We start from the raw sequence: 57671 nt of genomic DNA on the forward strand, positions 1-57671 counted from the left end.
GGCTGGGCGGTCTGCGGGCCCGCCCCCTGGGACGTACGGGACGAGGGCGTCCTGGCGGGGCACGCCGCGCAGGCAGCCCTGACCGACGGCGAGGCCGTCCGGATCGCCACAGGCGCCCGTATCCCGGCGGACACCACGGCCGTCCTGCGCAGCGAGCACGGCCACACCGACGACAAGGGTCGTCTGCACGCGACCAGGGGCGTCGCACCCGGCCAGGACATCCGGCCCCGGGGCCAGGAGTGCCGCACCGGCGACCAGCTCCTGCCCGTCGGCACCCTCGTCACTCCGGCCGTCCTCGGGCTCGCCGCGGCGGCCGGATACGACACGGTGACCGCCGTCCCCCGGGCCCGCGCCGAAGTCCTCGTCCTCGGCGACGAGTTGCTCACCGAAGGGCTGCCGCACGACGGACTGATCCGGGACGCGCTCGGCCCGATGCTGCCGCCCTGGCTGCGCGCGCTCGGCGCCGAGGTCACCGTCGTACGACGGGTCCGCGACGACGCCTACGCCCTGCGCAAGGCGGTGACCGCGTCCGACGCCGATGTCATCGTCACCACCGGTGGCACCGCCGCGGGCCCCGTCGACCACGTCCACCCCACCCTGCGCCGTATCGGGGCCGAACTCCTCGTGGACGGCGTCAAGGTGCGCCCGGGCCACCCCATGCTGCTGGCCCGCATCACGGAGACCCAGCATCTCGTCGGGCTGCCGGGCAACCCGCTCGCCGCCGTCTCCGGCCTGCTGACGCTCGCCGAGCCGCTGCTGCGGACCCTCGCGGCCCGCCCGGCCCCCGAGCCGTACACGCTGCCGCTCAGGGACGCTGTGCACGGGCACCCGCACGACACCCGGCTGGTGCCCGTCGTCCTGCGCGGCGACCAGGCCGTGCCGCTGCACTACAACGGCCCGGCCATGCTGCGCGGTATCGCGGCGGCCGACGCCCTGGCCGTCGTGCCCCCGGGCGGCGCCCGTTCCGGGCAGGAGACGGAACTGCTCGACCTGCCCTGGGCGTCCGCAGGGATCGGGGTGTGTTTCACGTGAAACTTCCGGGCCAGGACGCGATCGCCCGCCAGGCGGACGAGCATCTGGTGACCCATCGGGTGAAACTCCCGAAGAAAGTGGTGGAGCACCCGGTCCGCCAGGTCCTCAAGCGGCTCTCCATGGCGCTGGTGGTCCTCGTCGTGACCGCGTTTATCGTCTACGCCGACCGGGACGGCTACAACGACAACGCGGGCGGTGGCATCGACCTGCTCGACTCCTTCTACTACGCGACCGTCACCCTCTCCACCACGGGCTACGGCGACATCACCCCCGCGAGCGATGCCGCCCGGCTCACGAACATCCTCGTCATCACGCCCCTGCGCGTGCTGTTCCTGATCATCCTGGTCGGTACCACTCTCGAAGCCCTCACGGAACGCACCCGGGACGAGTGGCGCCTGACCCGCTGGAGGTCCACGTTGCGCGATCACACCGTCGTCATCGGCTTCGGCACGAAGGGCAGGTCGGCCATCCGGACGGTCTGCGCGACGGGCCTGAAGAAGGAACAGGTCGTCGTGGTCGACCCCAGTTCCAAGGTCGTCGAGGCCGCGACCGCGGAGGGCTACGCGGGCATCGTCGGGGACGCGACCCGCAGCGAGGTGCTGAAGCGGGCCGAGGTGCACAAGGCCCGCCAGATCATCATCGCGACCCAGCGCGACGACACCGCGGTCCTGGTGGCGCTGACGGCCCGGCAGCTCAACCGCGGGGCGAAGATCGTGGCCACGGTGCGGGAGGAGGAGAACGCGCCGCTGCTCAAGCAGTCCGGCGCCGACGCGGTCATCACCAGCGCCAGCGCCGCCGGCCGGCTGCTGGGCCTCTCCGTGCTCAGCCCCTCCGCCGGAATGGTGATGGAGGACCTCATCCAGCAGGGCAGCGGACTCGACCTCGTCGAACGGCCGGTCGTCAAGTCCGAGGTGGGCAAGAAGCCGCGCGAGATCGCCGATCTGGTGGTCAGTGTCATACGCGGCCACCGGGTGCTCGGATACGACGACCCGGCCATCGGGACACTGGAGCTGACCGACCGGCTCATCACGATCGTGCGGAAGACACCGGCCACACAGGTCGCCCCCGACATCCGTCCGATGCCGCCGATGCCCCGCAACTGATCGAGCGCTACTTCCGGTTGTACAGCCGCATCGTGATCGGGCCGAAGACGAGGACGAACAGACCGGCCCAGCCCAGCGACCAGGCGACCTCGTCGGCCGGCCAGTCGCCGCCCATCAGGCCGCGCACCGCCGACGCCAGATGGGTGATGGGGCTGTTGTTCACGAACGCCTGGAGCCAGCCCGGCATCGTCGACGGGTCGACGAACACGTTGGACAGGAAGGTGAGCGGGAAGATCACCATCATGCTGACGCCCATCACCGACTTCTCGGTACGCAGCATCAGCCCGAACATCGTCCAGATCCACGAGAAGGCGAACGAGAAGAGCACCAGCAGGGCGATCCCGGCGAGCACACCGCCGATCCCGCCGTCCGGCCGGTAGCCCAGGATGATGCCGACGGTGAGCATCACGATCGACGCGATCGTGTACCGCAGGGCGTCGCCGAGCAGATAGCCGACCATGGTCGACGGCCGCCAGATCGGCAGCGTGCGGAACCGGTCGAAGACGCCCTTCTCGATGTCCGTGTTGACCGAGACACCCGTGTACATCGTGATCATCACGACCGACATCACGAGGATGCCCGGCAGCAGGAACTGGATGTACTCCTTCGGCGAGCCGGCCAGCGCCCCGCCGAACAGGTACGTGTACATCAGCACCATCATGATCGGGAACGCCGTGACGTCGAAGAGCTGCTCCGGCACGTGCTTGATCTTGAGGATCGCCCGCCAGCCGAAGGTCATCGAGGCCGACCAGGCGCTGGGCCGTGACGGCCGCTCCTTGGCGATGAGCAGGGCCGCGAGGGACTCGGTGCTGACCGGGGCGAGTTCCTTGGCCTCGGTGGTCGTCGTGGTGCTCATGCCGCCACCTCGTCCTTCGGGTCGTGGGAGGCACCGGAGCCGGCCGGGCGGTCCGGGGCGTGTGTGTCGTGCCCGGTGAGGGCGAGGAACACCTCGTCCAGGCTGGGCTGGCCCAGTGAGAAGTTGTCGACGGTGATCCCGGCGCCGGCCAGCTCGCTCAGCGCGCGGGACGCCTGCTGGGCGGCGGAGTCGTCGCTCGCCGCCGTACCGAGGCGGGCGGTGAGGGCCACCGGGTCGTGTTCCATCTGCACCTGCGCGTCGAGGGTCCGGCGCAGCAGCTCGGCCGCGAAGACCCGCCGATCCGGATCTCTCAGCCGTAGATGGACCGATCCGGCGCCGACGGACGACTTCAGCTCGCCCTTGGTGCCCTCGGCGATCACCCGGCCGCGGTCGATCACGGCGATCCGGGACGCCAGCTGGTCGGCCTCGTCCAGATACTGCGTGGTCAGCAGCACGGTGGTGCCCTGGGCGACCACGGCCCGCACGATGTCCCACACCTGGTTGCGGCTGCGCGGATCGAGGCCGGTGGTCGGCTCGTCGAGGAACAGCAGGTCGGGGGTGCTGAGGATGGACGCGGCGATGTCGATCCGGCGCCGCATACCGCCCGAGTAGTGCTTGACCTGCTTCGCGGCGGCCTCCGTGAGCCCGAAGGCCTCCAGGAGCTGGGCGGCGCGGTCCCGGGCGGCCTTCTTGTGGTGGCCGAGCAGCCGGCCCAGCAGGACCAGGTTCTCGGTGCCGGTGAGGTCCTCGTCCACCGACGCGTACTGGCCGGTGAGGCTCACCCGGGCGCGCACCTCGTCCGCCTCACGGACGATGTCGTGGCCGAAGACATGCGCTTCGCCGCCGTCCGGCCGCAGGAGTGTGGCGAGCATCTTCACGGTGGTGGTCTTGCCGGCGCCGTTCGGGCCGAGGACGCCGTAGACCGTGCCCGCGGGCACGGACAGGTCGACTCCGTCGACGGCCCTGGTCTCGCCGAACGTCTTCACCAGGCCCGCGGTCTCGATCGCCAGGCCGGACGTCTGCGTGCTCATGCTTCGGGTCCTTCCGAGTACGTGGGCTACGCATGGGGAGACCTTTACCGTCGCGCAAACTCATCGGTCCCGCATATGGGTTTTCGCCGGAACCGGACCAATGACGTAGGGGGAGCCGCCCCGGGAAGGAGGAGGGGGGCGGAGCGGACTCCGTCCGAAGACCGAGGACTACCGAGGAGTACCGTCCCAGTCATGTATGCGATCACGATTCCCGAACCCGGTGGGCCCGAGGCGCTGGTCTGGGACGAGGTCCCGGATCCCGTGCCCGGCGAGGGCGAGGTCCTGGTCGAGGTGACGGCCGGTGCCGTCAACCGGGCCGACATCCTGCAGCGGCAGGGCTTCTACGACCCGCCTCCCGGTACGCCCCCCTACCCCGGCCTGGAGTGCTCCGGGCGGATCGCCGGGATCGGCACCGGCGTCTCCGGCTGGAACGTCGGCGACGAGGTGTGCGCGCTGCTCTCCGGCGGCGGTTACGCCGAGAAGGTGGTGGTCCCGGCCGGACAGCTGCTGCCCGTGCCCGAGGGCGTCGGGCTGCGGCAGGCCGCGGCGCTGCCCGAGGTGACCTGCACCGTCTGGTCGAACGTCTTCATGATCGCCCACCTGCGCCCCGGCGAGACACTCCTCGTGCACGGCGGCTCCAGCGGCATCGGCACGATGGCGATCCAGCTCGCCAAGGCCGTCGGTGCCAGGGTCGCCGTCACGGCGGGCACCAAGGAGAAGCTGGACCGGTGCGCCGAACTGGGCGCCGACATCCTGGTCAACTACCGCGAGCAGGACTTCGTCGAGGAGGTCAGGAAGGCCACGGACGGGGCCGGTGCGGACGTCATCCTCGACAACATGGGCGCCAAGTACCTGGAGCGCAACGTCAAGGCCCTCGCCGTCAACGGCCGGCTCGCGATCATCGGCATGCAGGGCGGCGTCAAGGGCGAGCTGAACATCGGCGCGCTGCTCGCCAAGCGGGCGGCGATCAGCGCGACGTCCCTGCGGGCCCGGCCGCTCGAGGAGAAGGCGGCCATCGTCGCGGCCGTACGCGAACACGTGTGGCCCCTGTTCTCCGGCGGCCATCTGCGCCCGGTCATCGACCGCGAACTCCCCATGCGCGACGCAACCACCGCCCACCAGGTCGTGGAGGACAGCGGCCACATCGGCAAGGTACTGCTGATCGCCCCACAGGAGGTCTGAAACGGGCTTCGGACGCGGCATGTGAGAAGGCCCGGGACATGGCCGACCGCGTGACCTACGCGCGTCTCAGCCGCAGGCCGACGAATGCCAGGCCCAGGCCGAGGCCGATCAGCACCAGCCCGCTGCCCAGGGGCAGGATCCGCAGCACGGGCCCGACAGGCCGGTCGGCCTGTGCCGCGGCCTCGCGTACGGGGGGCTCCGTCGGTGCGGAGGGTACGGGGACGGCCTCCTCCTGGGACGCCTCGGGCAGGGCGGTGGCCTCACGGGCCTCCCGCTCCTCCTCGGCCCTCTCCGGCCGCCCCGGCCGGTCCCGCCCCTCACCGGCCCGGGTCCCGGCCCGCGAGGGCTCGCCGGGCGGCGACGGGACGAACGGCGCTGAGCGGGCGGAGGGGGCCGCGACGGACCCGACGGACCCGGCCCCCGTGTCGTACGCGAGGACGGAACCGTAGGCCTGAACAGCTCCGCAGGGTGAGACGACCGCGCCCGCCCCCAAGGCGACCACCAGTACGGTCGCCCGCAGTGCGCGTAGCCATGGAGTCACGTTGGTGACCCCCTCCCGCCGTGCCCGGTAGGGCATTCCCGGCAAGTTCGGTCATTTCAAGGCAATCAGCCTCACATTCCCGCGGACATCCGGCACTCCGGGTTCGGCCGACGGGTGTCACCCGTGAGGTGGAACCCCCTTCCGGGGAGCAACCCGGGCCCTGACCGATACGTCTGTCGAAACAGGGTGGATCAGCTTCCCGTGGGGGCACCACGGAGGTGAGGTGCAGGCGTGCGAGAGAATGGCGACATGGAGATGCCGAGAAACGAACGGTCGCCGGAGAGCCCGCAGATCCTGGTCGTGGGCCAGGACGGTATGGCGCTCGGTGGCGGCAGCGGAGACGAGGACTCCCGCGAGACCCCGGTCACGGAACAGGTGGAGCAACCCGCCAAGGTCATGCGGATCGGCAGCATGATCAAGCAGCTGCTCGAAGAAGTGCGCGTGGCGCCCCTGGACGAGGCCAGCCGGGTCCGGCTCAAGGACATCCACGCCAGCTCGGTGAAGGAGCTGGAGGACGGTCTGGCGCCCGAGCTGGTGGAGGAGCTGGAGCGGCTCTCCCTGCCCTTCACGGACGAGGCGACCCCCAGCGACGCGGAACTGCGCATCGCGCAGGCCCAGCTCGTCGGCTGGCTCGAGGGGCTCTTCCACGGGATCCAGACGACGCTGTTCGCCCAGCAGATGGCCGCCCGCGCCCAGCTGGAGCAGATGCGCCGCGCCCTCCCGCCGGGCGTCGGCCACGAGGGCCTCGACGACCAGCACCCTGGACCCCGTACCGGCGGACCGTACCTGTAGGTCCGGCACAGCCCCCCAACACACAGGGCCCCGCGGCCGAAGCCGCCGGGCCCTTCCTCTTGTCCGGAGCGTCCTGTCCGGAGCGTCTTGTCCGGAGCGTCAGGACGGCGGGTTGCCCGTCGAGACGTTGAGCTCGATGACCGGCATGTCGTCCGGGTCGACATCGGTGCCCTTGGACGGGAACTGGTTCATGACCGTGCCCTGGCCGTAGGTGTTCTCGTCCACGTTCTTGGTGCTGACCTGCCAGCCGGCCGCCTGGGCACAGGACTTGACCGACGTGATGTTCATGAACTTGAAGTCCGGGATCTGGATCTTGTCGGGGTCGTTGTACGACTCCTCCGGCTCCGTGCACTCCTCGGGGTCGATCGTCTTCGACGGGTCCGGCCCCCGGTAGCCGGGCTTCTTGGCCGCCGGGGCCGAGGCGCTCGCGCTGCTGCCCCCGCCGCCCTTGTCGTCCTCGCCGCCGCCGCTCATCAGCAGGGCCGCGACCAGTCCGCCGACCGCGACCACGGCCACGACGACCGAGCCGATGATCACCGGCTTGTTGCTCTTGCCGCCCTGCGAGGCGGGAGCGGTCTGGGGCGTGAGGTTGTACGGCGGCGGGGTCGACGGGCCCGGCTGTGGGGAGTAGGCGGCCGGGTGCGGCGTCTGGTAGCCGCCCTGCTGCGGATAGCCGTAGGCCGGAGACGGCGCGGCCGGGGCGGGGGTGCCGTACGGGTTCGGGGGCGGCGTCGGCTGGTACGGCGTCTGGACCTGGCCCGGGGTGGCCGGGTTCGCCTGGTCGACCGGCGGGAACACGGCCGAGCCGACGCCCGCGCCGCTCGGCGCCTGCGTGCCCGGGACGATGCTCGGCGGGGCGGCCTGGAAGGACGCCGCCACCCGCAGGCATTCGTCGCGCATGGTCTCGGAGCTGGGGAAACGCTCGTTCGGATTCTTCTTCAGCGCCCGGGCGATCAGCGCGTCCACGGCCGGCGGCAGCGCGCGGTTGATCGTGGACGGAACCGGCGGCTCCTCCTGGACGTGTGCATACGCGATGGCCAGCGGCGAGTCCGCCTCGAACGGCAGCCGCCCGGTGACGAGTTGGAACAGCATGATGCCGACCGAGTACAGGTCGGAGCGCGCGTCCACACCGCGGCCGAGGGCCTGTTCCGGCGAGAGGTACTGCGGGGTTCCGACGACCATGCCGGTCTGCGTCATCGACGTCACACCGGACTGCATGGCGCGGGCGATGCCGAAGTCCATGACCTTGACCACACCGCGCTTGGTCATCATCACGTTGCCCGGCTTGATGTCGCGGTGGACCAGGCCCATCTCGTGGCTGATCTCCAGCGCGGCCAGTACGTCCGCCGTGATCTTCAGCGCCTTGTCGGCGGGCATCGCGCCCTGCTGCCGTACGTCCTCGTCGAGGACCGAGCCGAGCGGGCGGCCCTCGACGTACTCCATGACGATGTACGGCGTCGTCATGCCGTCGAGGGTGTCCTCGCCGGTGTCGAAGACCGAGACGATGTTGGTGTGCGTGAGCTTGGCCACGGACTGGGCCTCGCGGCGGAACCGCTCGCGGAAAGCCTGCTCCCGGCCGAGCTCGGTGTGAAGTGTCTTGATCGCGACCTGCCGGTCGAGCACGCTGTCGTACGCCAGGTGCACCGAGGCCATGCCGCCCTGACCGAGGAGGTCACGCAGCTGATAGCGGCCACTGGCGAGCGCCCGCCCCGTGTACTGGCCCTGTGCGCCGTCCTGGCTCATGTTTCCGTGTCCCCCGTGGCTCCCCGAGGAGCTGCCGACTGCCGCTGATCCGTCTGATCCGTCGTTGATCCAAACCGCCATTCCCGGCCAAGTCTGCCCCAGGGCACGGACACGTCAAGCTCGGTGCCCGTTCCGTGACCGTACGCGAAAGAAGCGTCGCGGAAGCGTTACCGGGGACGTGCGGCCGGTACACAGAATTTGCACGAGAGTGCTGAGTAAAGGTTTCATGGCGCGTCCGTCCCGTGCCGGTCCTGGCACCCGTCTCGGACCGGCGGCTTGCGCGGAGGCTGTAGCGTGGCCGACGGAGACCGTAACAACACCGCGCGCACCGCGGGCAGAAACGACGGCGAGGACTGATGGCACAGCAGCAGCGCGCTCAGGGCCCGTCCGAACCCGAGGCGAGTGGCGGCGGCATGTCGGAGGCGCCGGAGGCCTGGGGTAACGGCGGCTTGGTCGGGGACGGCCGGTACCGGCTGACCCGCAGACTCGGCCGGGGTGGCATGGCCGAGGTGTTCGCGGCCGAGGACGTCCGTCTCGGACGCACCGTCGCTGTCAAGCTGCTCCGGTCCGACCTCGCCGAGGACCCGGTGTCCAAGGCGCGCTTCACGCGCGAGGCCCAGTCGGTGGCGGGCCTCAACCACCACGCGATCGTCGCCGTGTACGACTCCGGCGAGGACATCGTCGGCGGCCAGCCGCTCCCCTATATCGTCATGGAGCTGGTCGAGGGCCGCACCATCCGCGACCTGCTGCTGAACGCCGAGGCGCCGGGCCCCGAGCAGGCCCTGATCATCGTCTCGGGCGTCCTCGAGGCGCTCGCCTACTCGCACCAGCACGGCATCGTGCACCGCGACATCAAGCCCGCCAACGTCATCATCACGCACAACGGCGCTGTGAAGGTGATGGACTTCGGCATCGCCCGCGCCCTGCACGGCGCGCAGTCCACGATGACGCAGACCGGCATGGTCATGGGCACCCCGCAGTACCTGTCCCCGGAGCAGGCGCTCGGCAAGGCCGTCGACCACCGCTCCGACCTGTACGCCACGGGCTGCCTGCTCTACGAACTCCTCTCGCTGCGCCCGCCGTTCACCGGCGAGACCCCGCTGTCGGTGGTCTACCAGCACGTCCAGGACATCCCGACGCCGCCGTCCGAGGCCTCCGACGTCTGCCCGCCGGAGCTGGACGGCCTGGTCATGCGCTCCCTCGCCAAGGAGCCCGACGACCGCTTCCAGACGGCCGAGGAGATGCGCGGGCTGGTCCAGTACGCGCTCCAGATGCTCTACGACCAGGGCGGCCACACCGGCACCTGGAACACCGGCCCGGTCGACATGCACGAGGGCCGGCACACCCCGTCGGGCGGCTTCGCCCACACGGCCGTGATGGGCCACCCCGGTGATGTCTCCGGCACCGCCCAGATCCCCTCGCCGATACTTCCCGCCGGCTACGGCGGCGGGGACGACGGCGGCTTCGAGGGCCGCGGCAACAAGGGCAGCGGCCGCGGCAAGCTGTGGATCCTCGCCGTGCTCGCGGTGATCGCCGTTGCGGCGGGTGTCGCCCTGGCGCTGCAGAACACCGGCGGCGACACGAAGGACCCCGCCGACAAGAAGTCGCCGACCACCTCGCAGACGGAAGAGAAGAAGACCCCGAGCGAGACGCCGAGCGACGAGGTGACGGACGACGCACCGACCGACACGTCGACGGACGACGGCACCGGCACGAGCTCCGGCGGCGGCGGATGGACCCCGTCGTACACCCCGTCCTACACGCCGTCCCCGACCACTCCCGAGACGCCGACGGACCAGCCGACCACCGCGGAGCCGACCGGCGAGCCGACCGGCGAACCGACGGACGAGGAGCCCACGGACCCGGAGACACCGCCGGACGACACGGGCGGCACGGACGCGGGCACCACGAGCGGCGTCGTCGGCGGCGCGGAAGGCTGACCCGCAGAACGAAAAACGCACTACTCACGCGCGCGTGGGACCCGGAAAGGGGACCCACGCGCGCGTGGCGTTTTCGGCGCGCCGACAAGTTGACTCTTCCCGTGACCTGGGTCACCGGGTTAACGTGCGGTAGCTCCGGCCTCCTGCAAGGCTGTGACCAGGGCCCCTTCCCAGCCTTCCCGATTTACTTGGAAATCCAAGCAAAATCGCAGGTCAGATGGGGTTTCACAGAAATGTGGAGCACTGGGTAACGTGCTTGTTGCAGGGCGCTCGCCGGGGCACCTGTCACGCCTGTTCCGGCCGAGTGGCACCCACCCCGTGCCCGGTGGTCGAGAACAGGTGAGCCGCACTGGCCTACCGGCAACCCCGGGGGCCGGACCGACGGAGGAGCACACGTGACCGTGGAGAGCACTGCCGCGCGCACATCGCGACGCAGCGCCGGAAGCAAGGCCGGCACCACCGGCACCAAGGGCACCACCCGCACGCCTGCGAAGAAGGCGGCCGGCGCCAAGAAGGCCGCCGAGCCCCAGCTCGTACAGCTGCTGACGCCCGAGGGCAAGCGCGTCAAGAACGCCGAGTACGACAAGTACGTCGCCGGTGTCACCCCGGAAGAGCTCCGCGGCCTGTACCGCGACATGGTGCTCACCCGCCGCTTCGACGCAGAGGCCACCTCCCTGCAGCGCCAGGGCGAGCTGGGCCTGTGGGCCTCGCTGCTCGGCCAGGAGGCCGCCCAGATCGGCTCCGGCCGGGCCACCCGCGAGGACGACTACGTCTTCCCCACCTACCGCGAGCACGGCGTCGCCTGGTGCCGCGGGGTGGACCCGACCAATCTGCTCGGCATGTTCCGGGGTGTGAACAACGGCGGCTGGGACCCGAACAGCAACAACTTCCAGCTGTACACGATCGTCATCGGCTCCCAGACGCTGCACGCCACCGGCTACGCGATGGGCGTGGCCAAGGACGGCGCCGACAGCGCGGTGATCGCCTACTTCGGCGACGGCGCCTCCAGCCAGGGCGACGTGGCCGAGTCGTTCACCTTCTCCGCGGTCTACAACGCCCCGGTCGTGTTCTTCTGCCAGAACAACCAGTGGGCCATCTCCGAGCCGACCGAGAAGCAGTCCCGCGTGCCGATCTACCAGCGTGCCCAGGGCTTCGGCTTCCCGGGCGTCCGGGTGGACGGCAACGACGTGCTCGGCGTCCTCGCGGTCACCCGCTGGGCCCTGGAGCGGGCCCGTGCCGGCGAGGGCCCGACCCTCGTCGAGGCGTTCACCTACCGCATGGGCGCCCACACCACCTCCGACGACCCGACCCGCTACCGGGGCGACGAGGAGCGCCAGGCCTGGGAGGCCAAGGACCCGATCCTGCGCCTTCGCCGGTACCTGGAGGCCTCAAACCACGCGGACGAGGGATTCTTCGCGGAACTGGAGACCGAGTCCGAGGCGTTGGGCAAACGAGTGCGCGAGGCGGTCCGTGCCATGCCGGACCCGGACCACTTCGCGATCTTCGAGAACGTCTACGCGGACGGACACGCGCTCGTCGACGAGGAGCGCGCCCAGTTCGCCGCGTACCAGGCGTCGTTCGCCGATGAGGGGGGCAACTGACATGGCCGACAAGATGGCACTCGCCAAAGCGATCAACGAGTCGCTGCGCCACGCCCTGGAGGCCGACCCCAAGGTCCTGATCATGGGCGAGGACGTCGGCAAGCTCGGCGGCGTCTTCCGGGTGACGGACGGACTGCAGAAGGACTTCGGCGAAAGCCGCGTCATCGACACCCCGCTGGCCGAGTCGGGCATCGTCGGCACCGCGATCGGCCTGGCCCTGCGCGGCTACCGCCCGGTGGTGGAGATCCAGTTCGACGGCTTCGTCTTCCCGGCGTACGACCAGATCGTCACACAGCTCGCGAAGATGCACGCCCGCTCCCTGGGCAAGGTCAAGCTCCCGGTCGTCGTGCGCATCCCCTACGGCGGCGGCATCGGCGCGGTGGAGCACCACTCGGAGTCCCCCGAGGCGCTCTTCGCGCACGTGGCGGGCCTGAAGATCGTCAGCCCGTCCAACTCCTCGGACGCGTACTGGATGATGCAGCAGGCCATCCAGAGCGACGACCCGGTGATCTTCTTCGAGCCCAAGCGCCGCTACTGGGACAAGGCCGAGGTCAACACCGAGGCGATCCCGGGCCCGCTGCACAAGGCCCAGGTGGTCCGCGAGGGCACCGACCTCACCCTGGCCGCCTACGGCCCGATGGTGAAGCTCTGCCAGGAGGTCGCGGCCGCGGCCGCCGAGGAGGGCAGGAACCTGGAGGTCCTGGACCTGCGCTCGGTCTCCCCGCTCGACTTCGACTCGATCCAGACGTCGGTGGAGAAGACACGGCGCCTGGTCGTCGTGCACGAGGCCCCGGTGTTCTTCGGCTCGGGCGCGGAGATCGCCGCGCGGATCACGGAGCGCTGCTTCTACCACCTGGAGGCCCCGGTGCTCCGGGTCGGCGGCTACCACGCGCCGTACCCGCCGGCCCGCCTGGAGGAGGAGTACCTGCCGAACCTGGACCGGGTACTGGATGCCGTCGACCGCTCGCTGGCGTACTGAGGAGAGGGTCGTGACGACGATGACGGAAGCGTCCGTACGCGAGTTCAAGATGCCGGACGTGGGTGAGGGGCTCACCGAGGCCGAGATCCTCAAGTGGTTCGTCCAGCCCGGCGACACGGTCACCGACGGCCAGGTGGTGTGCGAGGTCGAGACGGCGAAGGCGGCCGTCGAGCTGCCCATCCCGTACGACGGTGTGGTCAGGGATCTGCACTTCCCCGAGGGCACCACGGTCGACGTGGGCACCTCGATCATCGCGGTCGACGTGAGCGGAGGGGCCGCACCCGAGCCCGCGCCCGCCGCCGAGCAGCCCGCGCTGTCCCGGCCCGCGGCTCCGCAGCCCGCCGAGGAGCCGAAGGCGGAGGGCTCGGGCCGCCAGCCGGTCCTGGTCGGCTACGGGGTGGCGGCCTCGTCCACCCGCCGTCGCCCCCGCAAGGGCCCGGAGGTCCCGGTCCAGCAGGCCTCGACGGCGATCCAGACGGAGCTGAACGGCCATGGTGGGACGGCCGCAGCCGCCGCCCCGGCGGCCCCCGCCGCCGCCCCCGCGGCCCCCGCCGCCGTCAAGGAACGCCCGCTGGCCAAGCCCCCGGTCCGCAAGCTGGCCAAGGACCTGGGCGTCGATCTGACGACGGTCGTCCCGACCGGCCCGGACGGCATCATCACCCGCGAGGACGTGCACGCGGCGGTGGCCCAGCCGCAGGCACCCCAGCCGACGGCCCCCGCGATCCCCGCGCCCGCCGCCCCGGCACCCGCGCCGGCGATGGTGTCGTACGACACGACCCGCGAGACCCGTATTCCGGTCAAGGGCGTCCGCAAGGCGACGGCGGCGGCGATGGTCGGCTCGGCGTTCACGGCGCCGCACGTCACGGAGTTCGTGACGGTCGACGTGACGCGCACGATGAAGCTGGTCGAGGAGCTCAAGGAGGACAAGGAGTTCGCGGGCCTGCGCGTGAACCCCCTCCTGCTGATCTCCAAGGCCCTGCTCGTCGCGATCAGGCGCAACCCGGACGTCAACGCGTCCTGGGACGAGGCCGCCCAGGAGATCGTGGTCAAGCACTACGTGAACCTGGGCATCGCGGCCGCGACCCCGCGCGGTCTGATCGTCCCGAACATCAAGGACGCCCACGCCAAGACGCTGCCGCAGCTGGCCGAGTCGCTGGGCGAGCTGGTGTCGACGGCCAGGGACGGCAAGACGTCCCCGGCGGCCATGCAGGGCGGCACGGTGACGATCACCAACGTCGGCGTCTTCGGCGTCGACACGGGCACGCCGATCCTCAACCCCGGCGAGTCCGCGATCCTCGCGGTCGGCGCGATCAAGCTCCAGCCGTGGGTCCACAAGGGCAAGGTGAAGCCCCGCCAGGTCACCACCCTGGCCCTGTCCTTCGACCACCGCCTGGTCGACGGCGAGCTCGGCTCGAAGGTCCTGGCGGACGTGGCGGCGATCCTGGAACAGCCGAAGCGTCTGATCACCTGGGCGTGAGCCGGCCACGGCGGCCCCCTGCCCTCGGGCGGGGGGCCGCCGGCGTTTCCGGAGTGTTGGCCGGCCGTATGCGAAGCGGCTACGAAGCTCCCCAGAGCCCGCCCAAATACCGCACAGTAAGCGGTTTAGCCGGACATACGATCACTCTCCATGCGCAACGCGATGGTGCTCAAGGCCCAGAGTTTCGTGAACTCCGTCTACGGCAGCCGTACCGGCACGACCGTGGAGGAGACCGGCGAGGCCGACTGGGCGACCATGTACGCCCTGACCCGTGCGCTGCAGTACGAGCTGGGCATCACGGCGCTGTCCGACAACTTCGGTCCCACGACGCTGGCCACACTGACCGCCAAGTACCCCGCGCTCGACGCGGACACGGTCCCCTCACCCGACTTCTGCCGCGTCATCCAGGCCGGGCTGTACTGCAAGGGGTACGACGGCGGCGACCTGGACGGCACATACGGAGCGCGGACCCGGGCGGCGGTCACGAAGCTGAAGACGGACATGGGCGTAGAACGGGCCCTGCCCGGTGCCGCCTTGACGCCCAAGGTGTTCAAGGCGCTGCTGACGATGGACTCGTACGTCCTCGGCGGCTCCGGCACCCGGCAGGTCCGTGATGTGCAGCGGTGGCTCAACGGCCGCTACCTCGGGCGGCAGGACTTCTTCGCCGTCGCCTGCGACGGGCGCGTGTCCCGGGACACGGCCAGGGCGCTGGTCCTCGGTGTGCAGTACGAGCTCGGCATGGCGGACGGCACCGCCAACGGCAACTTCGGCCCCGGCACCCAGTCGGCCCTGAGGTCGCACGCCGTGCGCCAGGGCGACCAGGGCGTCTACGTCCAGTTGTTCTCCGCCGGGATGGTCGTCAACGGGCGGCCCGTCGCCCTCACCGACAGCTTCGACTCCTATCTGGCCGCCGCCGTCCGGGCGTTCCAGAGCTTCGTCGCGCTCCCGGCCACGGGCGACGGCGACTTCGCCACCTTCGCCTCCCTGCTGGCGTCCTACGGCGACCAGTCGCGGCAGGGGAAGGCCTGCGACACGATCGCGAAGGTCACCCCGGAGCGCGCGGCGACACTCAAGGCGGCCGGCATCACCTACGTCGGCCGCTACCTCACCAATCCGAGCGCCACCTCCCTGCCCGAGAAGGCCATTCAGCCCGGCGAGCTCGCCACCATCGCCCGGCACGGCCTGCGCTGCTTCCCGATCTACCAGACCGTCAACAACGACGCCTCGGACTTCGACTACGTCGCCGGGCGGACGGCGGGCTACGCGGCGGTCAACGCCGCCCTGGACCACGGCTTCAGGAAGGGCACACGGATCTTCTTCGCGGTCGACTTCGACGCCATCGACGCCGAGATCACCGCGAGCGTCCTGCCCCACTTCAAGGGCATCAAGGAGGCGATGGCGGACTCCGGCCACCCGTACGAGATCGGCGTCTACGGCTCCCGCAACGTCTGTGCGCAGGTCGGGGCGGCCGGCTGCTCGACGGCGAGCTTCGTGGCCGACATGTCCCCGGGCTTCGACGGCAACGCCGGGCGCCCGCTGCCCGGCGACTGGGCCTACGACCAGTTCGTCATCCGCACCCTCGGCTCGGGCGACGGACAGCTCGAGGTGGACGTCGACATCGCCTCCGGACGGGACACCGGGCAGGGCGCGTTCGACCGGCCGCGGCCCGCCGTCCCGGACGTCGCCTTCGACACCCGCCAGGTGCCCGCCCTGCGGGCCGACCTCTCGCGGTACATGCGGTCGATCGGACGGCCGGACCTGGGCGGCATCGGGAGCGAAGCGCGGCTCTACACCAACGCCCAGGCCGTCGGCGCGATCCAGGACCAGGACGAGCTGATCACCGAGCTGTCGCACACGTACTCGATGCGCAAGGCGCTGATCCAGACGGTCGTCTACTGGGCCATGCGCGACTACAGCCTCGCCGACCAGGCCACCGACCAGCAGGTCGCCGACCACCACCTCACCGGCTCCGGCTCCGTCAAGGACTCGCCCACCGGCATCGGCGAGATCGGTGCGACCGACGCCATCCAGGCCTGGAACCACTGCATCGGCTGGGGCTACACCACCGGCGGCCGCCGCGACCCGGGCAAGGACGCCGATCTCTGGGCGGTGTGGCAACGGCTGAACAAGGACAACGCGTACAGCGTGCGCACCGCGGCCCTGATCCATCTGTGGGGCACCCGGGGCAGGCCCGGCGGTCAACTGCCGCCCGGTGACCGCGTCACCACCCCGAGGTCCATGCGCCTGGACCTCGCCGAGTTCGAGATCACCGAACTCCTGCGCCGCTACCGGGCCTGGGACCCCGACGTCGAGGCCCAGACGCACCGGAGCCTTGCCGTCTACCAGATCTTCGAGAAGTACAACAGCATCGCTCGCCACGCGTGAATCGCCGGAATGAGAGACCGTTGAAGCTCAACCTCCCCCACATCCCCAGCATCACCCGCAAAGGGCCCCGCCCGGCCGCCGCGCACCGCCGCGGTCTGTCCCGCCGTGCCCTGCTCGGCCGTATCGCCGCCGTCGGCGGTGCCGTGGGCGTCGCCGCCCTGCCCGTCTCGCACTTCCTGTCCCAGGCGTACGCCGACGCACACAACCCCATCCCGGCCCGCGTACGGGACGCTCTGCGCAGCGCGCAGGACCGGACCCGGCGCGTGCGGGCCGGTTCGCGCTCCCACAACGGCTGGGAGATGGAGAACGTCGCCGACGACGGCGGCACTGTCTACACCCGGCCCGTCCCCGGGACCCCGCTGAACGGCGTCGCGGTGCGGCTGGGCGATGTGGAGACCGTCCTGGTCCACCTGGTGCGCCGGTTCCACTACGAGGTCGACGCCCTGCGCCGGGGCGACGTCGTCGGCTGGCACGACCCGTCCGACGTCGGCAGGGGCCGGCCGGAGTCCAACCTGGCGTCGGGCACGGCGGTACGGATCCGGCCGGGCTTCTACCCGCGCGGTGCCCGGGGCGGCTTCTTCCCGTGGCAGGAGGTCGTGATCCGCGACATCCTCGCCGAGCTCGACGGCGTCGTCCGCTGGGGCGGCGACGACCGAACGCCCGACGAGTCGCTGTTCTGCGTCGACGTACGGCCCGGCGACCAGCGGCTGGCCCGGGTCGCGGCACGGATCCGCGGCTGGGGGCTGGAGCCGGGAGCCGGGGCGGGCTCGCCCGTGAACGTGCTGGCCGGCGGGCGGCGCAAGGCGGCCCGGGAGCTGGAGCGTCGCCAGCGGTCGGCTGCCTGACGTACGTGGACATGCGAAGGGGGGCTCACCGCCGACGGCGGCGAGCCCCCCTTTAGTGGTGCCTGTCCTGCCTTGTCCTACTTGGCGAAGCCGTAGTTCAGCAGCTTCGTCGCGTCCGACTTGCGGGTGGGCCCGTCGGTCGAGGCGAGAACCGTGCCGATGACCGTCTTGCCGTTCCGCGTGGCCGCGAAGACCAGGCAGTACTTGGCCTCCGGGCCGGAACCGGTCTTCACGCCGATCGCGCCGGTGTAGCTCGCGAGCAGCGGGTTGGTGTTCTCCCACGCGGCCATCGTCCGCGTGCCGCCGGACTTCGTGGTCGTCTTCGCCGTGTACTTCTTCGTCTTGACGACCGTGCGGAACGTGGAGTTCTTCATGGCGTTGCTGGCGAGCTTCGTCAGGTCGCGCGGCGTGGAGTAGTTGCTGCCCTTGCCGATGCCGTCGAACGAGTCGAAGTGGGTGTTCTTCAGACCCAGGTTCTTGGCGGTCGTGTTCATCTTGCCGATGAACGACTTCACGCGCGCCGCCCGCGTCGAGCCCGAGCCGAACTTGTCGGCGAGCGCGTACGCCGCGTCGCAGCCGGACGGCAGCATCAGCCCGTACAGCAGCTGGCGGACGGTGACCTTGTCGCCGACGATCAGCTTGGCGTTCGACGCCCAGTTGTTGTCGACGATGTAGTCGCTGTACGCCTTCTGGATCGTGACCTTGCTGTCCAGGTTGAGGTTCGACTGCTTCAGCACCACCAGAGCGGTCATGATCTTGGTGGTCGAGCCGGTCGAGCGGCGCGTGTCGGCAGCCTTGGTGTAGAGCGACTTGCCGGTCGCGTTGTTCATCACGTAGCCGCCCTTGGCGACGATCGTGGGCGCCGTGGCGGCCTGCGCCGGCGCAACGGTGAGGGCTCCGGTCGCGAGCATGGCGCCGGTGGTGACGGCGACGGCCGCGGCTCTACGGAGACGGGTGCCCTTAATGCCGGTTATCAAGTGAAGTACCCCGATTGCGTTGAATGCCCCAGGCGTGCGGCCGAATTGAGGACGAGGGGAAGGGGGCCGCACGTGTCTGACTTGTAACTAGCACAGTTGGTTGTGCCGTTGCCGAGGGGGACCCGCTCTTTGCCACAGACGTGTGACATTGGAGGCCGGGTGAGTCCGCATCCTGGACGGATACATCCATGCGTACCTGATGTATCTATGCTGTCGGCATGACCTTGGCCGTGAAGCACCCTCCCGCCGCCGACCGTGTGTACACCCACGTCAAGCAGGGCGTCCTGGAGCGCCGCTACGAGGGCGGGACCCTGCTCACCGAGGGCGAACTCGCCGAGGCCGTCGGCGTCTCCCGCACACCGGTGCGCGAGGCGCTGCTCCGGCTGGAGGTCGAGGGGCTCATCAGGCTCTACCCGAAAAAGGGAGCCCTCGTGCTGCCCGTCTCCGCGCAGGAGATCGCCGACGTCGTGGAGACCCGGTTGCTCGTCGAGGAGCATGCGGCGCGCAAGGCCGTGCCCGCGCCCCCCGGGCTCATCGAGCGCCTCGAAGCGCTCCTCGCCCGGCAGAAGGAGCAGGCCGCCGCCGGAGACCTGGCCGCGGCCGCCGTCACCGACCGCTGCTTCCACGCCGAGATCGTCCGCAGCGGCGGCAACGAGATCCTCTCCCGCCTCTACGACCAGCTGCGCGACCGCCAGCTCCGCATGGGCGTCGCCGTCCTGCACTCCCACCCCGACCGGATCGCCAAGACCCTCACCGAACACGAGGAGATCCTCGAGGCGCTGCGCTCCGGGGACGCCGAGGCGGCCGTCGGGCTCGTCCACCGGCACGTCGGCTGGTTCTCGCACCTGGCGCGGGGGGAGGTCCGATGAGCGCCGGCATACTGCCGGGCGATCCACCGGGAGGCCGCCGGGCCCTGGCCGTCTGGGGCACGGGCGTCTCGGTCTACTTCGTCGCGGTCATCTTCCGCACGTCCCTGGGCGTGGCCGGCCTCGACGCCGCCGACCGCTTCCACGTCAACGCCTCGGCCCTGTCCACCTTCTCCATCCTCCAGCTGCTGGTCTACGCCGGCATGCAGATACCCGTCGGCCTGCTCGTCGACCGGCTCGGCACCAAGAAGGTGCTGGCGCTCGGGGCGGTGCTGTTCACGGCCGGGCAGCTCGGTTTCGCGTTCTCCCCGTCGTACGGCATGGCGCTCGCCTCCCGGGCGCTGCTCGGCTGCGGTGACGCGCTGACGTTCATCAGCGTGCTGCGGCTGGGCACCCGGTGGTTCCCGGCCCGGCGCGGGCCGCTCGTCGCCCAGTTCGCGGGCCTGGTGGGCATGGCGGGCAACCTCGTCTCCACGCTCGTCCTGGCCCGGCTGCTGCACGGCATCGGCTGGACGGCGGCGTTCGCGGGCAGCGCGGCCGCCGGGGCCGTGGTGCTCGTGCTGGTGCTGCTGTTCCTGAAGGACCACCCGGAGGGCCACGAGCCGGAGCCGCTCCCGCACCAGGGCGCGGCCTACGTACGCCGGCAGATCGCCGCCTCCTGGCGGGAGCCGGGCACCCGGCTCGGGATGTGGGTGCACTTCACGACCCAGTTCCCGGCCATGGTCTTCCTGCTGCTGTGGGGCATGCCGTTCCTGGTCGAGGCACAGGGGCTGTCCCGCGCCACAGCCGGTGAACTCCTCACGCTCGTCGTGCTGTCGAACATGGGCGTCGGCATGGTCTACGGCCAGATCGTCGCCCGGCACCACGAGGCGCGGCTGCCCATCGCGCTCGGCACGGTCGGCACGACGGCGGCCCTGTGGGCGGCGACACTGGCCTACCCCGGCGAGCATGCCCCGATGTGGCTGCTGATCGTGCTGTGCACGGTCCTCGGGGCGTGCGGTCCCGCGTCGATGATCGGCTTCGACTTCGCCCGCCCGGCGAACCCGCCCGAGCGGCAGGGCACGGCCTCCGGCATCACCAACATGGGCGGCTTCGTGGCCTCCATGACCACGCTGTTCGCCGTCGGTGTCCTGCTGGACGCCACCGGCGACGACTACGGCATCGCCTTCTCGGCGGTGTTCGTGCTCCAGGCCCTCGGGGTCACCCAGATCCTGCGCCTGCGCAAGCGCGCCATCCGGCGCGAGCGGGAACGCCTGGTGGCGAGCCGGGTCGAGACGGTGCACGTCCCGGCATGACGGGTCTCAGGCGGTCGGTACGAGCGTGAGGTAGGCCAGCCCCAGGACGCCGCGGTACGTCAGCCACCGGGCGCGGTGCCGGTCCGCGCGCTCCCTGGTCTCCGCCGCGAGCGGGTGCCCGGGGTGCTCGGCGAGCCACACCTCGACGTCCGCCAGGTACGCCGATTCGAACTCCTCCCACTCGTCGAGGCTCGCGGTCTCCGTCCACTCCGGCCTGAAACCGGCCTCGATCGCCAGGTCCACGAGGGTCGCGAGGTCGTGGTGGTCGGTGACGGCTGCGTCCGGCCACATGCCGGACAGCTCGGCCGGGGTCGGGGTGCGCTGCCAGAACCCTTCGCCGAGCAGGACACGGCCGCCGTCGGTGACGAGCCGGCGGAGTTCGGCCAGGGCCTTGGGGAGGTGGTCGTCGAGGGCTTGGCTCGCGCCGAGGCACAGGACGAGGTCGGCCGGCCCGTGGCCGGTTCCGGTGGCGGACTCCTCGAGGAAACGGGCCCGGTCCGTGAGGTGCCGTCGTTCCGCGGCTTGCCGGCCGCGGGACAGGTCCTCGGCGTCGAGGTCGATACCGAGGCCGGTGGCCTCCGGTGTGGCTTCCAGGACGCGCAGCATGAGTTCGCCTCGACCGCAGCCGATGTCCAGCACGGTGGTGGGGGTGTTGCCGGCGAGCCGTTGTACGAGGCGGTCTGCTCGGGCCTCGGACAACGGGCCGTGGAAGGTGAGGCGGGTGCGGTGGGGTGGGGTCATGCCAGGGGACGCTACGGGTGAGGGTGGGGCAGCGGCATGGGGTTTTCGGGCCCTGGGTGTCGGTGCTGGGGCCGGGTGGGTGCGCAGCTCGGCGCGACGAGGTGCCGCTGCGCCCACCCGTGCCGCCCCTAGCGGCACGCATGCCCGCAGCTACGGGCGGAAGCGTGCCCCGCAGCTGGGGGGCTCCTACTGCGTCACCGTGAAGTTGCGGAGGATCGCCGATGTCAGGTCCGGGTCGCCCTCCGTCTTCAGCCGGTCGGAGACCGCCTCCGGGGTCACGCGGCCGCAGGCCAGGCGGACGTAGGTCTCCCAGTCGAGGGTGAGGGTCGCGGCGGGGCCGAGGGCGGGGGCCGTTTCGAGGGTGCCGCGGCCCTGGATGTCGACGCGGATCGTGCGCAGGAACTCGATGGGGCCGTGCACGTCGAAGACGACGGCCGAGCTGCGCGGAGCCTCGGCGTTCTCGGCGACCACGCGCGGGAGTTCGGAGAGCAGTACGTCACGGGCGACGTGCGCGCCGGGGGAGTCGAGGTTGCCGGGCCGGCCGAGGGCCGTGCGCAGGTCCTGCTCGTGCACCCACACGTCGAAGGCGTGCCGGCGCATGGACTCCTCGAGGGTCTGCTCCGTGCCGAGCGGACCGCGCACCTTCGTGCCCGGGTCACGCGACTCGTTCCGCAGCTGGCGGTTGCGGCGGATGATCACGTACTCCAGCTCGGAGGTCATCTCCGGGGCCGTGTGGTGGCGGCGGACGTCGACCTGCATCTCCATGTAGCGCTGGTGGTCGTTCGTCACGTGGAAGAGGTCGCGCGGCAGCGTGTGGATGGGGCGCGGGTCGCCGAGCATCTCGCAGTCCAGGCCGATGACATGGGAGACCACGTCCCGCACCGACCACCCGGGGCACGGCGTCCGCCGGTTCCACTCGGCCTCCGCGAGCTTCTGGAGCAGCTCGGATATCGCATCGATGGAGTGGGTCCAGGCGTCGGCGTAGGGCTGGAGGGTGGGATGCAGACTCACGGAACGGGACCCCTCGGCGGTCGGTGCACGGGCAGGTGGTGGCGGCGTTGCCAGTGGGAGGTGGCGGCTGTCGGCGGGTGTCTTGGCAGCTAAGTTACGCTGCTGTGAGGCACCCCGGCAGTGCTTTCGTGTGACGATCGTAGGCCCGGGGGGAAGCCCATGTGGACGGGTCGAATGCCAGGACGGTGGTAGTGTGCGCGCCTCTGTGATCCAGATCGCCGTAGATGAGGGCGAATCGGTCGAATCGCGCCGACGGCGGATGGCGTCGCTCGTCCGGGAGCAGGCGGGTGCCGATCTCGTCGTCCTGCCGGAGCTGTGGACCACGGGCGCGTTCGCCTACGAGGAGTTCGGGCGCGAGGCCGAGCCGCTCGAAGGGCCGACGTACGAGGCGATGGCGAAGGCCGCGAGCGACGCGGGCGTGTGGCTGCACGCGGGATCCATCCCGGAACGGGACCCCGACGGACCGCTCTACAACACCTCCCTCGTCTTCTCCCCCTCCGGCGATCTGGCCGCCGCCTACCGCAAGATCCACCGCTTCGGCTTCGACAAGGGCGAGGCCGTGCTGATGGGCGCGGGTGCCGAGCTGGTGACCGTGCGTCTGCCGGAGACCGTCCTGGGTCTGAGCACCTGCTACGACCTCCGTTTCCCCGAACTCTTCCGCGGTCTCGTCGACGCCGGTGCCGAGACGCTCGTGGTGTCGGCGGGCTGGCCGGAGCGCCGACGGTCCCACTGGACGCTGCTGGCCCAGGCGCGGGCCGTCGAGAACCAGTCGTTCGTCGTCGCGTGTGGAACGGCCGGGACGCACGCCGGAGTTCCACAGGCCGGTCACTCGATCGTGGTCGATCCCTGGGGCGAGGTGCTGGCCCGGGCCGGCGCCGGCGAGGAGGTCCTCACGGTGGAGTTCGACCCGGGGAAGGTCGCGACGACGCGGGAGCAGTTCCCGGCGCTGAAGGACCGGCTGCTGGGACTGGAGCCCCCGCGCAGGCCCTGAGCCCTGAGGGCGAGGACACGGGATCGGGCGGCTCAGTCCTCCCGCTCCTTCTCCGCCAGGTGGATGACACACACCGCCACGGCGATCAGCAGCGCCGGATCGGCGTCCTCGCGGACGACGTCCACGCCGTACGTGTCCCGCAGGGTCAGCCAGCGGCGGGAGATCACCGCCAGCAGTTCCCCGTCGTACTCGACGGCGAACTCCCGGTCGAGGATCTTGCCGCTGACGTCCAGTTCGTTGCCGTCGGCCAGGGACACCCGGTAGTGGTTGCGCAGCAGGGACAGCCGTTTCCTGCGGATCGTCGCCAGCGGCTCCCCGGACCGCTGGAGCACCATCGTGTCGCGCAGGGCGAGCATCTTCTGGTGGATGTCGACGAGGACGCGCCCCTGGGTGTCCTTCAGCTCCCAGGTGTCCCGCAGCCGCAGGGCCTTGCCGTCGACGAGGAACACCTTGCTGCCGTGGTCGTCCTCGATCCAGTAGTCGTCACCGAAGCCGAGGAGCCGGTCGTACACGAGGAATCTCATGAGACCAGGGCTTCCCCGCGGCCGCCTCCGAAACGCCGTCTATAGGCCGACGGGCTGAGCGGAGCCCGGCAGCACGCTGTGATTGGCTGGAGCCATGGCAAATCGTGCACGTGTCCGTGCCCCCGAGCTCATCGGGAAGGGCGGCTGGGTCAACACAGGTGAAAAGGAGCTCAGCCTCGCCGAGCTCCGCGGCCGGATCGTCATCGTTGACTTCTGGACATTTTGTTGCGTGAACTGCCTGCACGTCCTCGACGAGCTCCGGGAGCTCGAGGAGAAGCACCGGGACACCGTCGTCGTCATCGGGGTGCACTCGCCGAAGTTCGTGCACGAGGCCGAACATCAGGCGGTTGTCGACGCCGTGGAGCGGTACGGGGTGGAGCATCCGGTGCTCGACGACCCGGACCTCGCGACCTGGAAGCAGTACGCCGTGCGGGCCTGGCCGACACTCGTCGTGATCGACCCCGAGGGATATGTGGTCGCCCAGCACGCCGGTGAGGGGCATGTGCACGCCATTGAGCGGCTGGTGGCTGAGCTGGAGACCGAGCACGCGGCGAAGGGCACGCTGCGGTGCGGATGGGGGCACCTCCCATGCCCTTCAGGCAATGGGGGAGGGCCGTACGTGGCGCCGGAGCCGGAGCCGACATCGCTGCGGTTCCCGGGGAAGGCCGTGCCGCTGCCGTCGGGGAACTTCCTGGTCAGCGACACCACCCGGCATCAGCTGGTGGAGCTCGCCGAGGACGGCGAGAGTGTGGTGCGCAGGATCGGCTCCGGTGCGCGTGGGTTCGCCGACGGCTCCGCCGACGAGGCCGCCTTCAACGAGCCGCAGGGGCTCGCCCTTCTCGATGACGACTCCGTGGTCGTCGCCGACACCGTCAATCACGCGCTGCGGCGGCTGGACCTCACCACCGGCGAAGTCACCAGCCTCGCCGGCACGGGCCGGCAGTGGTGGCAGGGCTCACCCACCTCGGGCCCGGCCCGCGAGGTCGACCTCTCCTCCCCCTGGGACGTCGCCCTGTGGCAGGGCAGGGTGTGGATCGCCATGGCCGGTGTGCATCAGCTGTGGGCGTACGACCCGGCCGAAGGGACGGTCGCGGTCACGGCCGGTACGACCAACGAGGGGCTCGTCGACGGGCCGGGCGCCGAGGCCTGGTTCGCACAGCCGTCCGGGCTGGCCGCGACACCGGAGCGGCTCTGGCTCGCCGACTCCGAGACGTCGGCCCTGCGCTGGGTGGAGCCCGACGGCTCGGTCCACACCGCCGTCGGCACCGGCCTGTTCGACTTCGGTCACCGGGACGGTCCCGCCGAACAGGCCCTGCTCCAGCACCCGCTGGGCGTCACGGCGCTCCCGGACGGCTCGGTCGCGGTCAGCGACACCTACAACCACGCCCTGCGCCGCTACGACCCGGCGACCGGCGAGGTCACCACCCTGGCCACGGACCTGCGCGAGCCGTCGGACGCGGTGCTCGCCGGCGACGACATCGTGGTCGTGGAGTCGGCCCGGCACCGGCTGACCCGGCTGCGGCTGCCGGAGGAGGCGGTGAAGGTGCCCGAGGTGGCTCACCGCACGCAGCGGGAGGCCACCGAAGTGGCCCCCGGGCAGCTCCGGCTGGACGTGATCTTCCAGGCCCCGGCGGGCCAGAAGCTGGACACCCGCTACGGCCCCTCGACCCGTCTGCTCGTCTCCTCCACCCCGCCGGAGCTGCTGCGCGCCGGCGAGGGCGCGGGAACAGACCTCTCCCGCACCCTCGCACTCGACCCCGCCGTACCGGAGGGCGTGCTGCACGTCTCCGCGATGGCCGCCTCCTGCGACGACGACCCGGACAACGAGTACCCCGCCTGTCACGTCCACCAGCAGGACTGGGGCGTACCCGTCCGCCTCACCGAGGCGGGGACGGACCGGCTTCCCCTGGTGCTGGCCGGGATGGACGCCTGATCCGCCGACGCGTCACACGCCGTATCCGTCGCTGTAGCCATCGCGGCGGTGGTGCACCGCCGGGTCCTCGACGACGCCGGGCGTCGTCGGGGGCACCACCACGCGCCGGCGCCTGGCGATGCTGCTGAATGTGGTGACGCCGATCAGTCCGACGATCATGAAGATGATGCCGACCAGGTCGAGGTTGACCCCCTGCATGTCCCAGTCGGTCGCGAACGTGAGGATGGCTCCCACGGCGATGAGGATGATGCATCCGCCGAGGCCCATGTTGTGTCGCCTCCCTGTACGGTCCGGTCCTTCCGGTCCGCACCCCGGGTACCCCGGTGGGGAACGCCCATGCGGTGACGGCCCGTTCTACCTCTCGAGGAACGCGGTGAGCGCGTTCGCCAGGAGGAACGGGTCGTCGGCGCCGCACAGTTCGCGGGCGCTGTGCATGGACAGGATGGCCACGCCGATGTCGACGGTCCTGATGCCGTGCCGGGCGGCGGTGATCGGGCCGATCGTGGTGCCGCAGGGCATGGAGTTGTTGGAGACGAAGGACTGGAAGGGCACCCCCGCCTGCTCGCAGGCCGCCGCGAACTCGGCGCGTCCCGAACCGTCCGTGGCGTAGCGGTTGTTGACGTTGACCTTGAGGATCGGGCCGCCGTTGACGCGCGGGTGGTGCGTCGGGTCGTGCCGCTCCGCGTAGTTGGGGTGGACGGCGTGGCCCGTGTCGGAGGACAGGCAGACCGTGCCGGCGAAGGCGCGGGCCCGGTCCTCGAAGGAGCCGCCGCGCGCGAACACCGAACGCTCCAGCACGTTGCCGAGCAGCGGCCCGTCCGCGCCCGTGTCGGACTGGGAGCCGTTCTCCTCGTGGTCGAAGGCGGCCAGGACCGGGATGGACGCCGGTTTCGAGGCACCGGAGGCCACGGCCGCGAGGGCCGCCGTCCCGGCGTGCACCGAGAGCAGGTTGTCCATGCGCGGGCCCGCCAGCAGTTCGCGGTCGCGGCCCAGGTAGGCGGGCGGTTCCACGGAGTGCGTCATCAGGTCCCAGCCGGTGACCTCGCCCGCGGGGAGGCCGGCCGCCTCCTCCAGGAAGGCGATCAGGTCGCCGTCGCGCACATCGTTGCCCAGGCCCCAGACCGGCTGCAGGTGCCGCTGCTTGTCGAGCTTGAGCCCGTCCGCCGTCACCGACCGGTCCAGGTGGATGGCGAGCTGCGGCACGCGCAGCAGCGGCCGGTCGACGTTGACCAGGCGCGTCGAGCCGTCGCGCAGGGTCAGCCGCCCGGCGAGGCCCAGGTCGCGGTCCAGCCAGGAGTTGAGCAGCGGTCCGCCGTAGATCTCCACGGCCACCTGGCGCCAGCCGTGCGCCCCGCTGTCGGGCAGCGGCTTGACGCGCAGGTTGGGGGAGTCGGTGTGGGCGCCGACGATCCGGAACGGCGTGTGGGGCGTGGCGCCCTCCGGCACGTACCAGGCGACGATCGCGCCGCCGCGCAGCACGTACTTGCCGCCGCTCGTCCCCTCCCAGGCGTCCGTCTCCACGACCTGCCGGAAGCCCGCCTTCTCCAGCCGCTCGGCGGCCGTGGCCACGGCGTGGTACGGCGACGGGCTCGCCGCCAGGAAGGTCATGAGGTCGTCGGTGTGGCCGCGGTCGAAGCGGGTGGGTTCGGTCATGGGGTTACCTTAACGACGGACGAGGGCCCGTTCCCGGCGAAGGGAACAGGCCCTCGGACGGAGGACGTGATGATCTAGAACGCGGCCTCGTCCAGCTCCATCAGGTCCAGCTCGACGCCCTCGGCGACCTTGCGGGCCAGGGTGACGCCCGGCAGGACACTGGCCGCGAAGAACTTCGCCGCCGCGATCTTGCCGGTGTAGAAGGCCTTGTCCTTGGCGGAGGCGGTCTCCAGCTTTCCGGCGGCGACCGCGGCACCCTTGAGCAGCAGGTAGCCGACGACGACGTCACCGGAGGCCATCAGCAGGCGGGTGGTGTTCAGGCCCACCTTGTAGATGTTCTTGACGTCCTGCTCGGTGGCCGCGAGGTCGGTCAGCATCAGGCCGACAATCGCCTCCAGCTCGACGGCGGCCTTCGCGAGGTGCTCGCGGGCACCGGCCAGCTCCTCGCCGCCCTCACCGAGCGCCAGGAACTTCTTGATGTCCTCGGCGAGGGAGTTCAGCGCGGCGCCCTGGTTGCGGACGATCTTCCGGAAGAAGAAGTCCTGGCCCTGGATCGCCGTGGTGCCCTCGTAGAGGGTGTCGATCTTGGAGTCCCGGATGTACTGCTCGATCGGGTACTCCTGCAGGAAGCCGGAGCCGCCGAAGGTCTGGAGCGACTGGGCGAGCTGCTCGTAGCCCTTCTCGGAGCCGTAGCCCTTGACGATGGGCAGGAGCAGGTCGTTCAGGGCTTCCAGGTCGGCGGCGTCCTCGCCCGCGGCCTCCTTGATCTGGATCTCGTCCTGGACGGAGGCCGTGTAGAGGACCAGCGCCCGCATGCCCTCCGCGTACGCCTTCTGCGTCATCAGCGAGCGGCGGACGTCCGGGTGGTGCGTGACGGTGACCTTGGGCGCGGTCTTGTCCATGAAGTTCGCGAGGTCCGGGCCCTGGACGCGCTCCTTGGCGTACTCCAGCGCGTTCAGGTAGCCCGTCGACAGCGTGGAGATCGCCTTCGTGCCGACCATCATGCGGGCGAACTCGATGATGCGGAACATCTGGCGGATGCCGTCGTGCTTGTCGCCGATCAGCCAGCCCTTGGCGGGGTGCTGGTCGCCGAAGGTCATCTCGCAGGTGTTGGAGGCCTTCAGGCCCATCTTGTGCTCGACGTTGGTGGCGTAGACGCCGTTGCGCTCGCCGAGCTCGCCGGTCTCGAAGTCGAAGAGGTACTTCGGGACGAGGAAGAGGGACAGGCCCTTGGTGCCGGGGCCGGCGCCCTCGGGGCGGGCCAGCACGTAGTGGAGGATGTTCTCCGACATGTCGTGCTCACCGGACGTGATGAAGCGCTTCACGCCCTCGATGTGCCAGGAGCCGTCCTCCTGCTGCACGGCCTTGGTGCGGCCGGCGCCCACGTCGGAGCCCGCGTCGGGCTCGGTGAGCACCATCGTGGAGCCCCACTGCTTCTCCGTGGCGACCTTGGCGATGTGCTTCTGGACCTCGTTGCCCTCCTCGAAGAGGATGCCGGCGAAGGCCGGGCCCGAGGAGTACATCCAGACGGCAGGGTTGGCGCCCAGGATCAGCTCGGCGTAGGCCCAGATCAGGGAGCGGGGCGAGGTGGTGCCGCCGATCTCCTCGGGCAGGCCGAGGCGCCAGTACTCGGAGTCCATGAAGGCCTGGTAGCTCTTCTTGAAGGACGCCGGGACGGGCGCGGTGTTGGTCTCCGGGTCGAAGACCGGGGGGTTGCGGTCGGCGTCGATGAAGGACTCGGCCAGCTCGTTCTCCGAGAGGCGGGTGAGCTCCTCCAGGATGCTCTTCGCGGTCTCGACGTCCATCTCCTCGAACGGGCCGGTGCCGTACAGCTTGTCCCGCCCGAGTACTTCGAAGAGGTTGAACTCGATGTCGCGGAGATTCGACTTGTAGTGCCCCATGGCGACGGCTCCCGGCTCCGTAGAGAGATCGGCGAGGCACTGGATCCTCGCGCTAGTTCACGTACCAACAAGTAGCTACGATGATGCTACCCGTCGGTAATAAGAAGCAACCCCGAACCCGTCATCTGTGACAGGTCACACCGGAACGGTCAGTTCCGCGGTGTAGCCGCCCCCGGTGCTGCCCGTCATCGTGGCCAGCTGACGGTCGTGGCCGTCGCCGAAGACGCCGTCGCTCTCCAGGGAAAGCCCGCTCAGGTTCCGGACACTCTCGCCGTAACCGTCCGTGGCGTACACCGTCTCGCAGACGTCCTTGGGGAAGGCGAGCTGCGAGGTGTTCGTGATCGACGTGGCCGCCGTGGCGTCGGCCAGGCTGCCGTAGACCTCGAAGTGGAGGTGCGGCCAGCGGCCCGGGTAGCAGCCGGGGAAGACGCTCCTGAAGGTGAGGCGGCCCTCGTCGTCGGTCTCCTGGACGCCGCGCAGGTAGTTCTCCTCGGTGACGCCCTCGGAGTACAGGGAGTAGGCGCCGTCCCGGTCGCACTGCCACAGGTAGACGGCGGCGCCCCGCTTCGGGGCGTCGCAGCCGGAGGCCGCGTCCACCACGGTCAGCGTGATCGTCAGGGGTATCCCCTCGGCCGTGCCGCCCGCGGAGTCGCCGAAGCTGCGCGTGATGTCGCTGCGGACGACCCCGCTCTCCTTCAGGACGTTCACGCCGTTCGAGCCGTCGCCCGGGAAGGGGCCTGCCGTCTCCTGGGGGATCTCCGCGCAGGCGCCGGGTGACGAGGGCGACGCCGGGGTCTTCTCCTGCGGCGTGCAGCCCACCAGCGGAATCAGGCCCGCGCCCGCCATCAGCCGGATCATCCGACGGCGGGCGAGGACGGGGAGGTCGTAGGAGAGGCCTCGGTCGTGTTCGTGCGGGCCCTCGGCATCGCGTCCGTTCATGGCACCGACGCTATGAGTGGAGGCCGCGGCGATCCATAGCCGCGGCTGTCAAGTCACTGTCGAGTCGCTGTCGGTTCGCCAGGACCGCCGTACCGGCCCGTGCGCCCGGCCGCTCTCGGTACGCTTGCGCTCATGTACGGCTACGACCAGACAGCGGGCCCGCAAGCGCAGTACGCCCCTCCGCAGCAGCCGATGTCCGGCGGATACGGGCAGCAGCCGCCGCTGTACCCCGAGCCGTCCCCGCCCTCCCTCACGGACGCGGTGCGCGCGTTCACCACCGGGCAGATGGCGGCCGAGGACTTCCAGCAGGCCTTCGCGACGTCGAAGGTCTACTGCCCGCGCGGCGACAACCCCGGCTTCCTCGCGCTGCACAACACCCAGCAGCCGGTGATCCCGATGTTCAGCACGCTCAAGGAGCTGCGCCGGTACGCGGGCAAGGAGTCCAAGTACTTCGTGATCACCGGTTCCGAGGTGCTGGACCTGCTGCCGACCGGCTACGGGTTCGTCCTCGACATGGAGGGCGAGCACCGGATGGTGTTCGACGCGAAGGCCGTCGAGCAGATGGTCGAGTTCGCGATGCGCCGGATGTATGGCGGCTGACCCTGCGTGCTGACCTACTCGGGAAGCCGTAGCGCCAGGCCGTCCAGGACGACCTCCAGGCCGTAGGTGAACTTGTCGTCCCGGATCCGCGCGGGGTCGACGGGCTGGTCAGCGGTCCGTGCGTCGGCGGCCGCCAGGTGGTCGTAGCCGGCGGAGGCCTCCCGGGCCGCGGGCAGCAGCCGCGCGACGAACTCCGGCTCGCTCTCGCCGGAGCGGGCGACCGTGGTGAGCCAGGCGGCCTCCGTGGTGGACATGCCGATGACGTACGAGAAGACCGCGTCGATCGCCCGGCTCGGCTCGGGGAACCCCGCCGCCGTGAACAGCGCCGCGAGCCGCTCGGAGAAGGCCATGTAGTTGGGCCCGAGGTAGGCGAGCCCGGCCTGGCCCAGGACCAGGGTCAGCCAGGGGTGCCGTAGCGCGGTCGTACGGAAGGACCCCGCGGCCTCGGTCACCGCCGCCCGCCAGTCGGTGCCGCCGGCCGGCGGGACGTGGATCTCGGCGGCGACCTCGTCCACCGCGAGCTCCATCAGCTCGTCCTTCGTGGCCACGTGCCGGTACAGGGACGTCGCGCCCGCGTTCAGACGGGCGCCGAGCTTGCGCATGCTGAGCGCCTCGATGCCGTCGGCGTCGAGCATCGCGATCGCCTCCCGCACGATCGCGTCCCTGCTGAGCGCGGGCTGGTCGGGGCGGCGCTGCTCACGGGTCCATACGGACGGGATCGGGTTCTTCTCCGTCGTCTTCGTGCTCTTGGGCATCGACACTCCTCCTGGCGATCGGCTCCGACCTGGTGCGAACAGCGTGCGCATTCAGCGTACAGAACTCAAGGGTTGCGAACACTGTTCCGCCATGCGTACAGTGTTCGCATCGAAGGAACGGTGTTCGCGGGAGGGGAAACAGACATGGACGCTCGCAATCCACGCCGCTGGTGGATCCTGGTGGTGCTCTGCCTGAGCACGCTCGTGCTGGTCGTCGACAGCATGGCGCTGACGGTCGCGGTGCCCACGCTGACCGAGGACATCGGCGCGAGCACCCAGGACATGCAGTGGATCCTCGACTCCTACACCCTGGTCTTCGCCGGACTGCTGCTGACCTCGGGAAGCCTGGGGGACCGGTTCGGGCGCCGGAAGGTGATGCTGATCGGCCTGCTGCTGTTCGGGGCGGCCTCGCTGGGGGCGGTGTTCTGCTCCACCCCGGGTGAGCTGATCGCCGTGCGGATCGCGATGGGGGTCGGCGGAGCGCTGATCATGCCGTCCACGCTGTCCATCCTGATCACCGTCTTCGACGAGGACGAGCGGCCCAAGGCGATGGCGGCCTGGGGCTCGGTGTCGATGCTGGGGCTGGTCGGCAGCCCGGTCCTCGGCGGTGTGCTGATCGACCACTTCGCCTGGCAGGCGATCTTCCTGATCAATGTGCCGATCGTCGCGCTGGCACTGCTGGCCGGTGTGCTGCTGATGCCGGAGTCCAAGGCGCCGTGGCAGAAGCCGGACCCGCTGGGCGCGGTGCTGTCCGCGGTGGGCATGACGGCCCTGGTGTGGTGGATCATCGAGATTCCGCAGCACGGCGCGTTCGAAGGCCGTTCCCTGCTCGTCCTGGCCGTCGCGGTGGTCGCCCTGACCGGCTTCGTGATCTGGGAGAACGTCACCCGCTCGCCGATGGTCCCGCTGGTCCTCTTCAAGAACCGCGACTTCAGTGGTGGCTCGCTCTCCCTGTCGCTCGTCCAGATCGGCAACGCCGGCCTGCTGCTGGTCCTGACCCAGTACCTCCAGTTCGTGCTCGGCTACTCCGCCGTCAAGGCGGGCCTCGCCTTCCTGCCGCTGGCCGTCGCCGCGCTGGCCGGCAACGCCGCCGGGGCCCAGCTCGCCGTGAAGGCCGGGAACCGGATCGTCATCCTCGCCGGGATGCTGCTGATGGCCGCCTCCTTCGGCCTGCTGACCACGCTCGACGCGGACAGCGGGTTCACGGTCCCGGCCGTGGCGCTGGGGGTCCTCGGCCTGGGCGCGGGGCTCGCGATGCCGGCCGCGGTGGCCGCGCTGATGGGCACCATCCCCGAGGACAAGGCGGGCGTGGGCTCGGCCCTCAACGACACCATCCAGCAGTCCGGCACCGCTCTCGGTATCGCGATCCTCGGCTCCCTGCTCTCCAGCGGCTACGCCGACGCGATGCCGGCCGGCGCTCCCGGGCAGGCGAAGGAGTCCATCGGCGGGGCCCTGGCCGTCGCCGGCGGTGACACGGGCCTGGTCCGGGCGGCTCGCGAGGCCTTCACCGCCTCGATGTCGACGACCTTCACGATCAGCGCGATCGGTGTCCTGGCGGCGGCCGTGGTGGCCACGCTGGTGATGCGGGACCGCAAGGCCGAGCGGCCCGAGACCGAGGGGGTCGAGGCCGAGGAGCACCGACTGGTCGCCTGACCTGGTCGTATGAGGGCCGGCACCCCGAAACGGGGTGCCGGCCCTCAGGCATGTCGGCCTTCCGGGGTTCGGGCCGCCCTCCGCTGGGAATGCCCTCCCGGTTTTCTCTGTTTGGGGTGGCAGAAAGTTCAACGCTCAACTAAACTGGGCGTACACGAGGAGGAACCGACATGCCTGCAGTGACCGTCGAGAACCCGTTGACGCTGCCCCGCGTGACCGCGCCGACCGACGCCGTGGCACGTCCCGTGCTCGCCGTCACGACCGCTCCGAGCGGTTTCGAGGGCGAGGGCTTCCCGGTGCGCCGGGCTTTCGCGGGGATCAACTACCGTCATCTCGACCCGTTCATCATGATGGACCAGATGGGCGAGGTGGAGTACGCGCCGGGTGAGCCTAAGGGCACGCCCTGGCACCCGCACCGCGGCTTCGAGACCGTCACGTACATCATCGACGGGATCTTCGACCACCAGGACAGCCAGGGTGGCGGCGGCACCATCACCAACGGCGACACCCAGTGGATGACCGCGGGCTCGGGTCTGCTGCACATCGAGGCCCCACCGGAGCATCTCGTCATGTCCGGCGGGCTCTTCCACGGCCTCCAGCTGTGGGTGAACCTCCCGGCCAAGGACAAGATGATGGCCCCGCGCTACCAGGACATCCGCGGCGGCTCGGTCCAGCTGCTCTCCACCCCCGACGGTGGCGCGCTGCTGCGGGTCATAGCCGGTGAGCTGGACGGGCACGCGGGCCCCGGCATCACGCACACCCCGATCACGATGGTCCACGCGACGCTGGCCCCGGGTGCGGAGCTCACGCTGCCGTGGCGCGAGGACTTCAACGGCCTGGCGTACGTCCTGGCCGGCCGGGGCAGCGTCGGCGTCGACCGCCGCCCGGTCCACACGGGCCAGACGGCCGTCTTCGGCGCGGGCTCCTCGCTGACCGTCCGCGCGGACGAGAAGCAGGACTCGAACACGCCGGATATGGAGGTCGTGCTGCTCGGCGGACAGCCGATCCGCGAACCCATGGCCCACTACGGCCCGTTCGTGATGAACACCAAGGACGAGCTCATGCAGGCCTTCGAGGACTTCCAGAAGGGCCGCCTCGGCACGGTGCCGGCGGTGCACGGCATGTCCCCGAGCGGCCCGCAGGACTGACGACACCGGCACCACCAGGGGGCGTCGCACACGCGACGCCCCCGTCGGTGACCGGTGATCGGATCAGCCGCGCTGACGCCCCGTCACCCGGCCGGGCCGTTCCGGCGGGACGGGGGGTTCGGGGCGTGGTCGGGTGGAGGGGTGCGGGACTTCGATCCGAACGCGGCCGGGGACGGGACGCTGCTCCCGGGCCCCCTCCGGAGCCTGGCCGCCTGGTGTGCGTTGATCCTGCTCGTGTCCGGGGTCGTCTACGTCGGGATCCGGCTGTGTGACGAGTTCCGGACCGCTGTCGTGCCCGTGCTGCTCGCGTTGCTGGGGACGGCGCTGCTCGGGCCGTTGCACCGGCGGCTCGTGAAGGCCGGGGTGCAGCGGTCGGTCGCCGCCGGGCTCACCTGTGTCGCCGTGGTCGCCGTGGTGGGCGGGGCCGTGTACATCGTGGTCGCCGCGCTGATCGACACGGGTGACGAGATCGTCGCCTCGCTGAAACAGGCCGCCCGTGGTGTCTCCGAGCACTTCGGGGCCGCCGGGACCTCGCTGGACGACCTCGCCTCCAACGCGCGGGAGCTGCTCGGCAAGTTCGGCGGCACCGCCGCCTCCGGTGTGATCAGCGGGGTCAGTGTCGTCGGCGAGTCCCTCGCCATCGCCGTGCTCGCGCTGCTGCTCGTCTTCTTCTTCCTGCGCGATTCCGACAAGGCCACCGGGGCGCTGCGGGCGCTGGCGCCCCGGGGTTCGGCCGACACCCTGGAGGCCATGGCGCGGCGGGCCTTCCGAGCCGTCGAGGGGTTCATGCGCGGTACGACGTTCATCGCGCTCATCGACGCCCTCTGCATCACCGTGGGGCTGCTCGTCCTGGACGTGCCGGGCGCGGCGGGACTGGGCGCGCTGGTCTTCGTCGGGGCGTACATCCCCTACCTGGGCGCCTTCATCTCCGGTGCCGTCGCCGTGCTGGTCGCGCTCGCCGACCGGGGGTTCGTCATCGCGCTGTGGGTGCTGGGAGTCGTCCTCGCGGTGCAGGTGCTGGAGGGGCATGTGCTCCAGCCATTGATCCAGAGCCGGACCGTGCAGATGCACCCGGCGGTGGTGATGGTGGCGATCACGGCCGGCGCGTCCGTCGCCGGGGTGCTCGGCATGCTGCTCGCCGTGCCGCTCACCGCGGCCGCCTTCGGCGTCCTCCAGGAACTCCGCACCCGCTACGGCGACCAGGAGCCGTCGCCCGGGCCGTCCACGGACTCGTAGAGCTCGAACCAGATGCTCTTGCCCTCGCCCCGCGGGTCCACCCCCCAGGCGTGCGCGAGCAGTTCGATCAGCACCAGGCCGCGGCCGGAGGACGCCAGCTCCCCGGGTCTGCGCTTGTGCGGCAGGTCGTCGCCGCCGTCCGTGACCTCGATCCGCAGCCGCCGCTCCCCCACCGCGCCGGTGATCTCGGCGACGAGCAGCGCGTCGGAGTCGGTGTGCACGAGGACGTTCGTCAGCAGCTCGGACAGCAGCAGCACCGCCGAGTCGAGCTGGTCCGGCGAGGCCCAGTCGTGCAGCAGTTCGCGCAGCTGCTGCCGGGCCGCCCCGACCCGCTCGGGCTCGGCCTGCGCGACCGTCAGCACCGTACGCCGCACCGGGCGCGCCGCGGTCATGGTGTCGCCGCAGCCGCAGCCCTCGCCCTCCCGGCTGAGCAGCAGCACGGCGATGTCGTCCTCGCGGCGGTCGGCCAGCGGGCCGGTGGTGTGGTGCGAGGACGGCCCGTGCACGGCCTGCACCAGGGTGTCGGCGAGTTCCTCCAGATCGCCCTTGTGCTCCTCCAGGATCACGCGCAGCCGCCGCCACCCGGTGTCCAGGTCGTGGCCGCCGGTCTCGATCAGGCCGTCCGTGCAGATCAGCATGGTCTCGCCGGGCTCCAGCGCCAGCCGGGTCGTGGGGTAGTCGGCGTCCGGGTCGATGCCCAGCGGCAGGCCGCCCGACGTCGGGCGGGTCAGCACCGTGCCGTCGGCCATCCGGAACGCCGGGTCGGGGTGCCCGGCACGGGCGATGTCCAGCACCCCCGTCGCCGGGTCGACCTCGACGTACACGCAGGTCGCGAAGCGCGGGTCGGACGGGTCCTCGTCGCTGATGCCGTGCAGGAAGCGGGCGGCGCGGGACAGCACCGCGTCCGGCCGGTGCCCCTCCGAGGCGTAGGCCCGCAGGGCGATCCGCAGCTGGCCCATCAGGCCCGCCGCCTGTACGTCATGCCCCTGGACATCGCCGATGACCAGCGCGAACCGCCCGCTCGGCAGCGGGATCACGTCGTACCAGTCGCCGCCGACCTGGAGTCCGCCGCCGGTGGGGACATAGCGGGCGGCGACACTCATGCCCGGGATGCGCTGCGAACCGAGCCTCGGCAGCATCGTGCGCTGGAGCCCGTCGGTCAGCGCCCGTTCGCTCTCGGCCACGCCCGCCCGGGTCAGGGCCTGCGCCAGCATGCGCGCCACCGTCGCCAGCACGGACCGCTCGTCCGGCGTGAAGGCGACCGGGTAGGTGAAGGCGGCCATCCACGCGCCCATCGTGCGGCCGGCCACGGTCAGCGGCAGGAACGCCCAGGACCGGCGGCCGAAGCGCTCGGCGAGCGGCCAGGTCAGCGGATAGCGCTCCTTGTACTGCTCGGGGGAGGACAGATACACGGCCCGGCCGGTGCGCGCCGCCTCGGCGGCCGGGTAGTCCGTGTCCAGCGGCATCTCCGAGAACGGGCTCTCGGCGCCCTGCTGTTGACCGTGGTGGCCGATGACGGTCAGCCGGTCGCCCGCCACGCCGAACACCGCCAGCCCGTCCGGTGAGAACCCCGGCATCGACAGATTGGCCGTGACCCGCAGCACCTCCTGCGTGGAGCGCGCCTCGGCCAGCGCCCGGCCCGCGTCCAGCAGGAAGGCCTCCCGCGAGCGCCGCCAGTCACCGGTGACCGCGCTGCGCCCGGCCGGGGTGCCCGGTGTCGGCTCCGTCACCTCCTGGAGGGTGCCGATCAGCCGGTACGCCTTGCGGGCCCGGTCGAAGGACGGCTTGGAGCGGCTGCGGACGATGCGGACGATCCGGCCCCGCTCGTCCATGATGCGGATCCGCACCTCGGCGAGGGTGCCCTCGGCGACGGCGAGCTGGACCACACCGGTGATCTCGTTCCAGTCGACCGGGTGCAGCCGAGCCCGGGCCTGAGCCTCGGTGAGGCTGACCTGCTCGGCGGGCAGCCCGAGCAGCCGTGCCGCCTCGGCGTCGACCGTGACCAGCCCGGTAGCGGTGTCCCAGTGCCAGAGGCCGGTCGCGAGGGCGGCGAGGGCCTCCCCCACGGCGGGCAGGGGCTCGCCAGTGCGCATTGCCCTACTTTAAGAAGAGGGGATCGCACACTGCCACCGAAGGCCGAAGTGTGCTCGATCGTTAACTGTGAAGAACTCTGGAGAGCCGATCTTGCCGTGCCCGGTACGCTGGGGACCAGTTTCACGTGAAACACAGACCCCGATCAGCGAAGACTGGATGAACGACGATGCATCGGTACAGGTCCCACACCTGCGGCGAGCTCCGCTCCTCTGACGTCGGCACCGACGTCCGGCTGAGTGGCTGGCTGCACAATCGGCGCGACCTGGGCGGCATCCTCTTCATCGATCTGCGCGACCACTACGGCATCACGCAGCTCGTCGCCCGTCCCGGCACCCCCTCCTACGAGGCTCTCGACAAGCTCTCCAAGGAGTCGACCGTCCGCATCGACGGCAAGGTCGTCTCCCGCGGCGCCGAGAACATCAACCCCGAGCTGCCGACCGGTGAGGTCGAGGTCGAGGTCGGCGACGTCGAGCTGCTCGGCGCGGCCGCTCCGCTGCCCTTCACCATCAACGCCGAGGACGGGGTCAACGAGGAGCGGCGCCTGGAGTACCGCTTCCTGGACCTGCGCCGCGAGCGCATGCACCGCAACATCATGCTGCGCACGGCCGTCATCTCGGCGATCCGGCACAAGATGACGGCGCTGGGCTTCAACGAGATGGCGACGCCGATCCTGTCGGCCACCTCCCCCGAGGGCGCCCGCGACTTCGTCGTCCCGTCCCGTCTGCACGCGGGCAAGTTCTACGCCCTTCCCCAGGCGCCCCAGCAGTTCAAGCAGCTGCTGATGATCTCCGGCTTCGACCGCTACTTCCAGATCGCGCCCTGCTTCCGCGACGAGGACGCGCGCGCCGACCGCTCGCCGGGCGAGTTCTACCAGCTCGACATCGAGATGAGCTTCGTCGAGCAGGAGGACGTCTTCCAGCCGGTCGAGAAGCTGATGACCGAGCTGTTCGAGGAGTTCGGCGGCGGACGCCACGTCACCTCGCCGTTCCCGCGGATCCCGTTCCGCGAGGCGATGCTCAAGTACGGCTCCGACAAGCCGGACCTGCGCGCGCAGCTCGAGCTCGTCGACATCACCGACATCTTCGAGGGCTCGGAGTTCAAGGCGTTCGCCGGCAAGCACGTGCGCGCCCTGCCCGTGCCGGACGTCTCGGCGCAGCCCCGCAAGTTCTTCGACCAGCTCGGTGACTACGCCGTCTCGCAGGGCGCCAAGGGCCTGGCCTGGGTCCGTGTCGCCGAGGACGGCTCGCTGTCCGGCCCGATCGCGAAGTTCCTCACCGAGGAGAACGTCGCCGAGCTGACCAAGCGCCTGTCCCTGGCCGCCGGTCACGCCGTGTTCTTCGGCGCGGGCGAGTTCGACGAGGTCTCGAAGATCATGGGCGCGGTGCGGGTCGAGGCTGCCAAGCGTGCCGGGCACTTCGAGGAGAACGTCTTCCGCTTCTGCTGGATCGTCGACTTCCCGATGTACGAGAAGGACGAGGAGACCGGCGCGATCGACTTCTCGCACAACCCCTTCTCGATGCCGCAGGGCGGTCTGGAGGCCCTGGAGACCCAGGACCCGCTGGACGTCCTGGGCTGGCAGTACGACATCGTCTGCAACGGCGTCGAGCTGTCCTCCGGCGCGATCCGGAACCACGAGCCCGAGATCATGCTCAAGGCCTTCGAGATCGCCGGGTACGACCGGGAGACCGTCGAGGAGAAGTTCGCCGGCATGCTGCGCGCCCTGCGCTTCGGCGCCCCGCCGCACGGCGGCATCGCCCCGGGCGTCGACCGCATCGTCATGCTGCTCGCCGATGAGCCGAACATCCGCGAGACCATCTCCTTCCCGCTCAACGGCAACGCCCAGGACCTGATGATGGGCGCGCCGACGGAGCTGGAGGAGGCGCGGCTGAGGGAGCTGCACCTGTCGGTGCGCAAGCCGCAGCCGAAGTAGGCGTACGGATGTGAGTGGCTCGGAACCGGCGTCGGTTCCGAGCCACTTTCGTACCCAGGGCTCTCACCCAGCTCTTACCCAGGCTCCTGACAGGCGTGCTCCCTAGCTTCCCTTCCCATGACGGGACAGGAAACGGCCCCAGGGCCGAAACACAAACGGGATCTGACACGCCGTAAGGTCGTCGCCGCGGGCGCCGGCGCGGTGGTGGCGGCGGGCGTCGGCGGCACGTTCGCGGCGGGCGCCTTCGCCGGGGAGGAGCCGAAGGCCGCCAAGGGGGCGAAGGCCGCCGCGAGTGCCGGCGAGGTCTGCTACAAGCTGACCTCCGAGACCACCGAGGGCCCCTACTACATCGACGCGGACAAGCTTCGCCGGGATGTCACCGAGGACCAGGAGGGCATCCCGCTCACCCTGCGCCTGAAGGTGATCGACTCCGAGACCTGCAAGCCCCTGGCGAACGCCGCCGTCGACATCTGGCACTGCAACGCGCTGGGCGTGTACTCGGGTTACGAGGACATGGGCAGCGGCGGCGGGGGCGGCGGGGGTGGTACGCCGCCTTCCGGTACCCCCTCCGGGACGCCGACCGGTACCCCCACGGGTCCGCCGCCGGACGGGGGCGGCGGAGGCGGGGGCCACCAGGAGCCCACCGACGACGAGCGCTATCTGCGCGGCACCTGGCGGACGGACAAACGGGGCTTCGTCGAGTTCCGCACGGTTTTCCCCGGCTGGTACCAGGGACGCTGTGTGCACATCCACACCAAGGTGCACGTCAACGGCACCTGGACCGAAGCCGGTTACGAGGGCGGCACCACCTGCCACACCGGCCAGCTCTTCTTCGACGAGGAGTCCGTGCTGGCCTCCGCCGAGGTCGAGCCGTACTCCACCAACACCACGACCCGCACCACCCTCGACGAGGACACCATCTACCCGGGCAACGGCACCGAGGGCGGTCTGCTGAAGCTGAAGTACAAGAAGGGCGCCATCGCCCAGGGTGTGGTCGCCACCCTCACCATGGGTGTCGACCCCGAGGCGACGCACGACGGCACGGACGGCTCGGTCCAGCCGGGCGCGTCGGCGTCGGCCTCGGCGGCGTAGCTCCTACGCGGTGAGGTGGCGGTCCAGGTCGGCGACGACCTTCTCGGCCGCCATCACACCGAGACCGAGGTACCAGGTCTCGTCCGGGACGTCGTGGGCGTGCCCGGACTTGACCGCCTTCAGGTTCTTCCACAGCGGATTGCCCTGGGCCTTGGACTTGTCGGTGGCCTTGGGGTCGCCGTAGACGCCGGTGAAGATGTAGTCGGCGTCGGCCTGGTCGATGTTCTCGGCGCTGACCTCGGCGGCGAGATCGTTGATGTCCTGGTTCTTCGGCCGCGGGATGCCGGCGTCCTTCAAAATAGTGCCGATGAACGAGGCCTTGGCGTACAGGCGGATCACGCCGTCCGGCATGAAGCGGACCATGGAGACGGTCGGCTTCTTCGCGCCGAGCTTCTTGTCCAGGGCGTCGATCTTCTCGTCGTAGGCGGCGAGCTCGGCCTTGGCCTCGGCCGTCTTGTCCAGGGCGGCGGCGTTGAGGAGGTAGTTCTCCTTCCAGGTGAAGCCGGGGCGCAGGGAGAAGACGGTCGGGGCGATCTGCGACAGCTCGTCGTACTTGTCGGCGGCGCGCAGCTGGCTGCCGAGGATCAGGTCGGGCTTGAGCGCGGCGATGGCCTCGAGGTTGAGGTTGTTGATGGTGCCGATGTTCTCGGGCTTGCCCGCCTTGCTCTTCAGGTACGACGGGAGTTCGGGGGAGCCCTCGGTGGGGGCGAGGCCGACCGGCTTGATGCCGAGGGAGACGACGTTGTCGAGCTCGCCGACGTCGAGGACGACGACCCGCTTGGGCTGGGCCTTGATCTCGGTCTCGCCCATGGCGTGCTTGACGGCGCGGGGCCACTGCCCGGGCTTCGCGTCCGTACCCATGGCCGCGGTCTTCTTCGCGGCGTCCGTGAACTCCTTGCCGCCCTGGGCGACCGCCTTCTTGTCGCCGGCCCCGGCGGAGGCCTTCCCGGAGGGTTCCTCACCGGAGGAGCCGCCGCAGGCCGTCAGGGAGAGCGCGGCGGCGAGGGCGAGAGCGACAGCGGTGGCGCCGCGGCTTCTGACGGACATGGGGGGACTCCTGAACCTCGGTGGAACTTAGGCGAGCCTTACTTTAAGCGAACCCTGTGAGCCGGATGTATCCGGACTGTGTGGATCCGGTCACCTTTGGGCCCGGCTCCTGACGATCAGCCACATCAGATACGGCGCTCCGACGGCGGCCGTGAACACGCCGACCGGCAGCTCCAGCGGGGCGAACAGCCTGCGGGCCAGCAGGTCGGCGACCACGACGATCAGCGCGCCCGTGAGGGCCGAGCACACCGGCGGGATGTGCGGGGTGCGGGTGATCCGGCGCGCGATCTGCGGAGCGAGCAGCGCCACGAAGTCCACCGGCCCGGCCGCGGCGGTGGCCGCGGACGCGAGCACGACGCCGAGGGCGCTGAGCCCGAGCCGCACCCGGCCGAGCCGGATCCCGAGGGCGACGGCCGTGTCGTCGCCGAAGTCCGCGCCGCGCTGGGCCCGGGCCGCCCACACCAGGAAGGGCACGAGCAGCAGCAGGATCGTGGCGAGCGGCGCTGCCTGGTCGTAGCCGCGGCCGTTGAGGGAACCGGTCAGCCACACTTTCGCCTGCTGGGCGACCAGGTAGTCCCCCTTGGTCACGAACAGCCGGGTGAGGGAGGCCAGCGCCACGGAGATGCCGATGCCGATGAGCACGAAACGGTTGGCGTGCAGGCCGCCGCGCCAGGCCAGCAGATAGACCAGCAGCGCCGCGGCGAGCCCGCCGGCCACCGACACGTACGGCAGCACCGCGTACGAGGTGACGCCGTAGGTCATCGCGGCGACCGTGGCCGCGCCGGCCCCGTGCGTCACGCCGATGACGTCGGGGCTGGCGAGGGGATTGCGGGCGACGGTCTGGATCAGCCCGCCGGCCAGGCCGAACGCGGCGCCCACCAGCAGCCCGGTCACCAGCCGCGGCAGTCGCAGGGTGCCCACCACCAGCTCGTCCGGGCTGGGCAGCCCCAGCAGCACCCGGACGACCTCGCCCGGGGAGACGTACGACTGGCCCAGGCACAGCGAGGCGACCACGGCCACCGCCAGCAGCACGGCCAGCGCGACGGCCACCACGGCGGCCCTGCGGTGCAGCAGCACACTGAACCGTCCGGCGCGCAGCGCGGCGTACCCCGCGGGGCGGGCGGTCACGGGGGCTGGTGACTCCACGGTCCGCGTCATACGGCGGGCACCGCCTTCCGCCGCACCAGGACGACCAGGAACGGCACACCGGCCAGGGCGGTCATCACGGCCACCGGCACCTCCGAGGGGCGTACGACGATCCGGCCGAGGACGTCCGCGAGCAGCAGCATCACCGGCCCGAGCAGGGCGGCGAGCGGCAGCAGCCAGCGGTGCGCGGGGCCGGTCAGGGCACGGGCGATGTGCGGGACGGCGAGGCCGGTGAAGGCGATCGGGCCCGCGGCGGCGACCCCCGCACCGGTCAGCAGGGTCGCGGACAGGGCGCCGGTCGCGCGCAGCAGCGGCACGTTCCGGCCGAGGCCGCGCGCGACGTCGTCGCCGAGGGCGAGCGCGTCCAGGCCCCGGGCCAGGGCGAACGCCAGCAGCAGCCCGACGGCCAGGAAGGGCCAGACCTGCCCCGCGATCGACAGGTCCCGCCCGCTGACCGAGCCGACGTCCCAGAACCGGAACTCGTCCAGGGCGCGGGCGTCGGTCGTGACGATGCCGGAGACGACGGAGGCGAGGAAGGCGTTCATCGCCGCGCCCGCCAGCGCCAGCTTCACCGGCGAGGCGCCGCCGCGACCGCTGCCCGCGACGGCGTAGATGGCGACGGCCGCGAGTCCCGCGCCTGCGAAGGCGTACCAGACGTAGCCGGTGAGCGTGTGCACACCGAAGAAGGTGATGGCGCAGACGACGCCGACCGAGGCTCCCTGGCTGATGCCGAGGATGCCGGGTTCGGCGATGGGGTTGCGCGTGATGCCCTGCAGAACCGTTCCGGCAACGGCGAGCGCGGCGCCCACCAGCACGCCGATGACCGTCCGCGGCACCCGCAGGGATCGTACGACCTGCGCGTTCTCGCTCTGCCCGCCGTGCACCAGGGCGTCCCAGACGGCGCCCGGGGCGACCGGGCGGCTGCCGACGGCGAGGCTCAGCAGGACGGCGAGGAGCAACAGGAGCAGGGCTGCGGCCGTCCAGCCGATGCGCCGGCGAGTGACTGCTGACATGCACCTTCTCCAGGGAACCGCCTGGCGCGGGGTTCGGCCGAGGCGGCACCAGCGTAAGCGGTGTGGCGCGCTTGATCGACGAGCGTTCATATATATGAAGATCTGTCAACCCATTGACCCGGAAGTAAGCCCTCCGTAAAGTTCCCGCCTACGTGATTGCTGTTCACATACGCGCATGTCGGCAGGGGAGACAACGATGTCAGAAGCTGTGGCAGCCATACCCGAGGCCGAGCAGCGTGCGGTAGGCAAATTCCTGCGCCGCATGCTGCCGATCCTGGTCCTGATGCTGCTGGTCAACCAGATGGACCGGACGAACGTGGGCTTCGTCCAGGACGAGCTGCGGGCCGACGTCGGAGTGAGCGCCACGGCCTACGGGCTCGGAGCGGGCCTGTTCTTCATCGGGTACGCGCTGTTCGAGGTGCCGAGCAACATGTGGCTGGAGCGGTTCGGCGCCCGGGTCTGGCTGACCCGGATCATGATCACCTGGGGCGCTGTGATCGTGGCGATGTGCTTCATCCACAACGTGTGGATGTTCTACTCGCTGCGCTTCCTGCTCGGTGTCGCGGAGGCCGGCTTCTTCCCCGGTGTGCTCCTGTACTTCACCCAGTGGCTGCCGGACTCCAGCCGGGGCCGGGCCAGTGCGATCTTCCTGGGCGGCTCGGCGACGGCGTACATCGTGACCGGCCCGATCACGGGCGCGCTGCTGGAACTGCACGGTGCGGGCGGCATCGCCGGCTGGCGCTGGATGTTCGCCCTGGAGGGAGCCTTCTCCATCCTGGTCGGCTTCATCGCCGGGTTCTTCCTCGTCTCCCGGATCCAGGACGCCAAGTGGCTCACGCAGGAGGAGAAGGACGCGCTGAGCGAGGCGGTGGCCCGGGACAGGGAGGCGCGGGACCGTGCCCCGTCCGTGTCGCGGATGAAGCTGATCTTCCACCCGCAGGTGGCGGTCCTGACGGCGGTCTTCTTCGCGATGGCGCTCACCGGCTACGCGATCACGTTCTGGCTGCCGAGTCTGGTGGAGGAGATCGGCGGACTGTCGCCCTTCCAGATCGGGCTGCTGTCGGCGATCCCGTGGATCTGCGCCGTCATCGCGATGTACACGATGAGCCACTTCACGGACCGGGCGCCGGACCGCCGTCCCTTCCTGGCGATCGCGCTGGTGCTCTCGGCCACCGGCACCTTCCTCGCCACGCTCGGCTCCCCCTGGTTCGGCCTCGTCGCCCTCACGCTGGCTGCGGTGGGCGGCAAGTGCGCGGCGACCCTGTTCTGGCCGATGGCCCAGTCGGGTCTCGACCTGAAGATCGCGGCACCGGGGCTGGCCCTGGTCAACTCCCTCGGGAACCTCGGGGGTTTCGTGTCGCCGACGCTGTTCGGATACCTCAAGGACACGACGGGGAGTACGAACGGGGGGCTGTACACGCTGTCGGCGGCGTCGATTCTGGCGGTGGTGGGGGTGGCGTTCGTTCGGCATACGAACCGGGGGTCCCAGACGGGCTCGGGCGGTCGTGCGGGGGTGAAGGGGGAGGCGGCAGTGAGCTGAGTGCAGAGACGTGGAGGCGCCCGGGTGTGGGTACCCCGGGCGTCCCTTGCGTTGTCCTGTCCGTCAGGCCGCGTCGTCGGCGAACAGGTCCTCCGCTGTGCCGGCCGTCAGGGAGCGGTCGAACCAGAGAGTGAGGGTGTCGAGGTCGGTGCAGGTGGTGATGCGGTGGCGGGTGGCTTCGGAGACGGGGACGGTGCGTTTGTCCAGCACCTGGAGGATGGCTTCGGCTTTGCCTTCCGCCCTACCTTCGGCCTTGCCCTCGGCTTTGCCTTCCGCCTTGCCCTCCAGGAACGTCTCCTCGAAGAGCGTTCCCCTGCCCGGGAAGTAAGTGGCGACCATCTTCTCCAGCTCTCTCCAGGTGTCCCGGACCGGAGTGTCCTCCAGCCCGACTTCAAGCCATTCGCACCAGTATTTCGCTGTTGCCTTGTCGAGCGTCCGCATGCCGCGGGCCACCATGCCGAGTATGGCGGGGGCATTCCGGCTTCCGCTATGCACGATGGCCGAAAGCGTGGCCAGGGCCGGTTGCCGGGCGACAGCGGACTCGTCGGTGATCTCCGGTACGTTGTCGGGTCCCAGCACGAAAGGGCGGGTGCTCTGGGTCGTCCATGTGCCGACACGGCACTCGAAGGGGCCGGCCGCCCAAGTCGCGGTCGGCCGGTGCTTGCAGACAGCGACCAGTAGTACGGGCATGCCGAATTTCGCGTGCAGGTATGCCACGTAGTAGGCCCAGCTGGTCCCCTTGCCGGGGACCCGGGAGGTCTGGGCCTCGATCGCGATGAGGAAGCCGTCCCCCTCGGACGGCTCGACCTTGAGCACCGTGTCCACACGGCGCTCAAGCGGCTTGATCTCGGTTGCGTCGGGCGTGAGCGCCTCGACGATCGCCTTCGCGGGCGCCGGTAGTCCTAACGCCTCGAAGACTGGGGTGAGAACCTCCGGATGGTCCTGGAAAATCCGGTGGGAGGTCTCATGGGTTGATGTGACCATGGGCGCAAGCTAGATCGACGAGATCAGTGGATCCCGCGAAACGGACTGCGTTCACTCTTTCGAGAGTCGCAAAAACGTTCATGGGCTGGGTGGGCGGTGGAGAAGGTAGCCGGAAACGGGGCCGAGTGATTCGTCCTCCAAGTGGATGCTGTCCGACCAGTCGCGCTGTTCGACGGGTGCCAGCAGGGACTCGACCGTGCAGGACCACGCCTCGCACAGGGAGCGGATGAAGAGGCCGTACAGGTCGCCTGAATTGCGCCACCACTGTTTCTGCCAGGTAGGTGTGGTGTGGTCGCGGGCGAACTCGTACGCGGGGTCCCGGTTGGCGGCGGCCGGGAAGACCTGTGACAGAGGTGGGGTGGAGACGAGCTGGTAGATGAAGATCCAGTTGTCGGGGACCTGAACCCGCTTTCCGGAGAGGTGGTGGTAGAGCTCCGGCGGACGGGTCCGCCAGGTGACGGGCCAGCCGAAGGCGAGGAAGATCTCGCTGCGCCCGGCGGCCCACTCGGGCACGTCGGCCAGGCGCAGCACGCCCTGTGCCGTCAGCGCGAAGGCTATGTCGTCGGCCAGCGGGTTGAAGGCGTTGTGCAGCGTGTAGGCCAGTTCCAGCTGGAGTGGGTCCCCGAAGTGACCGGTGTCGCGCAGCCGTTGTTCCTGGGTACGCATCCACTGCCGCACCTGGTCCTTGGTGGCGATCAGCGCGGCCTTGTCCCGTGAGGCCCGGCTGGGCTGTCCGGCGAGGTAGCCGGCGAAGGAGACCGAGGTGTCGGCGAGAAAGCCGTTGACTGTGACGGTGCCCCAGAAGTCGCGTCGGCCCTGGAAGTGCATGTTGTTCCAGAGCATGGCGAGCCCGATGCGCCGTCCCTTGTCGTTCAGCAGCTCGGTGGCCCTGCTGACGAAATCGTCGCGCATCTGGAGGCGCAGCTTCTCCTCTCCGGTGCGCCACCTCAGAGCCTGGGGCGGGTAAAGGCGGTCGAATACCTCGTCAGCTGACCCGGTAGCCAGGGAGAACGGCGCGAGGATCTCGGGTTCGGCCGCCCCGGGCTCCCATGTGTGCACGGGCACCGCGTTCTCCAGGACCAGGCGCTGGGCGAGCTGGGCGAGCCGTTCGTCGTCGGTGCGGCTGAACAGGCCCTGGAGCTCGTAGGGGCTCTTCCTGAGCCGCACGCGCACGGTCGTGCCCTCCGGTACCCAGCCCTGTCCGGTGAAGGGCGTGAGCAGGGGGCGGCTGGAGGGTCCGTCGAAGGTGAGGCGTCGAGCGTCCGTGAGCGAGGCGTCGTAGCGGCGGGTGATCAGTTCCACCTGATCGCCGAGGAGGAAGACGGAGAAGAATCCGATGCCGAAGCGGCCGCTGGGCTGGAAGCCTCCGTCGGCCAGCCCCGGGAGCCGGTTGCGCAGGCTGGTGGAGCTCCAGCCGCTGGTGCCGAAGTCGAGCAGCCCATGGACCAGCGTCTCCTCGTCCATGCCGGTGCCGTTGTCACGGACCTCCAGGTACCAGGAACCGTCGGTCCCGGTCAGACGGATCTCCACGCGTCCGCCCGGGAAGCCGGGCTGCAGTGTCTGGCGGGCCAGCACCGCGTCCTGCGCGTTCTGGATCAGCTCCCGGACCGCGACCTCGGGCACGTCACCGTACAGCTGCTGCCCGCCCAGCGTGCCGACCAGGGCCGGGACGTCGGAGACCTTGACGGTCGCATCGATGGGGCGCCAGCTCTGTACGCGGAAGAGTTCCGCGAAGCGCTCCGGGGAGTCCACGCCGGCGACCGCCCGCGCCGCGAGCCTGTTCCGGCCGAGGTCATGCAGGAGGGCATCGACGGCCTTCAGCTCGCGGTCGATGCCGCGCAGGTACTCCAGGGCCAGCCACCAGGAGGTGGCGTCCTGCGGGGGAAAGGGGCGCAGCGAGCTGTAGGTGACCCGGTCGCCGTTCCGGTAGGGCCGGGCGATGTGCTCCTGAAACCGCCAGTGCTCTCGGGAGAGGCCCTGCGGCCTGCGCAGCGAGAACAGGAAGCCAGGAGCACGCCTGCTGTCGACCTGCGTCGCGTCGGCGAGTCGCAGGACGCAGGCCAGCTTGAGCGAGTCGATGGTCCACTCGCTGGGTTGCCAGGGCAGGGAACCGATCGTGTGGGGGAACTCCCGAGCGAGCCGGTCCACGGGCCACCAGTGGCTGGCCGCCAACTCGCCGACCAGCGGGCCGTACACCTCTCGCAACTGCACACCCTCGATGAGGAAGATCTCATTGCCCGTACTGGACCGCCAGGGCTGGTCCACCAGCCGCTTGGCCTGCTCCGCGTGTGTGTCGCGGATCGCCGTAGCCAGGCAGGCGTCCGCGATCTCGGGGGGCGGAGCGTCCAGCTCCTCGCGGTCGGGCCAGCAGCCCTCCCGGTGGTAGTAGGCCACCGAGACGAGATCGCGCCACCGCTTCTCACCGAGCGCCTCGGGCACGGTCGTCCCGTACGCGGCTGCCCCCATCGCCGCATCGTGCAGCACGAAGGCGCAGCCCAGCACATACGCCTCGGCGGGATTCAGTGTCACTTCGGTACCGCAGACCAGGTCGGCCGTCTCCCACAGTGCGTCCACGTGGCTGATGTCGTGCACCGTGAAGTCCGGCATGCTGCGCGCGTTCTCCTCCAGGAGGACGGCGGCCTTCTTTCGCAGCTCCGCGTACGACGTGCGCAGTCGTTCGCGCTGATCGGCGTGGGCGTCGGGGCCCGGGCGCCCGGCGAGGGCGCTCTGCCACAGAGACGTGCTGGTGTAGTCGTGCTCGGGCACCGGGAGTGATCACCTCATAGCGGGCAGGAGGAACAGCGCGGCGAGCACCCACATGGTGATCACCGATACGAGAATGAAGAGCAGCACATACGTCTCGTACCAGCGCAGGAAGTTGCCGGGACGAGGGCGCTTGCGAAACCCGGGCCCGACGACCTCGTCGGTGATTTCGCACTCCTCGTTGCGGTAGTCGAGCCAGGCGAGCGCGCCCACCACGATGAGTGTGCCGGTGAACGCGGCGACCATCGTGACCAGCGTCAGCAGGCCGATGACGCCGCCGCGAGCGGTGGCCGGCGCCAGGTCCCACTTGCGATATCCGACGAAGAGGGCGAGCGCCGCGGTGACGAGTGCGGTGGCGAGCGTCTGGTAGATAGCGAGGAACCGGTGGGCGTTCTCGTTCACGGCATGGATCTGCTGCAGGACGTACCGGTAGCGCTCCAGCGCAAAATCATTGCGGACAGTGATCGCTTCCGGCCGTGTTTCCCCTGGTTCCGCCATCGCCCCCACCCGTCTGACCCGTTGTCAGCGAAGGTATACCCAAGGCCCGTTCGTCCACCCAGTGTGATGGGCGATCAGAGGGTGGGGCCAGTGGTCGGCTGACGTTGCGCCTCTAGCGTGCGACGAACTGGGTCAGGATCGCCTGGACCTCGTAGATGTCGACGCCCTTGGTGAAGGTCTTCTGGATCGGGAGCTGGGAGCCGGAGAGCCAGATTTTCAGTTCGGCGTCGAGGTCGAAGGTGCCGGCCGTTTCGACCGCGAAGTGGCTGATGCTGCGGTAGGGGACGGAGTGGTACTCGACCTTCTTGCCGGTGATGCCCTGCTTGTCGATCAGGATCAGGCGGCGGTCGGTGAAGAGGATGGTGTCGCGGATCAGCAGGAACGCGGCGTGGACCTGTTCGCCGTGGCCGAGGAGGCGGGCGTAGTCCTGCTGGGCCGATGCCGGGTCTACGGTGTGCGCGTTGCCGAAGAGTGCCATGAAAACCCCCGTGGTGAGTGGCGGCGGCCGGGTGGCCGTCCTCGTGCGATCTTCGCAAAGCGCGGGGCCCGGGAGAAGGTTCTCGTTCTCCCGGGCCCCGCGCTGTAGCGAGCGTGTTACGCCCGTTACACCTTGGCCTACTCGCTCTCGCCGCCGAAGCGTTCCTTGTACGACTCCAGGTCCTCGTCCGTGAGCTTGGCGAACAGGACCGGCGGGATGGTGAACGGTGTTCCGGCGGGGACCGAGGCCAGGGACTTGGCCTCTTCCCCGCTGACCCAGGTCGCGGTGTCGTTCTCCAGGGAGAACGCCTCGCGCATCGTCTTCGCCGACGTCGGGATGAACGGCTCGGAGACCACGGCGTAGAGGTGGATCAGATTCATCGCCGTACGGAGGGTGAGCGCGGCGCCCTCCGGGTTGGTCTTGATCTCCAGCCAGGGAGCCTTCTCCTCCAGGTAGGAGTTGCCCGCCGACCACAGGGCGCGCAGCGCGGCCGCGGCCTTGCGGAACTGGATGGCCTCCATCTGCGACTCGTACTCGGCGAGCAGGCGGGCGATCTCCTCGCCCAGCTTCGTCTCCGCCTCGCCGGGCTCGGCGCCTGCCGGGACCTCCTCGCCGAAGCGCTTCTTGGAGAAGGACAGAACGCGGTTGACGAAGTTGCCGAGGGTGTCGGCCAGGTCCTTGTTCACGGTGGCCGTGAAGTGCTCCCAGGTGAAGGACGAGTCGTCCGACTCCGGGGCGTTGGCCATCATGAAGTAGCGCCAGTAGTCGGCGGGCAGGATTTCGAGGGCGTCGTGTGTGAAGACGCCTCGGCGCTGCGACGTCGAGAACTTGCCGCCGTAGTAGTTCAGCCAGTTGAAGGCCTTGATGACGTCGACCTTCTTCCACGGGGCGCGGGTGCCCAGGAGGGTCGCCGGGAACATCACGCTGTGGAAGGGGACGTTGTCCTTGCCCATGAACTGCGTGTAGTGGACGTCCGCGTCCGACTCCCACCACCAGGAGCGCCAGTCACGGTTCTCCGGGTCCTGGTCCGCCCACTCCTTCGTCGAGCCGATGTACTCGATCGGGGCGTCGAACCAGACGTAGAAGACCTTGCCCTCGGCGGCCAGGTCCGGCCAGGTGTCGGCCGGAACGGGGACGCCCCAGTCCAGGTCGCGGGTGATCGCACGGTCGTGCAGGCCCTCGGTGAGCCACTTGCGGGCGATGGAGGAGGCGAGGACGGGCCAGTTGTCGGCGCGCTCGTCGACCCATGCCTCCACCTCGCCGGCCAGGACCGACTGGAGGAGGAACAGGTGCTTGGTCTCGCGGACCTCCAGGTCGCTGCTGCCGCTGATCGCCGAGCGCGCGTCGATCAGGTCCGTCGGGTCCAGGACGCGCGTGCAGTTCTCGCACTGGTCGCCGCGGGCCTTGTCGTAGCCGCAGTGGGGGCAGGTGCCGATGATGTAGCGGTCGGGGAGGAAGCGGCCGTCGGTGATCGAGTACACCTGGCGGATCGCCCGCTCCTCGATGAAGCCGTTCGCCTTCAGCTCGCGGGCGATCTCTTGGGTGATCTCGTGGTTCTGCGGGGAGGAGCTGCGGCCGAAGTAGTCGAAGGCCAAGCCGAAGCCGTCGTAGATCGCCCTCTGCTGGTCGTGGGCCTGGGCGCAGAACTCGTCGACCGGGATGCCCTGCTCCTTGGCGGCCAGTTCGGCGGGGGTGCCGTGCTCGTCCGTGGCGCAGATGTAGAGGACCTCGTGGCCGCGCTGGCGGAGGTACCGGGAGTACACGTCCGCCGGGAGCATGGACCCCACCATGTTGCCCAGGTGCTTGATCCCGTTGATGTACGGAAGGGCGCTGGTGATGAGGTGTCGAGCCATCGCGGGCTGCTCCCAAGTCGCTACGTGGGGTGACGATCTCGTGGTCTCGGTCGTCTACGGAACCTTGAAATCGTAGCTGACATGGGTACGCCGCCCGCCTCCCCTTTTGCGGGGTGGGAAGCGGGCGGCGTGGGAGGTGCCGGGGGTTACGGGCGCCAGTTCGCCAGTACGCCCTCGTAGAGCTCCTTGTCCGTGAGCTCGCGGGGGGTTTCGCCGGCGAGGAAGTGGGACGTGTTGGGGGTCTTGAGCTTGCGGAGGTAGTCGAAGGCCTTGTTCTCCGGGTCTCCGAAGGCGACGAAGGAGAAGAAGACGCTGGGGTGGGACTTGGCCGCGTCGGTGAGGGCCTGGGTGGCGGGGGTCTTGGCGTCGGGGGCGCCGTCCGTCTGGAAGATCACCAGGGCGGGGGTGCCGGGTGCCGCTTCCTTGCCGTGGTGGGCGAGGACTGCTTCGACCGCGGCGTGGTAGCTGGTGCGGCCCATGCGGCCGAGGCTCGCGTGCAGGGTGTCGATCTTGTTCTCGTGGTCGGTGAGGGTGATCTCGCCGGTTCCGTCGAGTTCGGTGGAGAAGAAGACGACCTGGACCGTGGCCTCGGGGTCGAGGTGGGCGGCGAGGGCGAGGGTCTGCTCGGCGAGGGCCTGGGCGGAGCCGTCCTTGTAGTACGGGCGCATGGAGGCGGAACGGTCGAGGACGAGGTAGACCTTGGCTCGGGTGCCGGTGAGGTTGTGCTGCTTGAGGGTGGTGGTGGCGGCCTTGTAGGCGGTGGCCAGGCTGGGGGCGCGGGTCTTCAGCTGGGTGAGGGTGAGGGCGGGCTTGGGGGCGTCGGCCTCTTCCGTCTCGGCCTCGGCCTCGGCTTCGCCTTCGGCCGTGTCGTTCCCACCCGCACCACCCGTGCCGCCTTCGTTGTCGGGTGCGGGTGGCCCCTGTGGGGCGGATTCGCCGTCGGCGGGTGCGGGTGCGTCGGCCTCCGGCTGCGCGGGCGCCTCCGCTGCCGCCTTCGGCTCCGCTGCCGCCTTCGGCTCCGCTTCCGGCTCCGGCTTCAGTTCCGGCTCCGGCTGTGCCGCGGCGGGCTCGGGCTTGTCCTCCGTCTTCGCGTCGGACACCGCCTCGGGCTCGGCGGCTGCCTCGGTGTCAGTGGCGGCCTCGGGCTCGGCCTCGGCCGCTTCGCTCGCCTCCGGCTTCGCCTCTTCCGGAGCTGTCTCGGGCTCGACAGCCGGCGGCGTCTCGGCAGCGGCCGGCGCAGCGGCTTCCGCCTCATCAGCAGCAGCCGCCTCTTCCACAACGACCGGCTTCTCGGCGATCTCGGGCTCCGCCGCAACCGCCGGTTCCTCGACGACCGTCGCCTTCTCCTCGGCCTCCGCAACGACCGGCTTCTCGGCGGCCTCGGGCTTCTCGGCGGCCTCGGGCTCCTTCGCGGCCTCGGGCTCCTTCGCGGCCTCGGGCTCCGCCGCAACCGCCGGTTCCTCGGCGATCTCGGGCTCCGCCGCAACCGCCGGTTTCTCGACGACCGTCGGCTCCTCGGCCACCGTCGGTTCCACGACCCCAGCCTTCTCCGCGACCGTCGGCTCCTCGGCAACCGCCGTCGGTTCCTCGGCGACCGGCGACTCCGCCCCGTCCGTCTCCGAAGAACGCGTCGGACGAGGCACCGCCGCCACGTTGTCGAAGGCCGCGGAGACCAGGTCGTGCTCGTTGGGGGAGGACGTGCGGGGCTCGGGGACGCTTGCGGTGGGGGAGGGGGTGTGGCGTTCTCCGGAGGCGGTGGGGGGCTCTTGGGCGGGGACCTGGACCTGGGGGGTCGAGGGGGCGTCCGACGGCGTTGCCGTCGGTTCCTCCGTGGTCGTGGCCGGCCGCGCCGCACCCTCCGCCTCGGCGGTCCGTGACTTGCGTGACCGTCCGAACGCGTTCCGCAAGAGAGTGAGAATGCCCATGTGCGCGCAACCCTTCGCGTGAGTTGAAGCCCGTCAATCCCTGGCCAGGACGGACACGTAAGGTTAGCGGCCCTCCCGTGTGATCTTGGGCAGGGTCGGGTGTGCGAGGCCCCCTCTGTCAAGGGGGACATCCGGCCTGCCGACATGACGTCCTGCTGAATCGCCGCAACTGCCGTACGGCTGCCGCAGGTTCACCCGCTGTTCATCCTGGCGCCCGGCTCCCGCACGTATGTGCTCCTACGGTCACGCTGACACCAAGGGCATCCAAGGAGAGAGCAAAGTGCGAAAGCTGCTGCCGTTGATCGGAACGCCGTCCGATTCGCACCCTGGCGGCCGGTCCGCCATGACCTGTCGTTTCCGGTGTGGTGACGCCTGCTTCCACGAGGTGCCCAACACCAGCTCCAACGAGTACGTCGGTGATGTGATCGCCGGTGCGATCGGCCGCCGGTCGATGATGCGGGCCGCGGCCGTGGTGACCGTGGCCGCCGCGGGTGCGGGGGCCGTGGGCGTCGGGCAGGCGCAGCCTGCCGGTGCCGCACCGGCCCAGGCACCGGCATCGGCATCCGCAGCGGACGCCGCCGCTGCCGCCCGGCGTAAACACAAGGGCGCGCGCGGGCTGCGCTTCGCGCCCGTCGCGCCCAACACCACCGACGCCGTGACCGTGCCGGAGGGCTACGGGCAGAACGTCGTGATCCGCTGGGGCGAGCCCATCCTGCGTGGGGCGCCCGCCTTCGACCCGGAGAAGCAGACCGCCAAGGCCCAGGCCGGTCAGTTCGGGTACAACTGCGACTTTCTCGCCCTGCTGCCGCTGCCCGGGGAGCGGAACCGGCAGCTTCTCGTCGCCAATCATGAGTACACGGACGAGGTGCTCATGTTCCGCGGGTACGACGCCGCCAACCCCACCCGTGAGCAGGCCGAGATCGCCTGGGCCGCGCACGGGCTGTCCGCCGTGGTCGTGGAGGGGGACCGCAAGACGGGCAAGCTGACCGCCGTCTCCCGGCATCAGCTCAACCGTCGTGTCACCGTCACCACCGAGTTCCGGCTGACCGGGCCCGTCGCCGGGTCGGAGCTCGTGCGGACCTCCGCGGACCCGGCCGGCACCAAGGTGTTCGGCACCCTCAACAACTGCTCGGGCGGTGTCACCCCGTGGGGCACGACCCTGCACGGCGAGGAGAACTTCAACCAGTACTTCGCCAACGCCGGCCGGGCCACCGACAAGCGGTACGGCATCGGGACCGGGGCCAGCGAGCGGAAGTGGGAGCGGTTCGACAAGCGGTTCGACGTCGCCCAGGAGCCGAACGAGGTGCACCGGTTCGGGTATGTCGTCGAGTTCGACCCGTACGACCCGGAGTCGACGCCCCGCAAGCACACCGCGCTCGGTCGGTTCAAGCACGAGGCCGCGACCGTGCGGCTCACGCAGGACGGCCGGCCCGTCGTCTACACCGGTGACGACGAGCGGTTCGACTACTTCTACAAGTTCGTCGGCAGCAAGCGGATGAGGCACGGGACCTCCCGGGCTGTCCGTGAGCACAACCTCTCGCTGCTCGACGAGGGGACGCTGTACGTCGCCAAGCTCACCGGTGACTCCCCCGCCATCGAGATCGACGGCACGGGCAAGCTGCCCGGCGACGGTGAGTTCGACGGGAGCGGGCAGTGGATTCCGCTGGCCACCGCCACCGCGAAGGGTGCCGTCTCGCACGTCGACGGGATGACCGCGGAGGAGGTGTTCGTCTTCACCCGGCTCGCCGGTGACAAGGTGGGCGCCACCAAGATGGACCGGCCCGAGGACATCGAGCCCAACCCGGTGACCGGCAAGGTGTACGTCGCCCTGACGAACAACACCAACCGCGGTGTCGGCTCCAACGCCAAGGCGGACGAGGCCAACCCGCGCCACGCCAACAAGCACGGGCACGTGCTGGAGCTCACCGAGCGCTGGAACCGGCCGGAGAGCACGAAGTTCGCCTGGTCGCTGTTCCTGGTCGCCGGTGACCCGGACGACCCGGCGACGTACTTCGCCGGGTTCCCGAAGGACGGCGTCAGCCCCATCTCCTGCCCGGACAACGTCGCCTTCGACCCCTACGGCAACCTGTGGCTCTCCACCGACGGCGCCCAGCTCGGCTCGCACGACGGCCTGTTCGGTGTGGCGACCCGGGGCGAGCGGCGCGGTGAGCTCAAGCAGTTCCTGACCGTGCCGAAGGGCGCCGAGACCTGCGGGCCGATCATCCAGGACCGGCGCGTCCTCGTCGCCGTGCAGCACCCGGGCGAGATCGACGGCGCGACCGTGGAGAAGCCGGCCAGCACCTGGCCCGACGGGCCCGGGAAGCACGTCCGGCCGGCGGTCGTGGCCGTGTGGCGCGCGGACGGCTGCGACATCGGCGTCTGAGCCGCCGTACGTCGAGAGGGTCAGGGGAGGATCAGGGGAGGGCCGGGCTCGGCGGTCTGTGCGGGCCGTCGGGTTCCGCCCGCTTCCGGTCCTCCCGCTTCTCGTCCGGCCAGTCCCGGGCCGGCCATTCCCGGTACGCCGGTGCCTGCCGCGCCACCTCCCCGTACGCCTCCTCCAGCGCGGGGCAGACCCCGGCCAGGGCCGTCTCCGTACGAGCCGCGACGAGCAGCCGTACGCCGAGAGGGTCGCCCTTGATGCGGCGTACCGCCATGTCGGGGCGGGGGGCGCGGGTCGGCTGGCACACGGTGACGACCTCGCCGGTCGCGACCAGGGCGTCGGCCGTGTGGTAGTCGCCGTGCAGGACGTGCGGGCTGACGCCGGCGGCCCGGAACATCCGCTGGACGGCGTCCCATTCGCCGTCGACCGTCGGGTCGATCATCCAGCGGTCACCGGCCAGGTCGCGCAGGTCGACCTCGGGTTTTCCGGCCGCCGGGTGGTCGACGGGCAGCGACACGCACTGCGGCTCGCGTTCGACCAGGACGCGCAGCCGGAGTTCGGCGGGGATCCGCAGCGGGCAGCCCTCCACCTCGTGCACGAAGGCGACGTCGAGCTGGCCGTCCACGACCATGCGGAGCAGGGCGTTCGCGGAGACGTTCATATGGAGGGTGGGGTTCTGGCCGTGGGCGCGCAGCCGGCGCAGCCAGCCCGCCAGGGCCTTGCTCGCCGTCGAGCCGATACGGAGCTCGGTGCCGTCGGCGGCCGCCGCCCTCGCCTCGACCACCAGCAGGCGCATCTCGGTCAGCAGCGGACGGGCGCGGCTCAGGACCAGCCGGCCCAGCGGGGTGGGGCGGCATCCGGTGCGGGCGCGCAGGAACAGCGGGCCGCCCAGCTCCTGCTCGATGCGGCGCAGTTGTGTGCTCAACGATGGCTGGGCGACGCCCAGGTGCCGGGCGGCGCGGTGCAGACTGCCGGTGTCGGCTATGGCGCACAGCGCGCGGAGGTGCCTCACCTCGAGCTCCATGCTCCGTGAGGCTAAGGCGGAATCGCGTCGCTAACCAGCCACATAATTCACCGCTAAAGCATGTGAATTGGGCAGTCAATAGTACTGTCCTATCCCCGGCTGCCATCATCACAGGCGCCGCACAGGCATCGAGACTCACCGGTGACGACTCACCCCCACCAAGGAGTCTCCATG

The 57671-nt window shown here is 70.4% G+C and carries 47 protein-coding genes (2 of these 47 running past the window's edge); 23 read left to right on the forward strand and 24 right to left on the reverse strand.

What is annotated here, in order from left to right; all coding sequences use genetic code 11:
* Together AC07DF_RS13095 and AC07DF_RS13100 are read left to right on the forward strand one after the other, a co-directional pair.
* Positions 1-1032, forward strand: the 3' portion of a protein-coding gene (locus AC07DF_RS13095; protein WP_478970003.1) for a molybdopterin molybdotransferase MoeA. It extends 339 nt beyond the left edge of the window; only the last 1032 of its 1371 coding nucleotides appear in the window; the start codon falls outside the window, past its left edge; its stop codon occupies positions 1030-1032.
* Positions 1029-2135 (forward strand): potassium channel family protein, encoded by a 1107-nt coding sequence (locus AC07DF_RS13100; RefSeq protein ID WP_478970005.1) that lies wholly within the window; start codon positions 1029-1031, stop codon positions 2133-2135. The genes AC07DF_RS13095 and AC07DF_RS13100 overlap by 4 nt, the downstream gene beginning before the upstream one ends.
* 7 nt (positions 2136-2142) lie before the next feature.
* On the opposite strand, the gene AC07DF_RS13105 is transcribed toward AC07DF_RS13100, so the two are convergent.
* Entirely contained in the window at positions 2143-2991 is an 849-nt protein-coding gene (locus AC07DF_RS13105) for an ABC transporter permease (RefSeq protein ID WP_478970007.1), read from the reverse strand.
* The gene (locus tag AC07DF_RS13110) at positions 2988-4022 is read right to left on the reverse strand and encodes an ATP-binding cassette domain-containing protein (RefSeq protein WP_478970009.1); all 1035 of its coding nucleotides are present in this window, start codon (positions 4020-4022) and stop codon (positions 2988-2990) included. The genes AC07DF_RS13105 and AC07DF_RS13110 overlap by 4 nt, the downstream gene beginning before the upstream one ends.
* Before the next feature lie 192 nt (positions 4023-4214).
* Here AC07DF_RS13110 and AC07DF_RS13115 point away from each other — a divergent pair, with 192 nt between their 5' ends.
* The gene (locus AC07DF_RS13115; RefSeq protein ID WP_478970011.1) at positions 4215-5204 is read left to right on the forward strand and encodes an NAD(P)H-quinone oxidoreductase; all 990 of its coding nucleotides are present in this window, start codon (positions 4215-4217) and stop codon (positions 5202-5204) included.
* A 55-nt stretch (positions 5205-5259) separates the two neighbouring features.
* Here the strand turns inward: AC07DF_RS13115 and AC07DF_RS13120 are convergent, their stop codons facing one another.
* A complete protein-coding gene (locus tag AC07DF_RS13120) occupies positions 5260-5745 on the reverse strand; it encodes a hypothetical protein (RefSeq protein WP_478970013.1) in 486 nt (161 codons plus the stop codon).
* Between the two features lie 249 nt (positions 5746-5994).
* Between AC07DF_RS13120 and AC07DF_RS13125 the strand changes: the two genes are divergently transcribed.
* Entirely contained in the window at positions 5995-6537 is a 543-nt protein-coding gene (locus tag AC07DF_RS13125) for a bacterial proteasome activator family protein (protein ID WP_478970015.1), read from the forward strand.
* A 99-nt stretch (positions 6538-6636) separates the two neighbouring features.
* Here the strand turns inward: AC07DF_RS13125 and AC07DF_RS13130 are convergent, their stop codons facing one another.
* Complete coding sequence (locus AC07DF_RS13130; protein WP_478970017.1) at positions 6637-8280, reverse strand: Stk1 family PASTA domain-containing Ser/Thr kinase; 1644 nt, start codon at positions 8278-8280, stop codon at positions 6637-6639.
* Positions 8281-8636: 356 nt separating this feature from the next.
* Here AC07DF_RS13130 and AC07DF_RS13135 point away from each other — a divergent pair, with 356 nt between their 5' ends.
* The 6 genes from AC07DF_RS13135 to AC07DF_RS13160 all read left to right on the forward strand — a co-directional run bounded on the left by AC07DF_RS13135 (position 8637) and on the right by AC07DF_RS13160 (position 17507).
* On the forward strand, positions 8637-10220 hold the full coding sequence (locus tag AC07DF_RS13135; RefSeq protein WP_478970019.1) for a protein kinase domain-containing protein: 1584 nt from the start codon (positions 8637-8639) through the stop codon (positions 10218-10220).
* Positions 10221-10615: 395 nt separating this feature from the next.
* On the forward strand, positions 10616-11821 hold the full coding sequence (gene pdhA, locus AC07DF_RS13140) for a pyruvate dehydrogenase (acetyl-transferring) E1 component subunit alpha (RefSeq protein WP_478970021.1): 1206 nt from the start codon (positions 10616-10618) through the stop codon (positions 11819-11821).
* Position 11822: 1 nt separating this feature from the next.
* Positions 11823-12800, forward strand: a complete 978-nt coding sequence (locus tag AC07DF_RS13145; RefSeq protein ID WP_478970023.1) for an alpha-ketoacid dehydrogenase subunit beta — start codon at positions 11823-11825, stop codon at positions 12798-12800.
* A 10-nt stretch (positions 12801-12810) separates the two neighbouring features.
* Positions 12811-14277 (forward strand): dihydrolipoamide acetyltransferase family protein, encoded by a 1467-nt coding sequence (locus AC07DF_RS13150; protein ID WP_478970025.1) that lies wholly within the window; start codon positions 12811-12813, stop codon positions 14275-14277.
* A 150-nt stretch (positions 14278-14427) separates the two neighbouring features.
* Positions 14428-16662: a glycoside hydrolase domain-containing protein gene (locus tag AC07DF_RS13155; protein WP_478970027.1), complete on the forward strand. Its 2235-nt coding sequence runs from the start codon at positions 14428-14430 to the stop codon at positions 16660-16662.
* A 20-nt stretch (positions 16663-16682) separates the two neighbouring features.
* The gene (locus AC07DF_RS13160; protein ID WP_478970029.1) at positions 16683-17507 is read left to right on the forward strand and encodes a twin-arginine translocation signal domain-containing protein; all 825 of its coding nucleotides are present in this window, start codon (positions 16683-16685) and stop codon (positions 17505-17507) included.
* A 77-nt stretch (positions 17508-17584) separates the two neighbouring features.
* On the opposite strand, the gene AC07DF_RS13165 is transcribed toward AC07DF_RS13160, so the two are convergent.
* Positions 17585-18484, reverse strand: a complete 900-nt coding sequence (locus AC07DF_RS13165) for a D-alanyl-D-alanine carboxypeptidase family protein (RefSeq protein ID WP_468198668.1) — start codon at positions 18482-18484, stop codon at positions 17585-17587.
* A 218-nt stretch (positions 18485-18702) separates the two neighbouring features.
* Between AC07DF_RS13165 and AC07DF_RS13170 the strand changes: the two genes are divergently transcribed.
* Positions 18703-19353 carry a GntR family transcriptional regulator gene (locus AC07DF_RS13170; protein WP_399022017.1) on the forward strand — a complete coding sequence of 217 codons (651 nt, stop codon included), beginning with the start codon at positions 18703-18705 and terminating at the stop codon, positions 19351-19353.
* Positions 19350-20645, forward strand: a complete 1296-nt coding sequence (locus AC07DF_RS13175; RefSeq protein WP_478970032.1) for an MFS transporter — start codon at positions 19350-19352, stop codon at positions 20643-20645. Before AC07DF_RS13170 ends, AC07DF_RS13175 begins: the two co-directional genes overlap by 4 nt.
* 6 nt (positions 20646-20651) lie before the next feature.
* On the opposite strand, the gene AC07DF_RS13180 is transcribed toward AC07DF_RS13175, so the two are convergent.
* Positions 20652-21386: a methyltransferase gene (locus AC07DF_RS13180; RefSeq protein ID WP_478970034.1), complete on the reverse strand. Its 735-nt coding sequence runs from the start codon at positions 21384-21386 to the stop codon at positions 20652-20654.
* A gap of 186 nt (positions 21387-21572) precedes the next feature.
* Positions 21573-22397: a maleylpyruvate isomerase family mycothiol-dependent enzyme gene (locus AC07DF_RS13185; RefSeq protein WP_478970036.1), complete on the reverse strand. Its 825-nt coding sequence runs from the start codon at positions 22395-22397 to the stop codon at positions 21573-21575.
* Positions 22398-22590: 193 nt separating this feature from the next.
* Here AC07DF_RS13185 and AC07DF_RS13190 point away from each other — a divergent pair, with 193 nt between their 5' ends.
* Entirely contained in the window at positions 22591-23388 is a 798-nt protein-coding gene (locus AC07DF_RS13190) for a carbon-nitrogen family hydrolase (protein ID WP_478970038.1), read from the forward strand.
* Between the two features lie 32 nt (positions 23389-23420).
* Here the strand turns inward: AC07DF_RS13190 and AC07DF_RS13195 are convergent, their stop codons facing one another.
* The gene (locus AC07DF_RS13195) at positions 23421-23912 is read right to left on the reverse strand and encodes an LURP-one-related/scramblase family protein (RefSeq protein WP_184848038.1); all 492 of its coding nucleotides are present in this window, start codon (positions 23910-23912) and stop codon (positions 23421-23423) included.
* Between the two features lie 94 nt (positions 23913-24006).
* Here AC07DF_RS13195 and AC07DF_RS13200 point away from each other — a divergent pair, with 94 nt between their 5' ends.
* Positions 24007-25845: a thioredoxin-like domain-containing protein gene (locus AC07DF_RS13200; protein WP_478970040.1), complete on the forward strand. Its 1839-nt coding sequence runs from the start codon at positions 24007-24009 to the stop codon at positions 25843-25845.
* A 12-nt stretch (positions 25846-25857) separates the two neighbouring features.
* Here AC07DF_RS13200 and AC07DF_RS13205 read toward each other — a convergent pair whose 3' ends face one another.
* The 4 genes from AC07DF_RS13205 to AC07DF_RS13220 form a co-directional block, all read right to left on the reverse strand.
* On the reverse strand, positions 25858-26112 hold the full coding sequence (locus tag AC07DF_RS13205; RefSeq protein ID WP_478970042.1) for a DUF6458 family protein: 255 nt from the start codon (positions 26110-26112) through the stop codon (positions 25858-25860).
* An 87-nt stretch (positions 26113-26199) separates the two neighbouring features.
* Positions 26200-27498, reverse strand: coding sequence for a M18 family aminopeptidase (locus tag AC07DF_RS13210; RefSeq protein ID WP_478970043.1), 1299 nt, complete (start codon positions 27496-27498; stop codon positions 26200-26202).
* 74 nt (positions 27499-27572) lie between these two features.
* Positions 27573-29399: an acyl-CoA dehydrogenase gene (locus AC07DF_RS13215; protein ID WP_478970045.1), complete on the reverse strand. Its 1827-nt coding sequence runs from the start codon at positions 29397-29399 to the stop codon at positions 27573-27575.
* Positions 29400-29534: 135 nt separating this feature from the next.
* Positions 29535-30338 carry a dioxygenase family protein gene (locus AC07DF_RS13220; protein ID WP_478970047.1) on the reverse strand — a complete coding sequence of 268 codons (804 nt, stop codon included), beginning with the start codon at positions 30336-30338 and terminating at the stop codon, positions 29535-29537.
* A gap of 132 nt (positions 30339-30470) precedes the next feature.
* On the opposite strand from AC07DF_RS13220, the gene AC07DF_RS13225 reads away from it, so the two are divergent.
* Positions 30471-30938 carry an SseB family protein gene (locus AC07DF_RS13225; RefSeq protein ID WP_189727101.1) on the forward strand — a complete coding sequence of 156 codons (468 nt, stop codon included), beginning with the start codon at positions 30471-30473 and terminating at the stop codon, positions 30936-30938.
* A gap of 14 nt (positions 30939-30952) precedes the next feature.
* On the opposite strand, the gene AC07DF_RS13230 is transcribed toward AC07DF_RS13225, so the two are convergent.
* Positions 30953-31693 (reverse strand): TetR/AcrR family transcriptional regulator C-terminal domain-containing protein, encoded by a 741-nt coding sequence (locus AC07DF_RS13230; RefSeq protein WP_478970049.1) that lies wholly within the window; start codon positions 31691-31693, stop codon positions 30953-30955.
* Positions 31694-31837: 144 nt separating this feature from the next.
* Between AC07DF_RS13230 and AC07DF_RS13235 the strand changes: the two genes are divergently transcribed.
* From AC07DF_RS13235 to AC07DF_RS13245, 3 genes are all read left to right on the forward strand, one after another.
* Positions 31838-33346 (forward strand): MFS transporter, encoded by a 1509-nt coding sequence (locus tag AC07DF_RS13235; protein ID WP_478970051.1) that lies wholly within the window; start codon positions 31838-31840, stop codon positions 33344-33346.
* A 170-nt stretch (positions 33347-33516) separates the two neighbouring features.
* Positions 33517-34494 (forward strand): pirin family protein, encoded by a 978-nt coding sequence (locus AC07DF_RS13240; RefSeq protein WP_478970053.1) that lies wholly within the window; start codon positions 33517-33519, stop codon positions 34492-34494.
* Between the two features lie 141 nt (positions 34495-34635).
* Entirely contained in the window at positions 34636-35730 is a 1095-nt protein-coding gene (locus tag AC07DF_RS13245; RefSeq protein ID WP_478970055.1) for an AI-2E family transporter, read from the forward strand.
* Here the strand turns inward: AC07DF_RS13245 and AC07DF_RS13250 are convergent.
* Positions 35685-37823, reverse strand: a complete 2139-nt coding sequence (locus AC07DF_RS13250; RefSeq protein WP_478970057.1) for a SpoIIE family protein phosphatase — start codon at positions 37821-37823, stop codon at positions 35685-35687. The two genes, AC07DF_RS13245 and AC07DF_RS13250, sit on opposite strands and share 46 nt — an antisense overlap.
* A gap of 167 nt (positions 37824-37990) precedes the next feature.
* On the opposite strand from AC07DF_RS13250, the gene aspS reads away from it, so the two are divergent.
* Both aspS and AC07DF_RS13260 read left to right on the forward strand, forming a co-directional pair.
* Positions 37991-39754 (forward strand): aspartate--tRNA ligase, encoded by a 1764-nt coding sequence (gene aspS / locus AC07DF_RS13255; protein WP_478970059.1) that lies wholly within the window; start codon positions 37991-37993, stop codon positions 39752-39754.
* A 117-nt stretch (positions 39755-39871) separates the two neighbouring features.
* On the forward strand, positions 39872-40846 hold the full coding sequence (locus AC07DF_RS13260; protein ID WP_478970061.1) for an intradiol ring-cleavage dioxygenase: 975 nt from the start codon (positions 39872-39874) through the stop codon (positions 40844-40846).
* Between the two features lie 3 nt (positions 40847-40849).
* Here AC07DF_RS13260 and AC07DF_RS13265 read toward each other — a convergent pair whose 3' ends face one another.
* From AC07DF_RS13265 to AC07DF_RS13275, 3 genes are all read right to left on the reverse strand, one after another.
* Positions 40850-41893 carry an ABC transporter substrate-binding protein gene (locus AC07DF_RS13265; RefSeq protein WP_478970063.1) on the reverse strand — a complete coding sequence of 348 codons (1044 nt, stop codon included), beginning with the start codon at positions 41891-41893 and terminating at the stop codon, positions 40850-40852.
* A gap of 90 nt (positions 41894-41983) precedes the next feature.
* Positions 41984-43051, reverse strand: coding sequence for a FecCD family ABC transporter permease (locus AC07DF_RS13270; protein WP_478970065.1), 1068 nt, complete (start codon positions 43049-43051; stop codon positions 41984-41986).
* Positions 43048-44052 carry a FecCD family ABC transporter permease gene (locus AC07DF_RS13275; protein ID WP_354737564.1) on the reverse strand — a complete coding sequence of 335 codons (1005 nt, stop codon included), beginning with the start codon at positions 44050-44052 and terminating at the stop codon, positions 43048-43050. The genes AC07DF_RS13270 and AC07DF_RS13275 overlap by 4 nt, the downstream gene beginning before the upstream one ends.
* Before the next feature lie 196 nt (positions 44053-44248).
* Between AC07DF_RS13275 and AC07DF_RS13280 the strand changes: the two genes are divergently transcribed.
* Positions 44249-45592: an MFS transporter gene (locus AC07DF_RS13280; protein WP_478970067.1), complete on the forward strand. Its 1344-nt coding sequence runs from the start codon at positions 44249-44251 to the stop codon at positions 45590-45592.
* A 63-nt stretch (positions 45593-45655) separates the two neighbouring features.
* On the opposite strand, the gene AC07DF_RS13285 is transcribed toward AC07DF_RS13280, so the two are convergent.
* The 6 genes from AC07DF_RS13285 to AC07DF_RS13310 form a co-directional block, all read right to left on the reverse strand.
* Positions 45656-46576 carry an RpnC/YadD family protein gene (locus tag AC07DF_RS13285; RefSeq protein ID WP_478970069.1) on the reverse strand — a complete coding sequence of 307 codons (921 nt, stop codon included), beginning with the start codon at positions 46574-46576 and terminating at the stop codon, positions 45656-45658.
* A 78-nt stretch (positions 46577-46654) separates the two neighbouring features.
* Positions 46655-49342 (reverse strand): HD domain-containing protein, encoded by a 2688-nt coding sequence (locus AC07DF_RS13290; protein ID WP_478970071.1) that lies wholly within the window; start codon positions 49340-49342, stop codon positions 46655-46657.
* Between the two features lie 9 nt (positions 49343-49351).
* On the reverse strand, positions 49352-49837 hold the full coding sequence (locus AC07DF_RS13295; protein ID WP_478970073.1) for a hypothetical protein: 486 nt from the start codon (positions 49835-49837) through the stop codon (positions 49352-49354).
* A 112-nt stretch (positions 49838-49949) separates the two neighbouring features.
* Entirely contained in the window at positions 49950-50315 is a 366-nt protein-coding gene (locus AC07DF_RS13300) for a PH domain-containing protein (protein ID WP_478970074.1), read from the reverse strand.
* 137 nt (positions 50316-50452) lie between these two features.
* Positions 50453-52168 carry a methionine--tRNA ligase gene (gene metG / locus AC07DF_RS13305; RefSeq protein ID WP_478970075.1) on the reverse strand — a complete coding sequence of 572 codons (1716 nt, stop codon included), beginning with the start codon at positions 52166-52168 and terminating at the stop codon, positions 50453-50455.
* Between the two features lie 146 nt (positions 52169-52314).
* Positions 52315-54093 carry a VWA domain-containing protein gene (locus AC07DF_RS13310; protein WP_478970076.1) on the reverse strand — a complete coding sequence of 593 codons (1779 nt, stop codon included), beginning with the start codon at positions 54091-54093 and terminating at the stop codon, positions 52315-52317.
* 280 nt (positions 54094-54373) lie between these two features.
* Between AC07DF_RS13310 and AC07DF_RS13315 the strand changes: the two genes are divergently transcribed.
* Entirely contained in the window at positions 54374-56476 is a 2103-nt protein-coding gene (locus AC07DF_RS13315) for a PhoX family protein (RefSeq protein ID WP_478970078.1), read from the forward strand.
* 31 nt (positions 56477-56507) lie between these two features.
* Here the strand turns inward: AC07DF_RS13315 and AC07DF_RS13320 are convergent, their stop codons facing one another.
* Positions 56508-57497: a LysR family transcriptional regulator gene (locus AC07DF_RS13320; protein WP_478970080.1), complete on the reverse strand. Its 990-nt coding sequence runs from the start codon at positions 57495-57497 to the stop codon at positions 56508-56510.
* 171 nt (positions 57498-57668) lie between these two features.
* Here AC07DF_RS13320 and snpA point away from each other — a divergent pair, with 171 nt between their 5' ends.
* A protein-coding gene (gene snpA / locus AC07DF_RS13325; protein ID WP_478970082.1) for a snapalysin crosses the window boundary here: on the forward strand, positions 57669-57671 show its beginning. Its footprint extends 657 nt past the window's final position; the window shows 3 of its 660 coding nt (coding positions 1-3); it begins with the start codon at positions 57669-57671; the stop codon falls past the right edge of the window.

This window comes from Streptomyces sp. NPDC044719 (genome assembly GCF_056433405.1).

Excerpts from the sequence above, each read along its gene's own strand:
- AC07DF_RS13115 (WP_478970011.1), top strand. The coding sequence starts at position 4,215 with ATGTATGCGATCACGATTCCCGAACCCGGTGGGCCCGAGGCGCTGGTC.
- AC07DF_RS13195 (WP_184848038.1), bottom strand. The coding sequence starts at position 23,912 with ATGAGATTCCTCGTGTACGACCGGCTCCTCGGCTTCGGTGACGACTAC.
- AC07DF_RS13225 (WP_189727101.1), top strand. The coding sequence starts at position 30,471 with ATGTACGGCTACGACCAGACAGCGGGCCCGCAAGCGCAGTACGCCCCT.
- AC07DF_RS13155 (WP_478970027.1), top strand. The coding sequence starts at position 14,428 with ATGCGCAACGCGATGGTGCTCAAGGCCCAGAGTTTCGTGAACTCCGTC.
- AC07DF_RS13175 (WP_478970032.1), top strand. The coding sequence starts at position 19,350 with ATGAGCGCCGGCATACTGCCGGGCGATCCACCGGGAGGCCGCCGGGCC.
- metG (WP_478970075.1), bottom strand. The coding sequence starts at position 52,168 with ATGGCTCGACACCTCATCACCAGCGCCCTTCCGTACATCAACGGGATC.
- AC07DF_RS13230 (WP_478970049.1), bottom strand. The coding sequence starts at position 31,693 with ATGCCCAAGAGCACGAAGACGACGGAGAAGAACCCGATCCCGTCCGTA.
- AC07DF_RS13295 (WP_478970073.1), bottom strand. The coding sequence starts at position 49,837 with ATGGCGGAACCAGGGGAAACACGGCCGGAAGCGATCACTGTCCGCAAT.
- AC07DF_RS13110 (WP_478970009.1), bottom strand. The coding sequence starts at position 4,022 with ATGAGCACGCAGACGTCCGGCCTGGCGATCGAGACCGCGGGCCTGGTG.
- AC07DF_RS13320 (WP_478970080.1), bottom strand. The coding sequence starts at position 57,497 with ATGGAGCTCGAGGTGAGGCACCTCCGCGCGCTGTGCGCCATAGCCGAC.
- AC07DF_RS13180 (WP_478970034.1), bottom strand. The coding sequence starts at position 21,386 with ATGACCCCACCCCACCGCACCCGCCTCACCTTCCACGGCCCGTTGTCC.
- AC07DF_RS13275 (WP_354737564.1), bottom strand. The coding sequence starts at position 44,052 with ATGTCAGCAGTCACTCGCCGGCGCATCGGCTGGACGGCCGCAGCCCTG.
- AC07DF_RS13215 (WP_478970045.1), bottom strand. The coding sequence starts at position 29,399 with ATGGGGCACTACAAGTCGAATCTCCGCGACATCGAGTTCAACCTCTTC.
- AC07DF_RS13270 (WP_478970065.1), bottom strand. The coding sequence starts at position 43,051 with ATGACGCGGACCGTGGAGTCACCAGCCCCCGTGACCGCCCGCCCCGCG.
- AC07DF_RS13125 (WP_478970015.1), top strand. The coding sequence starts at position 5,995 with ATGGAGATGCCGAGAAACGAACGGTCGCCGGAGAGCCCGCAGATCCTG.
- aspS (WP_478970059.1), top strand. The coding sequence starts at position 37,991 with ATGCATCGGTACAGGTCCCACACCTGCGGCGAGCTCCGCTCCTCTGAC.
- AC07DF_RS13210 (WP_478970043.1), bottom strand. The coding sequence starts at position 27,498 with ATGACCGAACCCACCCGCTTCGACCGCGGCCACACCGACGACCTCATG.
- AC07DF_RS13105 (WP_478970007.1), bottom strand. The coding sequence starts at position 2,991 with ATGAGCACCACGACGACCACCGAGGCCAAGGAACTCGCCCCGGTCAGC.
- AC07DF_RS13235 (WP_478970051.1), top strand. The coding sequence starts at position 31,838 with ATGGACGCTCGCAATCCACGCCGCTGGTGGATCCTGGTGGTGCTCTGC.
- AC07DF_RS13300 (WP_478970074.1), bottom strand. The coding sequence starts at position 50,315 with ATGGCACTCTTCGGCAACGCGCACACCGTAGACCCGGCATCGGCCCAG.
- AC07DF_RS13135 (WP_478970019.1), top strand. The coding sequence starts at position 8,637 with ATGGCACAGCAGCAGCGCGCTCAGGGCCCGTCCGAACCCGAGGCGAGT.
- AC07DF_RS13240 (WP_478970053.1), top strand. The coding sequence starts at position 33,517 with ATGCCTGCAGTGACCGTCGAGAACCCGTTGACGCTGCCCCGCGTGACC.
- AC07DF_RS13260 (WP_478970061.1), top strand. The coding sequence starts at position 39,872 with ATGACGGGACAGGAAACGGCCCCAGGGCCGAAACACAAACGGGATCTG.
- AC07DF_RS13200 (WP_478970040.1), top strand. The coding sequence starts at position 24,007 with ATGGCAAATCGTGCACGTGTCCGTGCCCCCGAGCTCATCGGGAAGGGC.
- AC07DF_RS13250 (WP_478970057.1), bottom strand. The coding sequence starts at position 37,823 with ATGCGCACTGGCGAGCCCCTGCCCGCCGTGGGGGAGGCCCTCGCCGCC.
- AC07DF_RS13130 (WP_478970017.1), bottom strand. The coding sequence starts at position 8,280 with ATGAGCCAGGACGGCGCACAGGGCCAGTACACGGGGCGGGCGCTCGCC.
- AC07DF_RS13220 (WP_478970047.1), bottom strand. The coding sequence starts at position 30,338 with ATGAACGGACGCGATGCCGAGGGCCCGCACGAACACGACCGAGGCCTC.
- AC07DF_RS13265 (WP_478970063.1), bottom strand. The coding sequence starts at position 41,893 with ATGTCCGTCAGAAGCCGCGGCGCCACCGCTGTCGCTCTCGCCCTCGCC.
- AC07DF_RS13170 (WP_399022017.1), top strand. The coding sequence starts at position 18,703 with ATGACCTTGGCCGTGAAGCACCCTCCCGCCGCCGACCGTGTGTACACC.
- AC07DF_RS13310 (WP_478970076.1), bottom strand. The coding sequence starts at position 54,093 with ATGGGCATTCTCACTCTCTTGCGGAACGCGTTCGGACGGTCACGCAAG.
- AC07DF_RS13280 (WP_478970067.1), top strand. The coding sequence starts at position 44,249 with ATGTCAGAAGCTGTGGCAGCCATACCCGAGGCCGAGCAGCGTGCGGTA.
- AC07DF_RS13285 (WP_478970069.1), bottom strand. The coding sequence starts at position 46,576 with ATGGTCACATCAACCCATGAGACCTCCCACCGGATTTTCCAGGACCAT.
- AC07DF_RS13145 (WP_478970023.1), top strand. The coding sequence starts at position 11,823 with ATGGCCGACAAGATGGCACTCGCCAAAGCGATCAACGAGTCGCTGCGC.
- AC07DF_RS13205 (WP_478970042.1), bottom strand. The coding sequence starts at position 26,112 with ATGGGCCTCGGCGGATGCATCATCCTCATCGCCGTGGGAGCCATCCTC.